Annotated in this window: 49 protein-coding genes (2 of these 49 running past the window's edge); 24 read left to right on the forward strand and 25 right to left on the reverse strand. The window is 47.5% G+C overall.

Annotation, left to right across the window (positions count from 1 at the left end; all coding sequences use genetic code 11):
* Positions 1–999 carry the 5' portion of an ABC transporter ATP-binding protein gene (locus AB3114_RS00420; protein WP_367341287.1) on the reverse strand. 87 nt of this gene lie to the left of the window's left edge, so 999 of the gene's 1086 nt are visible here — the first part of the coding sequence; the start codon lies at positions 997–999; its stop codon lies beyond the left edge, outside the window.
* Between the two features lie 155 nt (positions 1000–1154).
* Here AB3114_RS00420 and AB3114_RS00425 point away from each other — a divergent pair, with 155 nt between their 5' ends.
* From AB3114_RS00425 to AB3114_RS00445, 5 genes are all read left to right on the forward strand, one after another.
* The gene (locus AB3114_RS00425; protein ID WP_367341288.1) at positions 1155–3563 is read left to right on the forward strand and encodes a Xaa-Pro dipeptidyl-peptidase; all 2409 of its coding nucleotides are present in this window, start codon (positions 1155–1157) and stop codon (positions 3561–3563) included.
* A 72-nt stretch (positions 3564–3635) separates the two neighbouring features.
* Positions 3636–4547: a proline-specific peptidase family protein gene (locus AB3114_RS00430; protein WP_367341289.1), complete on the forward strand. Its 912-nt coding sequence runs from the start codon at positions 3636–3638 to the stop codon at positions 4545–4547.
* Positions 4548–4646: 99 nt separating this feature from the next.
* Positions 4647–5300 carry an HAD family hydrolase gene (locus AB3114_RS00435; protein WP_367341290.1) on the forward strand — a complete coding sequence of 218 codons (654 nt, stop codon included), beginning with the start codon at positions 4647–4649 and terminating at the stop codon, positions 5298–5300.
* Between the two features lie 325 nt (positions 5301–5625).
* The gene (locus tag AB3114_RS00440) at positions 5626–7143 is read left to right on the forward strand and encodes an SEC10/PgrA surface exclusion domain-containing protein (protein ID WP_367341291.1); all 1518 of its coding nucleotides are present in this window, start codon (positions 5626–5628) and stop codon (positions 7141–7143) included.
* A gap of 3 nt (positions 7144–7146) precedes the next feature.
* Positions 7147–7806 (forward strand): hypothetical protein, encoded by a 660-nt coding sequence (locus AB3114_RS00445; RefSeq protein WP_367341586.1) that lies wholly within the window; start codon positions 7147–7149, stop codon positions 7804–7806.
* Between the two features lie 143 nt (positions 7807–7949).
* Here AB3114_RS00445 and AB3114_RS00450 read toward each other — a convergent pair whose 3' ends face one another.
* The 6 genes from AB3114_RS00450 to AB3114_RS00475 all read right to left on the reverse strand — a co-directional run bounded on the left by AB3114_RS00450 (position 7950) and on the right by AB3114_RS00475 (position 13454).
* Entirely contained in the window at positions 7950–8612 is a 663-nt protein-coding gene (locus tag AB3114_RS00450) for a histidine phosphatase family protein (RefSeq protein WP_367341292.1), read from the reverse strand.
* A gap of 88 nt (positions 8613–8700) precedes the next feature.
* Positions 8701–9483 (reverse strand): triose-phosphate isomerase, encoded by a 783-nt coding sequence (locus AB3114_RS00455; RefSeq protein ID WP_367341293.1) that lies wholly within the window; start codon positions 9481–9483, stop codon positions 8701–8703.
* The gene (locus AB3114_RS00460; RefSeq protein ID WP_367341294.1) at positions 9483–10535 is read right to left on the reverse strand and encodes a 2-keto-3-deoxygluconate permease; all 1053 of its coding nucleotides are present in this window, start codon (positions 10533–10535) and stop codon (positions 9483–9485) included. Before AB3114_RS00460 ends, AB3114_RS00455 begins: the two co-directional genes overlap by 1 nt.
* Positions 10532–11899: a four-carbon acid sugar kinase family protein gene (locus AB3114_RS00465; protein ID WP_367341295.1), complete on the reverse strand. Its 1368-nt coding sequence runs from the start codon at positions 11897–11899 to the stop codon at positions 10532–10534. The genes AB3114_RS00460 and AB3114_RS00465 overlap by 4 nt, the downstream gene beginning before the upstream one ends.
* 45 nt (positions 11900–11944) lie before the next feature.
* Positions 11945–12976, reverse strand: coding sequence for a 4-hydroxythreonine-4-phosphate dehydrogenase PdxA (gene pdxA / locus AB3114_RS00470; protein WP_367341296.1), 1032 nt, complete (start codon positions 12974–12976; stop codon positions 11945–11947).
* A gap of 13 nt (positions 12977–12989) precedes the next feature.
* Entirely contained in the window at positions 12990–13454 is a 465-nt protein-coding gene (locus tag AB3114_RS00475) for an RpiB/LacA/LacB family sugar-phosphate isomerase (protein ID WP_367341297.1), read from the reverse strand.
* A 584-nt stretch (positions 13455–14038) separates the two neighbouring features.
* On the opposite strand from AB3114_RS00475, the gene AB3114_RS00480 reads away from it, so the two are divergent.
* The gene (locus tag AB3114_RS00480; protein ID WP_367341298.1) at positions 14039–14800 is read left to right on the forward strand and encodes a DeoR/GlpR family DNA-binding transcription regulator; all 762 of its coding nucleotides are present in this window, start codon (positions 14039–14041) and stop codon (positions 14798–14800) included.
* A gap of 69 nt (positions 14801–14869) precedes the next feature.
* Here AB3114_RS00480 and AB3114_RS00485 read toward each other — a convergent pair whose 3' ends face one another.
* On the reverse strand, positions 14870–15955 hold the full coding sequence (locus AB3114_RS00485) for a DHHA1 domain-containing protein (protein WP_367341299.1): 1086 nt from the start codon (positions 15953–15955) through the stop codon (positions 14870–14872).
* Positions 15956–16099: 144 nt separating this feature from the next.
* On the opposite strand from AB3114_RS00485, the gene AB3114_RS00490 reads away from it, so the two are divergent.
* Positions 16100–16813, forward strand: coding sequence for a glucosamine-6-phosphate deaminase (locus AB3114_RS00490; RefSeq protein ID WP_367341300.1), 714 nt, complete (start codon positions 16100–16102; stop codon positions 16811–16813).
* 125 nt (positions 16814–16938) lie between these two features.
* Here AB3114_RS00490 and AB3114_RS00495 read toward each other — a convergent pair whose 3' ends face one another.
* The 4 genes from AB3114_RS00495 to AB3114_RS00510 form a co-directional block, all read right to left on the reverse strand.
* Entirely contained in the window at positions 16939–17769 is an 831-nt protein-coding gene (locus AB3114_RS00495; RefSeq protein WP_367341301.1) for a MurR/RpiR family transcriptional regulator, read from the reverse strand.
* A gap of 56 nt (positions 17770–17825) precedes the next feature.
* Positions 17826–18965, reverse strand: a complete 1140-nt coding sequence (nagA, locus tag AB3114_RS00500) for an N-acetylglucosamine-6-phosphate deacetylase (protein ID WP_367341302.1) — start codon at positions 18963–18965, stop codon at positions 17826–17828.
* Between the two features lie 126 nt (positions 18966–19091).
* Complete coding sequence (locus tag AB3114_RS00505; RefSeq protein ID WP_367341303.1) at positions 19092–19784, reverse strand: N-acetylmannosamine-6-phosphate 2-epimerase; 693 nt, start codon at positions 19782–19784, stop codon at positions 19092–19094.
* Between the two features lie 17 nt (positions 19785–19801).
* On the reverse strand, positions 19802–20680 hold the full coding sequence (locus AB3114_RS00510; RefSeq protein WP_367341304.1) for an N-acetylneuraminate lyase: 879 nt from the start codon (positions 20678–20680) through the stop codon (positions 19802–19804).
* A 498-nt stretch (positions 20681–21178) separates the two neighbouring features.
* Between AB3114_RS00510 and AB3114_RS00515 the strand changes: the two genes are divergently transcribed.
* From AB3114_RS00515 to AB3114_RS00530, 4 genes are read left to right on the forward strand one after another with little or no spacing between them, the layout of a single operon-like run.
* Positions 21179–21901 carry a sugar phosphate isomerase/epimerase family protein gene (locus tag AB3114_RS00515; protein ID WP_367341305.1) on the forward strand — a complete coding sequence of 241 codons (723 nt, stop codon included), beginning with the start codon at positions 21179–21181 and terminating at the stop codon, positions 21899–21901.
* Between the two features lie 29 nt (positions 21902–21930).
* Positions 21931–23097, forward strand: coding sequence for a cation:proton antiporter (locus AB3114_RS00520; protein ID WP_367341306.1), 1167 nt, complete (start codon positions 21931–21933; stop codon positions 23095–23097).
* A gap of 27 nt (positions 23098–23124) precedes the next feature.
* Positions 23125–24633, forward strand: a complete 1509-nt coding sequence (locus AB3114_RS00525; protein WP_367341307.1) for a sodium:solute symporter — start codon at positions 23125–23127, stop codon at positions 24631–24633.
* 14 nt (positions 24634–24647) lie between these two features.
* On the forward strand, positions 24648–25610 hold the full coding sequence (locus AB3114_RS00530; protein ID WP_367341308.1) for an acetylxylan esterase: 963 nt from the start codon (positions 24648–24650) through the stop codon (positions 25608–25610).
* A gap of 87 nt (positions 25611–25697) precedes the next feature.
* Here the strand turns inward: AB3114_RS00530 and AB3114_RS00535 are convergent, their stop codons facing one another.
* The 3 genes from AB3114_RS00535 to AB3114_RS00545 form a co-directional block, all read right to left on the reverse strand.
* The gene (locus AB3114_RS00535) at positions 25698–27242 is read right to left on the reverse strand and encodes an ABC-F family ATP-binding cassette domain-containing protein (protein WP_367341309.1); all 1545 of its coding nucleotides are present in this window, start codon (positions 27240–27242) and stop codon (positions 25698–25700) included.
* Between the two features lie 110 nt (positions 27243–27352).
* Entirely contained in the window at positions 27353–28738 is a 1386-nt protein-coding gene (locus AB3114_RS00540; RefSeq protein ID WP_367341310.1) for a glycoside-pentoside-hexuronide (GPH):cation symporter, read from the reverse strand.
* An 18-nt stretch (positions 28739–28756) separates the two neighbouring features.
* A complete protein-coding gene (locus AB3114_RS00545; RefSeq protein WP_367341311.1) occupies positions 28757–30823 on the reverse strand; it encodes a TIM-barrel domain-containing protein in 2067 nt (688 codons plus the stop codon).
* A gap of 148 nt (positions 30824–30971) precedes the next feature.
* Here AB3114_RS00545 and AB3114_RS00550 point away from each other — a divergent pair, with 148 nt between their 5' ends.
* Entirely contained in the window at positions 30972–31910 is a 939-nt protein-coding gene (locus tag AB3114_RS00550) for a helix-turn-helix domain-containing protein (RefSeq protein WP_367341312.1), read from the forward strand.
* A 185-nt stretch (positions 31911–32095) separates the two neighbouring features.
* On the opposite strand, the gene AB3114_RS00555 is transcribed toward AB3114_RS00550, so the two are convergent.
* Positions 32096–34405, reverse strand: a complete 2310-nt coding sequence (locus AB3114_RS00555) for a glycoside hydrolase family 31 protein (protein WP_367341313.1) — start codon at positions 34403–34405, stop codon at positions 32096–32098.
* 150 nt (positions 34406–34555) lie between these two features.
* Positions 34556–36049: a threonine synthase gene (thrC, locus tag AB3114_RS00560; RefSeq protein WP_367341314.1), complete on the reverse strand. Its 1494-nt coding sequence runs from the start codon at positions 36047–36049 to the stop codon at positions 34556–34558.
* Between the two features lie 122 nt (positions 36050–36171).
* Between thrC and AB3114_RS00565 the strand changes: the two genes are divergently transcribed.
* Genes AB3114_RS00565 through AB3114_RS00575 form a run of 3 tightly spaced genes read left to right on the forward strand, consistent with a single transcriptional unit; the run spans position 36172 to position 39130 of the window.
* Complete coding sequence (locus AB3114_RS00565; RefSeq protein ID WP_367341587.1) at positions 36172–37461, forward strand: homoserine dehydrogenase; 1290 nt, start codon at positions 36172–36174, stop codon at positions 37459–37461.
* Between the two features lie 12 nt (positions 37462–37473).
* Positions 37474–38337: a homoserine kinase gene (thrB, locus tag AB3114_RS00570; RefSeq protein WP_367341315.1), complete on the forward strand. Its 864-nt coding sequence runs from the start codon at positions 37474–37476 to the stop codon at positions 38335–38337.
* Positions 38338–38344: 7 nt separating this feature from the next.
* Entirely contained in the window at positions 38345–39130 is a 786-nt protein-coding gene (locus AB3114_RS00575) for a putative ABC transporter permease (protein ID WP_367341316.1), read from the forward strand.
* Positions 39131–39331: 201 nt separating this feature from the next.
* Here the strand turns inward: AB3114_RS00575 and bsh are convergent, their stop codons facing one another.
* Entirely contained in the window at positions 39332–40309 is a 978-nt protein-coding gene (bsh, locus tag AB3114_RS00580) for a choloylglycine hydrolase (protein ID WP_367341317.1), read from the reverse strand.
* A 271-nt stretch (positions 40310–40580) separates the two neighbouring features.
* On the opposite strand from bsh, the gene AB3114_RS00585 reads away from it, so the two are divergent.
* Positions 40581–41969, forward strand: a complete 1389-nt coding sequence (locus tag AB3114_RS00585) for an SLC45 family MFS transporter (RefSeq protein ID WP_367341318.1) — start codon at positions 40581–40583, stop codon at positions 41967–41969.
* 93 nt (positions 41970–42062) lie between these two features.
* On the opposite strand, the gene AB3114_RS00590 is transcribed toward AB3114_RS00585, so the two are convergent.
* Positions 42063–43061: a LacI family DNA-binding transcriptional regulator gene (locus tag AB3114_RS00590; RefSeq protein ID WP_367341319.1), complete on the reverse strand. Its 999-nt coding sequence runs from the start codon at positions 43059–43061 to the stop codon at positions 42063–42065.
* Between the two features lie 176 nt (positions 43062–43237).
* On the opposite strand from AB3114_RS00590, the gene AB3114_RS00595 reads away from it, so the two are divergent.
* The 5 genes from AB3114_RS00595 (at position 43238) to AB3114_RS00615 (ending at position 49246) form a co-directional block, all read left to right on the forward strand.
* Positions 43238–45553 (forward strand): glycoside hydrolase family 31 protein, encoded by a 2316-nt coding sequence (locus tag AB3114_RS00595; RefSeq protein ID WP_367341320.1) that lies wholly within the window; start codon positions 43238–43240, stop codon positions 45551–45553.
* 193 nt (positions 45554–45746) lie between these two features.
* Complete coding sequence (locus AB3114_RS00600; RefSeq protein ID WP_367341321.1) at positions 45747–46274, forward strand: flavodoxin family protein; 528 nt, start codon at positions 45747–45749, stop codon at positions 46272–46274.
* A gap of 332 nt (positions 46275–46606) precedes the next feature.
* Positions 46607–47596: a tryptophan ABC transporter substrate-binding protein gene (gene trpX, locus AB3114_RS00605; RefSeq protein WP_367341322.1), complete on the forward strand. Its 990-nt coding sequence runs from the start codon at positions 46607–46609 to the stop codon at positions 47594–47596.
* Positions 47596–48489, forward strand: a complete 894-nt coding sequence (locus AB3114_RS00610; protein WP_367341323.1) for an ABC transporter permease — start codon at positions 47596–47598, stop codon at positions 48487–48489. The genes trpX and AB3114_RS00610 overlap by 1 nt, the downstream gene beginning before the upstream one ends.
* The gene (locus AB3114_RS00615; RefSeq protein ID WP_367341324.1) at positions 48482–49246 is read left to right on the forward strand and encodes an ABC transporter ATP-binding protein; all 765 of its coding nucleotides are present in this window, start codon (positions 48482–48484) and stop codon (positions 49244–49246) included. Before AB3114_RS00610 ends, AB3114_RS00615 begins: the two co-directional genes overlap by 8 nt.
* A gap of 63 nt (positions 49247–49309) precedes the next feature.
* Here the strand turns inward: AB3114_RS00615 and sdaAA are convergent, their stop codons facing one another.
* Together sdaAA and AB3114_RS00625 are read right to left on the reverse strand one after the other, a co-directional pair.
* On the reverse strand, positions 49310–50188 hold the full coding sequence (gene sdaAA, locus AB3114_RS00620; RefSeq protein ID WP_367341325.1) for an L-serine ammonia-lyase, iron-sulfur-dependent, subunit alpha: 879 nt from the start codon (positions 50186–50188) through the stop codon (positions 49310–49312).
* A 2-nt stretch (positions 50189–50190) separates the two neighbouring features.
* Positions 50191–50871 (reverse strand): serine dehydratase beta chain, encoded by a 681-nt coding sequence (locus AB3114_RS00625; RefSeq protein ID WP_367341326.1) that lies wholly within the window; start codon positions 50869–50871, stop codon positions 50191–50193.
* Positions 50872–51079: 208 nt separating this feature from the next.
* Between AB3114_RS00625 and AB3114_RS00630 the strand changes: the two genes are divergently transcribed.
* Both AB3114_RS00630 and AB3114_RS00635 read left to right on the forward strand, forming a co-directional pair.
* A complete protein-coding gene (locus AB3114_RS00630; protein WP_367341327.1) occupies positions 51080–51496 on the forward strand; it encodes a cupin domain-containing protein in 417 nt (138 codons plus the stop codon).
* 43 nt (positions 51497–51539) lie between these two features.
* Complete coding sequence (locus AB3114_RS00635) at positions 51540–51860, forward strand: carboxymuconolactone decarboxylase family protein (protein WP_367341328.1); 321 nt, start codon at positions 51540–51542, stop codon at positions 51858–51860.
* Positions 51861–51959: 99 nt separating this feature from the next.
* Here AB3114_RS00635 and AB3114_RS00640 read toward each other — a convergent pair whose 3' ends face one another.
* The 4 genes from AB3114_RS00640 to AB3114_RS00655 all read right to left on the reverse strand — a co-directional run bounded on the left by AB3114_RS00640 (position 51960) and on the right by AB3114_RS00655 (position 56745).
* Positions 51960–52814 (reverse strand): alpha/beta hydrolase fold domain-containing protein, encoded by an 855-nt coding sequence (locus AB3114_RS00640; RefSeq protein ID WP_367341329.1) that lies wholly within the window; start codon positions 52812–52814, stop codon positions 51960–51962.
* 182 nt (positions 52815–52996) lie between these two features.
* Positions 52997–53863, reverse strand: a complete 867-nt coding sequence (locus AB3114_RS00645) for a hypothetical protein (protein WP_367341330.1) — start codon at positions 53861–53863, stop codon at positions 52997–52999.
* Between the two features lie 149 nt (positions 53864–54012).
* The gene (gene tkt / locus AB3114_RS00650; RefSeq protein WP_367341331.1) at positions 54013–55986 is read right to left on the reverse strand and encodes a transketolase; all 1974 of its coding nucleotides are present in this window, start codon (positions 55984–55986) and stop codon (positions 54013–54015) included.
* Positions 55987–56268: 282 nt separating this feature from the next.
* On the reverse strand, positions 56269–56745 hold the full coding sequence (locus tag AB3114_RS00655; protein ID WP_367341332.1) for an S-ribosylhomocysteine lyase: 477 nt from the start codon (positions 56743–56745) through the stop codon (positions 56269–56271).
* A 185-nt stretch (positions 56746–56930) separates the two neighbouring features.
* Between AB3114_RS00655 and AB3114_RS00660 the strand changes: the two genes are divergently transcribed.
* Positions 56931–57671, forward strand: the 5' portion of a protein-coding gene (locus AB3114_RS00660; protein ID WP_367341333.1) for an MATE family efflux transporter. Its footprint extends 591 nt past the window's final position; the window shows 741 of its 1332 coding nt (coding positions 1–741); its start codon is at positions 56931–56933; its stop codon lies off the right edge, out of view.

Raw genomic sequence — 57671 nt, forward strand, 5'->3', positions numbered from 1 at the left:
GAGGCCCACCTGGGCACCCACAGTTGTCTTATGGATAGAGTTGATCTTCCACTCATGCTGATCTGCATCGTGAGCCGTAATCTGGTAGTCCACGCCGCGGAAAAGCTGGGTATCGACTGTCACCAGCAACTGCCCCTGATCAGGCGTCGTGATGTCCAGGTCCTCTGGGCGTAAAACAACCTCAACGTTTTCGTCAGGGTGCATCCCCGCATCGACGCATTTAAAATCGTGCCCCGCAATGTTTACCAAATAGTCCTCTTTCATAATGGCCGGAACAATATTGCTTTCACCAATAAAATCGGCTACAAAATGATTGAGCGGCTCGTCGTAGATGTCAACCGGCGTGCCGCTTTGTTGGATCAGGCCGTCATTGATGACAAAAATCTGGTCGCTCATCGCCAGTGCTTCGCTTTGGTCGTGGGTCACGAAAATGAAAGTAATTCCCAAACGACGCTGCAGTGCCCGCAATTCTGTCTGCATTTCTTTGCGGAGCTTGTAGTCCAGTGCCGACAGAGCTTCATCGAGCATAAGAACCTTAGGACGGTTGACGATGGCCCTTGCAATTGCTACCCGTTGGCGTTGCCCACCGGACATCTCCGTGATTTCTCGTTCCTGATAACCCTGCAAATGCACCAAACGCAAAGCATCATTGACCCGCTTAGTGATTTCTTTTGTTGGCACCTTCTTAAGGCGCAAACCAAAAGCGACGTTCTCAAAGACATTGAGATGAGGGAAAAGAGCATAGTCTTGGAACACCGTATTCATCTGACGACGGTTAGCTGGCACATCATTGATGACCTGACCATCGAAAAGCACCTGCCCACTGCTAGCTTCATCAAAGCCCGCAATGATGCGCAAAATGGTGGTTTTACCAGAGCCAGACGGCCCCAGCAGGGTATAAAATTTACCTGATTCTATTGTGAAATTGATGTCTTTTAAAACGACATTGTCTCCATATGCTTTCTTAATGTGACGGAATTCGATTAACGGGGTCGCCATGCCTCTCACCTCTTTAATGTTTTGAGCAAGTTGATTATACGCTCTTTGGAAGCGCTCTGAAAGCGGTAAATCCGTGTTTAGCTTTCGGCACTCATCAATTTCGTGTACTATGGTGATAACGTTGTCATTTGTGTCGATTGCTAGGAGGATTTTTTATGAAAATCAACCAGTTTAGTATTATCAAAACCAGTCCACAGCAAGAAGAAAAGGAGCTACAGCAATTGCACCTGCTCGACCAGGGCGATCTACAACTTGAACCCACCGCGCTGTGGCAAAAATTATTGACACGGGTGCACACAGCTAGCCAAGAGCCAGCTGCAATCCACCAATGGTTCTATGATCTTTTAGCCAGCCCACAGCAATCGTTAGAAGACTGGTTCAGCCAACGCCAACCACTGACGGACCAAATCTTCTACGTGATTGCCCTTCAGCTACTACATTTCGAAGCGGGCCTCGACTTTGATCCTGCAGACCCACTGGCAGCCATCAACAAGCTCAACATGCCCCATCGCTTTCATGATCAGTGGACCAATCATGACGTCGTGGATGCCTGGTACCTCCTGCTAGCCACCCGGGGCAAAAATGGTCAGTCTTTCATCGATGATCTGACCAGCCAGGGCCTCTTCACCTGGACCTATCAGTTACCGGCAAAACAAAAACCGCTGTGGTTTAATGGAAAATCTTTGGCTTGCTTTGACCCTCATAAATTTATTCGGGAAGTTGTCTACGTTGAAACCGATCAGGACAGCGACTTTGATGGCAAAGCCGACCTCGTCAAAGCTGAGATTGTTCGGCCAGCCGACACTGAAGATGGGCTGAAGGTTCCCGTCGCTTTCACAGCCAGTCCTTACAATGAAGGCACCAATGACAAATGGGGTGAAATAGCAACCCACGACGTCAACCAAAAACTCAGTCACAAGCCTGAAGGCAAAGCACAATCGCCCGACGAAATGATGCCGCAATTACCACAAAACCACCAAAAAGTGAACGGCGAAGCGCACGAAGCCAGCGAAACCTTCTCCGAAACACCAGGCTACACCCTCAATTCTTACCTTGCCGTCCGTGGTTACGCGATCGTCTATTCGGCAGGCATCGGCACCCGCGATTCCGATGGCTTGCTGACGTGTGGGGACTACGCGCAAGTCAATTCTATGAAAGCCGTGATTGAATGGCTACACGGTGACCGCAAAGCCTTTACGGACCGCAGCAGTGGCATTCAAATCAAAGCTTGGTGGTGTAATGGCAACGTCGCGATGACCGGACGTTCTTACCTTGGTACCCTGGCTACTGCCGTTGCCACCACAGGCGTCACCGGCCTCAAAGCAATTATCAGCGAAGCCGCGATCTCTAGCTGGTACGATTATTATCGTGAGAACGGTTTGGTTGTCGCTCCAGGCGGCTTCCAGGGTGAAGATGCCGACGTTTTATGCGATGAATGTTTTAGTCGGACGAAGCGGGCTGCCGACTACCAGCGAATCGAAGGCCTCAACAGTCGCTACATCAAGGCCATGCAGGCAGCTGAAGACCGGGAGACGGGGTCATATAACAAATTCTGGGCTGCCCGTAATTACCGGATTAACTTCGAACACATCAAATGTGACGTCATGATGGTTCACGGTCTCAACGACTGGAACGTCAAGCCAGTCAATGTCAAGCGGCTCTATGACGCCCTCCAAGGATTGCCTGTTGCCAACCACCTGATCCTGCACCAAGGACAGCACATTTACATCAACGCTTTTCGTTCCCTCGACTTCTCAGAAATGGTCAACCTCTGGCTCGGTGAGAAGCTCTGGGGCCAACATAGTCACGCCGACGAAGTTCTGCCGCGGGTCCTCGTCCAAGACAACGTCACTCCCGAAACCTGGACGCCATACCAGAACTGGTCTCGTGGTCAAAAGCTGCAGTACTTCTTCAATAAGCATTCGATGGTCGACACTGACGCAGTACCTGATAATTCTGGATCATTCAATGATCATCAAGATCCCGCACGCTTCAAGCAGTGGTGCAGCCACATTGACCAATGGCAGCGGGAATTGGTTTCTACAGATAATAAATTCAGCATCCGCCTCTTTGGCCCAACAGCTGATCACGATACCTTGTTACGGGGTACCCCGATGATCAACCTGCGAGTAGCGTCATCAAAAAACTATGGCATGGTCAGTGCCCAGCTACTGGACTTTGGCGATGCCCACCGGCTCACCATTAGCCCCCAATTGATCAACCAAAACGGTTTGCCCCTTGGTTACCAGTGGAAGTACGATAATCTACGCGAATTCAAGCTGCAAAAAGCCGTCACACCTTACAAAGTGATTTCCTATGGCCATATCAACCTGCAGAATCGCCATGGTGCCGGTGTAAATTCCAAACTGGAAGCTAAGCAGATGGTTGACATCAAGCTGCCACTTCAGCCAATCTTTCACCATCTAGTTAAGGGTCACTCACTGTTGCTGGTGATCTTCTCCACCGATTTTGGGATGACGCTGCGCGGCAATGATGACATCACCTATACCGTTGACCTCGGCAATAGCTCACTGACCATCCCATCAACTGTTCAATTGAATTAGTGACGTGGATTGTGTTGTCATCAACAAATGCGTTAAAATGAAGTACACCAATTTATTTAATGGAGGTAAATCATGAAACAAGGAACCACAATCATCACCTTACATAATGGCTACCACCTTTGGACTAACACCCAAGGCCACGGCACGATCCACTTGCTCTGTCTGCACGGCGGTCCTGGTGCTAACCACGAATACTGGGAAGACACTGCTGACCAACTGAAGAAGCAAGGCCTTGATGTCCAGGTCCATATGTACGACCAACTCGGATCACTGTACTCCGATTCACCAGACTTCTCTGATCCTAAAGTACGTAAGGAAATTCTAAATTACGACTATTTCCTGGACGAAGTCGAAGAAGTTCGTCAAAAGTTAGGAATTGACCACTTCTACCTGATCGGCCAAAGTTGGGGTGGCTTGCTAGTGCAGGAATATGCCGTTAAATACGGCCAGCACCTAAAGGGCGCCATCATTTCATCAATGGTCGACGAAATCGACGAATACGTGAAGAGTGTCAACGAAATCCGGGAAAAGGCTTTGCCAAAGGACGACGTCGACTTCATGAAACAATGCGAGCGCGATAACAACTATGACAACGAACGCTATCAGCACTGCGTGGACATTCTCAACGCCGGCTACATTGACCGGGCCCAACCGGCTAAGATTCGTCACCTGAAGGATCTGACCGACCCGACGATCTATCATACCTTCCAGGGTGACAACGAATTCTTGATTACTGGGAAACTGGCTAAATGGCACTTCCGTGACCAGTTAAAGAACATCACCATGCCAACCCTGCTGACTTTTGGTGAACACGAAACGATGCCGCTGACAACTGCCAAAATCATGCAGGAAAAGATTCCGCATGCCCGCCTGGTCACGACACCAAACGGTGGTCACCACCACATGATGGACAATCCTGATGTCTACTACAAGCACTTAGCTGACTTCATCCGTGACGTTGAGAGCGGCAACTTCAACGAATAAATAAAAATTGATTAACTGACAAAAATCCCGGAAAATTATGTTTTTTCCGGGATTTTCTTTCTGTTATATAATGGTGACATAGTCCAAACCCAAGGAGAAATGATCGTGACTAAGCAAATTACCAACTTTATTTTCGACGTTGATGGCACCTTGCTCGATACCGTCGACATGTACATGCCCGCCGCTTTTGCCGTCTTAGCTAAATACGGAATCGTGATTGATAAAAAAGACCAGCCAGCTAAGATCCGGCGCTGGTTCGGCATCCCTGCTCGTGAGATGCTTGAAGACGCTGGAATACCCGCCGATAAATTAGACGCTGCTCTGCAAGACAACATCGACGTGGCCTACCAACACGAGGACCGGGTTCACGTGATCGATGGTGTCGACGACATGCTCGCCCAGTTATCGAAACGTCCCGGTATCAAGCTGGCCGTTGCCACTTCCAAGATCCGCGATGAATACAAGGCTCACGTTGCTGACCGTTTCAGCTTTGACAAATACATGATGGCACGGATCACTGCAACTGACACGAAACGTCACAAGCCATTCCCAGACCCTATTCTGGCAGCCATGAAGAAGCTGGACGCTAAACCGGAAAACACAGTGTACGTTGGCGATACACCCAACGACGGTAAGGCAGCCCATGCCGCTGGGGTGAAATTTGCCGGTGCCATGTACGGTTCCGTCAACCCAAAGGCAATCGCGAATGCCGACTTCCCGCTGAAGACGCCGGCGGATTTGCTGAAGATTTAGTCCAAAAATCAAAAAGTCACTGCGTTGAAGTGAACCAACCTTAAAGTTGGACACCTTACTTACGCTGCTTTAGATAAGACAAGATTTCGAATCTATAATGCCCTCTAAGTATAAAGATGAAATATAAAATTCATCTGACTACTTGGAGGGCCTTTTTTAGTTACAACTACTAAGTATGTAATGTGTGAACTATTCAGTTAAGTGTCTAAAATAATAGAACATATATTAAATGAAATTTTAAGCATATTCTTGAAAAAATATGTAGATGATTTCAATTATGTTATTATTTTCTTGATTATATAGCTTAGGGGGGAGCTGAATCCATATGAAAAATAAAAAGTTTAATGTTAAGAAAAATCTATTAGTCACTACTGTTGTTCTAGCTGCGATTGCTGGTGGCAGTACTCTTGCAGGTCAGACTGCTCATGCTGCTACGTTATATAATCAGCAAGTATCTGGTGATCAATACAGTAATCAATCAACTGGTAGTCAATCTACTGATCTAACAACACAACAATCTGCTAGCCAAAACTACGCTAGTGCACAGGCTATTAACAGTCAATCCAACAATACTGACAATAACCAGTCAGCTGCTATTAAGGCTGCTCAAAATGTTGTCAATGATGCTCAGGCCCAGAAAGATTCAGCTGATGCCAAAGTCAGTGCTGCACAAAATGAGCTTAATACTAAACAAACCGACGTTTACGAAGATACTGAAGCATTGAAAGACGTACAAAATGCTCTCAATGGTTTAGAACATGGTAAAACAGTTGTTGACACTATCACTCTCGATGTGCCTGCTTATCGGCAATATTTCAAGGATATGTATGATAACAATACACCTACTAATCAGGACAAAATTTCCCTTAAAAAGATGTATGATACAAACAGGTTCAAAGGAGACCCAGCCGATGAATTCATTAAGATTAATCCAAATAACCTCACAGAATCTCAACAATTAGAATTAACAGGATACGCGGCCAATATCCTTAATAATGTCCGTGAACAATTGGGACTTCAACCTGTAGTAATCACTAAAGGTGCTTTAAAATTCGCTACTGATTCTAAAAACAATTCTATTCAAGCTCATTGGAACAAGACTAACCATGACGTTGCTTCCATTACCAAAGCTGCCCGAGAAAATGGTTTAAACGATAGGAACAATTACTATGAATGTGCTTCATATTTCCCAGGGGGAGGATCAGTAATTACATTAAGTGATGCAAAATCTGGCATTTATTATAGTCTTAAGCTAATGATCCTCGGTGTTGGCATATCTGATTCAAATGATCCTTACAACGTGTTGAATCCTGATCGTGCTGTATTTGAAACGCTGCATGCACAAGCCTTACTGGATGAACATCAAGATAATATTAGTCAAAAATCAAAAGATAATTTGGTTGATCAAGGAACACAACAGGATTTTGCAATACAGATGACCAAACAGCCATCTGGAATCATAATGTTCCATTTTAATAACATTACCAACCATAATGAAAGTCGCAATAATAATGAAGTTGTAGACCCAACTAAATATGACGAAACTATTGTACCTATTAATGAAAATAACAGTAATAAGGTTTCTATATTGCAAAAGGTTATTCAAAACGCTATGACTAACCTTTCTGCATCTCAGCAGGCATTAACCCAAGCTCAAAATATTTTATCGCAAGCCAAGTCTGAACAAACTACAGCTAATGCTAAATTGAATCAAGCTAAGGCTAACTTACAGAAACTCCAAGCAAAGTCAAATTCCAATAATAATGCTATTACTAATGGTTGGAATTTAAGCAACGGTACCTGGTACTACTATCATAATGGCGTTCGTCAAACTGGTTGGTAACGTATTTATGGTACCTGGTACTACATGAACAATAGCGGTGCTATGCTAACAGGTTGGCAACGCATTAACGGTACCTGGTACTACATGAACAATAGTGGTGCCATGCTAACTGGTTGGCAACGCATTAATGGTACTTGGTACTACATGAACAACAGCGGCGCTATGTTAACTGGCTGGCAACGCATTAATGGCACTTGGTACTACATGAATAATAGTGGTGCCATGGTAACTGGCTGGCAACGCATTAATGGCACTTGGTACTACATGAACAATAGTGGTGCTATGTTAACTGGTTGGCAACGCATTAACAGCACCTGGTACTACATGAATAATAGTGGTGCTATGTTGACTGGTTGGCAACGCATTAACGGCACTTGGTACTACATGAATAATAGTGGTGCTATGTTGACTGGTTGGCAACGCATTAACGGTACCTGGTACTACATGAATAATAGTGGTGCTATGGTAACTGGCTGGCAATTGATTAACGGTACCTGGTACTACATGAACAATAGTGGTGCCATGGTAACTGGCTGGCAATACATCAACGGTGCTTGGTATTACATGAGCAACAGTGGTGCTATGTTCACCGGTCGACAATACATCAATGGCCGTTGGTCTAACTTTGACGGCAATGGTCACTGGTTAGGATATGCTGATTAATTTTTTCAAGTTATTGTTAGAAACTGTCAGAATCTAGCTGTCTTATGTTAAATATAAAGGACCCCCTAAGTTGGACAAACAATCCAACTTAAGGGGTTATTTCACATGCTACTCACGTAACATTCAATAGCTTTACTATTTTTTCAAGGTAAATCAACCCGGTTAAAGTACTCAACCGTCGTCTTGTCACCATCCAAAACCATCTTCGAGATATGGGCATTCTTCGGTGCTTCCGTCCCGTCATAAACATCTGGTGAAGCATAAAGCTCCATCAGTGAACGCACTACCAGGCCATGGTCTACCAGGAGGACGTTGCTGCCATCAGGCAAGCGACGTAACCGGTCAACCCCTTGCTTGATCCGGCTGATAAACTGGTCATTGCTTTCTGCCAAGTGGTAAGGGTCTTTTTCGTGCATAATGTCACGGGCCTGAGCCATCGTGTAGTCCTGCATAAATTCGGCCCAGCTATGATAATGGCGCCACTTACCACTAAGAATATCACCCATGGTATCGCCGGGTTCCCCTTCCATGAAGCCGAGGTTGACTTCCCGGAAATGAATGTCTTGGGTGATGGCTGGTTGGTTATCAGCATCGTGTTGTTTCATGATCCACTTGGCTGTATCGACCGCCCGCCGCAGGTCGCTGGTAAAAACGTAGTCAAGGTGAAGATGAGCTAGCGCTTTGCCGGCCCGCACTGCATCTTTAATTCCTGACTCAGTAAGTGGCGAATCCGACCAACCTTGCATCCGGTGGTAAAGATTGAACATCGTCTGACCGTGGCGAACGACGTAGACATTAACTGACATAATTATTCCCTCCGTTTTTGATCTAGCAAAATTGTAACATGACGAGCTAGCAAAGGCCCCCTGTCACACGCGACAAGGAGCCTTTTGATTACTTCATCTTTGCTTTCTTGACTTCATCTAACATAGCCTGATAGTTAGCAGGGTCATGGCCAAAACGACCCACAAAGATGCCATCGGTGTTGTCATCATCCACAATTGCCGGCGTGGACAGTTTCGAAACCGAACCACCATAGATTAGGCGCACCTGGTCGGCAATCAGGGGGCTTGTCAATTGCGCTAAACTGCGGCGAATACTTGCCATCGCTTGATGCACAAATTGCGGATTTGCAGCGGTACGCTGTCCTATTGCCCATCCCGGTTCATAGGCAATGATCATCTTACCGACCGTCTCAACATCGATCCCACATAAATAGCGTTCCAACAAGCGGTGAATACGATCGCTGAAGTCTGCTGGCGATAGTTTTCGCTGTCCTTCACCAATACATAACACCGGTGTCATTTCAAATTGCAACACTAGCTTCAGTTTCCGGTTAATCATGCCGGCATCTTCATGAAAGTACAGCAATCGTTCGTGGTGCCCGACTTCAACGTATGAGCCATGCAGGCTAGCTAATGTCTCAATCGAATATTCGCCCGTCCAGGCACCATTGGCAGCTGGTCCGACGTTTTGCGCGCCAAAACCGATTTGACTATTATTGTCGAGAAGAATTTGAGCCGTGTTTTCAATTGTGCCTAAACTAGGCAGTAAAAACTGTTCAACCCCGCTTTCCTGACCGCACCGTCGATTTAGTTCTCGAACTAAAGCAGCGTTGTCTTCAATCGTATTGATGTAATTTTTGAGGCTAAAACCAACGACCGGCTCGCGTGACATCAGACCGTGCCCCCTTGAGTTTTACCAGGTACTGGTGACGTCGCAGCTCGTACTCTCGTTTTAGCTTTATCGACGGCTCGCTTAACACCGGCTTGCATGGCTGGCTGTTCGTTCAACCTATCAGCTGAGTAATGCTTCTTCAGGAATTTATCGCCCCAGCCGACGAGGAACGGGATGATTAGCATAGTAATGATCGAAGCGGTGGCACATTGGGCAGCAGCCATCCCCGCTACACCCTTCAGAGCGGGATCGGCAGCAGCAACCAGACCCGGCGTCAACGCCGAATTCGCAGCCACGGAACCGAGGGCAAAGCCCAATGAAGTCTTTTTCTTGAGGAAGAGGTTGTAAACAAAGAAGTAAACAATCCCGATGATCGGTGCGATAATCCCCAGAGCGACACCAGGCAAACCTGCCTTAACGATGGTGCCGAGGCTGGAATTAGAACCAATCCCGAATGACATCCAGATAATGACGAAATTTTGTGATTTCTGACACAGGGACTTAAATTCACCATCGAGGTTGCCCCAAATGGCACCAACAAAGAGTGGAATAATCATGGCAATGATCGAGGTCCACGGAATGTTGGCCATCCCCGAAACACCCATCGCAATCATCGTCAGGAACGGGCCATCGTGGATACAAAAGATCGCAATGGCACCAGAATCTGATGAGTTGCCGTACTCGGCACACAAAGCGATGTATAGAGAACTGTTAGCGGACAGCATGCTAGCCATCACTGCCAGTGGCGTCAGTCCAATCACCCCTTTAGCACCCCAGATACTACCGACAGTCCAACCGATGGCTGCACCAATAATAAACTTCAGCGCTAGCAGGACAATTCCCTTGTACAGCGGTCGGCCAACCGTCTTAAAGTTGATCTGGGATCCGCAGACAATCAGGAACAAGCCCATCATCGCCTGGTTCCCGGCTTTGAAGAGGCCCGTGGTAGGTCCACCTAAATTCAGAACTCCTGGGATAAAAGTATTAATCAAAATCGCACAGAGCATCGGAATGATAATCATTCCGCCAGGAAATTTTTTCAGTAACTTCATAGTGTGACCACCTTTTGTTGAACTAACTGCCGTGACTCAGCGAAGCAACGGTTAACAGCGACGACGGCGGTATCTTCTTTCCCCGTCATGCCACCTTTGCCGATCGTGAAAGTACCGGCAAAATCACCGCCGATAATTTGACCAAGATCAGTCTGTGGAATGACGTAATCACGCAGACCAATTCCCTTTGCACCCAAGTGCTTCAGTGTCGTGACCATCGTGTCACCGCCGGTCATGTAAAGGCCGTCCAAGTGGCCCGTCCACTCGGCTAGGGCTTGGTGAACAATCTGGGCAACTGCCAAATTGATATTGGCCGACGCTTGTCCAGATGGTAGATGGTCTTCCGCTTCAACCTGCTTCAGATCGAGAACAGGGCTATAAACTGCTGTTTCCAGAATCGTCACGTTCGTTGCTGGATCACTGAGACTAGCTAAAAGACGGTCGGTTTGTGCTGTAATCATCTGGTGAGCTAACCGGTCATTCATCACAATTGAACGCGGATCGACTGAAATAACGTCGACCGTGTCGTTGGCAGCCAAATAATCGATTTGCTTGCGGGTAACACCCGTTGCACTGCCGGCGACTACTAGGACATGTCCGCTCTCTTCTGGATCAATAGATGATGCATTATCTGAAGTCGTGTCAGCCTTTTCCTGTCCTAAGCCATGAGCAAGGGCTAAGGCGTACGTGAATGGACCCGGATCAACGGCCAGGGTCGACCAGCCGAGCTCGACCACACTGTTGGCAATCAGTTGGACGTGTGCCATGCTGACGGAATCACAAACAATCACCCGGCATCCTTCGGCTTGACGGCGTTCCAGGACTTCTTTAACAGCGGCCGGGCCAGCCAAAACTGTTTCCAAGTCCAGCACACCCACTTTATGGTGCGTCTGTCCGGCGATCAGTTTCGGAATAAAGGTTTCCGTCACGGGAGTCAGCACATCATGGGCTACTTCCGTTTCTTCCAGCGCCGTATTTTCAATGATGGCGTAGCCACCTGCTAGAATTCGCTTGGATTGTGGCATCGCCGGTACTACCATTGCCATCGTGTCAGCTGGCATCTGCCTTAGCATGGCGTCGATTTCTGTACCAAGGCCACCACGGTAGGTGGTGTCGATCCGTTTGGTAAAGTAGTCCACGTGGCACCGTTGCAGCTTCTTCATCACCTTTGTCACTGCCGCATCGGCATCTTCAGCCTTCATGTGGCGGCTGTCAGTCGTCATCACAATTGCTTGATATTGGTCAGCACCTGGCATATCATCCGGCGAAAAATAAGCTGCCGTTTTGATACCAGCTCGTGCCAGCAAGGTACCCACAGTCGTGGCACCAGTTAAATCATCAGCAATCACACCAATTGCAGTCATTAGAAAACCTCCTTGTTATCCTTCATTTGTTTCAATCGTTGGCTCTTAATGAGCTGCAACCGTTGCTTGACGTGCCCGTGCCCGCTGTTGCATCTGCCAGTAATCGCAGGCAACGGTCAGGGATTCAACCATGCTGACGGATTGGGCAATGCCTTTCCCAGCGATGTCAAAAGCCGTTCCGTGGTCCACTGCTGAACGCATAAATGGCAACCCCCAGGTGATGGTGATCGCTTTTTCAAAGTCCAGCGTCTTGCAAGCAATGTGACCTTGGTCGTGGTAAAGCGAAAGAATAGCGTCATAATGGCCCTTACGCATTTTCCAGAAAACCGAATCAGCCGGAACCGGTCCGACCGCATTGATTCCCCGTTGGCGTGCTTCCTGAACGGCTGGGATCAGTTCATCATGTTCTTCCGTCCCGAAGAGACCGTTATCAGAACCATGTGGGTTAAGGGCTGCCAAAGCGATTTCGGGGTGATCAAAGCCGAGGCCACGCATCACTTCGTCGATATTGGTTAGAAATTCCAAACAGTGTTCCTTATTAGCAAACTTGATTGCGTTCTGTAAAGAAATGTGGCGTGACAGGAAAAAGACCCGTAGCTTTTCCACGTTGAACATCGTCAGTGCGTATGGTGAATGTGTGTAATCCTGGAAAATTTCGGTATGTCCTGGTTCTGGTACCCCGACGAGCTTAATAGCCTGCTTGTTAATCGGGGCCGTGCCGACAACATCGATCTGACCGTTGTTGCCGAGGTCAATGGATTTCATAATGAAGTCCATTGCCATCCGTCCACAGAGCTTTTGTACTTTGCCGTACTCGATCGAATCGACATCGTAGCTACCAGTGGTCATCAGGTCGATAGTGCCGCGCTGGTAGATACCTTCTTGTGGATCCTGAATCAGGTGAATGCGATAATCAATGCCCTTCACCTTCATTGCCTTACGGATGACGGTTTCGTCACCGATTAGGAAGGGATTCATCTTGTCATAAACTTCCTGCTTTGTTAAAGCTTCTACACAGATTTCTGGGCCGATCCCGGCTGGATCTCCAGTAGTGACGGCAGTAATTGGTTTTCTCATGACTGATCTCCTTTTAATATGACATCTGTTCTTCTTCGATTTGCATGATTCGCTCAACCTTAGCATTTGAGGCTTTGCCATGGCCTGCTAGGGTAAATTCATTGCTCAAAAAGGCATCTGCACAGAGTTTGGCGACTTCTGGCCCGATCACCCGTGCTCCCATGGTGATAACCTGGGCATTGTTACTGAGGATGGCCCTTTCGGCAGAATAAACATCTTCGGCCACGGCCGCCCGAATGCCTTTCACTTTATTAGCAGCGATTTCCATTCCCAGGCCGGTGCCGCAGATCAAAATGCCACGTTCAACCTCACCGCTGTTGATAGCCTGGCACACGCGCAATGCCACATCAGGATACATTGTTGCTGCCGCATCACCTGCTCCGTAATCGGTGATTTCATAACCCTCACTACTCAGATAAGTAATTAATGCTTGTTTCAGTTGCGTTCCGTTGATGTCAGCTCCGATTCCAACTTTCATTTTCTTTTGTCCCCTTTCTGACACTTTTGTTTTATCAAGGATGTAAGCGCTTGTCAAACGTTATTCTTTTGTGTTTGATTGAACTATCAGGCGTCTTTTGGCCGTATATTACCTTTTGTCAAATAATTAGGTGCTCTTAAATTTTATTTTTGAAAAATCATAACGAAAAAATAGCTTTCATTTTGTTCTGTTTAGCGATTATCAGCGGGATATGTTTCATCATTGTGATTTGGTTTTCAAGGATAACACGGCATTTTATCTTTCTTTTACTTTCATTTAGTATTGATTAGCTTTATAATGAAAAGGAAAGCGAGAAAGCACGGCGCTTTCTCGCTTAAGATCTTGCTAATTCATAGAATGTAACAGTTAGTTAGGTGCTTCAAATGAAACATCGATGTAAATTTTTGATTTTACTTTGTTAATAATCAAACTTTAGTTCACGGTCATAGACCAATATTTATAATATTCAGGTATTCAGGGCCCAAGTAATTGTTAAAATATCTTTTAGCAATTAATCAAAATAACTAATTATTTAATATTTGAAATATAACCAATTTGGATTCTTGTGAGGAGGAAATAGGCTGATGTTTGCTAACGAAAGAAGAAACGAAATTGTCGAGATGGTCAACGACAACGGATCAGTTGCGGTCAATCAATTATCAGAGCAGTTTAACGTTTCCACGGTAACGATTCGCAACGATCTCAAAGTTTTGCAAGACCAAAAGCTCCTCACCCGCACCCACGGTGGCGCCATTAAAGCAGAGAACGATGAACAACTGAACGGGACAAAATTCCATGATCGGCGCAACGTCAACCTATCATCTAAGCATGCGATCGCCGTTAAAGCGGCTCAGCTTATCCACAATGGCGATTGTATCTTGCTGGACGCCAGCACTACCTGCATGGCGTTGGCGCGTGAACTAGTTGACCAAGAAAAGCGCATCACCGTCATCACTAACGGGCTCGACACTGCAACCATGCTGAAAGAAAATCCTAAGATTACCACCATCGTTCTAGGCGGTGTGGCCCAGCCACAATCAAACGTCATCGACAGCAACCTCAATTTAGCTTTCCTCAATAATTTCAATATCGGCACTTTCTTCACGTCAAGCTACGCCATTAGTTCTTCTAAAGGACTGTCCGACTTTGACCTCTACGAAGCTGAGCTGAAGCGCAAAATGATCGACCACTGCTCACAGACAATTGCTTTGGTTGACCACACCAAATTCGATCATCAATCCGTAGTTCATTACGCCGACATTAAGGAGCTGGCAATGGTGATTACGGATGACGACACCCCCGAAAAGATCAAGCAGCGTTTATCTCAAGAAGCCAAAGTGATGTAAAACGAGAAAAGCCATTGGAGAAGGGAGACACAAACAATCCCATCTTCAATGGCTTTCTTACAATTCTGATTAGTTGTCTTTCTTAAATAGTTTGGCCATCTTTGCTGCCACATCCGGGTCTAGATTATCAGCAAGTGTGCTTTGCTGGTCCTCATCTGGCTTCGTCTTGCTGGCTGCAACATCAGCTTTGAGATGGTCAAGAACGGCATGCTCACCGACCTGCACGGGGTTAATCGGCAGGCGTCCACCAGCAGCATTGGCGTGGCCACCACCCTGGTAATACTTCTCGGCAAACTTAGCGACATCCATCTTGTCATTGCTCCGCAAGGAAACACTAGTTGGGCCGACAACTAAGGCAGCTTCCAACTCTGGATTATCAGCCAGGAGTTGGTGAGCAATTTGCGAATTGTAGTCGCTGGCATAGACAATCCCAAATTGGTGGCCATCGATTTCAGCAGTGAGGGCGTCCCGCAGATGGTGTTTCAGGTAGTCAGCCCGCCGTTCAGTGATGGTCTTGATTAGCAGTTCATTTTCTTCGTGATAAACGGTCCAGCCCTTGCTAAAGACCTGACTGATGAATTGCTGAGACCGGGCTTTCGGGTAGAACCAGAAGAGCTCGTTGAGTTCGTCAGCCCCTTCTTTTTCGGAAGCCGGCAAATCTGGATCATTCTCCCAATCCCAGGTATCATAGGCCCGAATCAGTTCAACTAGCTCCGATAACTCTGCCTTCCGTCCTTCAGGAAGCTTGTTAAAAGTGCTCTGCTTTTTAACCCAATCCCACGCAATGCTGGCGGCACTCGGCAAAATATCGGGATCAGCCGCTTCCACACTGTTAGCTGCATACTTTTGGCGCGCCTCTTGTTCCGTTTCGTGATGGTCAAACACCAGCCAATGATTAGCAAAGTGTTGATTTAACTCTTCAAAAGTGTGTTCACTATCCGGCGTCATGTCCATCATGTAGACGTCAGAATAGTTGCTTAATTGCGGATTTTGGAACCAGTGATCCAAAGCTGCGTCGATCTGGCCGGCTCCAATATTTGTAACTTCAAATTCAGTATCGGGAAACATAAATGGCTGAACACTCAGCAATACCTGTGGCGCCCCAAAACCATCGAGGTCATTATGTGAAAAAATTTTAATTAACTGACGTGCCATAAAACTACCATCCTTTTCGTGAGTTACAACTCTAATTATAACCCTTTTGGGAACTATTCACTTAACTTTGATCAGAGCTTGCAAATCACTCTTGAAAGCGTTATTATTGGTGTGGACCAATAATAATTAAGGAGATTTAAGAACATGAAAGTTATTATCGTAAACGACCCAGAAGAAGGCGGAAAGGCCGGCTTCAAAGAGTTTAAAGATGCGTTTGATAATGGTGCTCGTTGCTTCGGCTTAGCAACCGGTGGTACCCCAAAGACCACTTATGCTCAACTGCGCAACAGTGATATCGACTTTAGTTCATGCCGTTCCATTAACTTGGACGAATACGTTGGCCTGTCACCAGAAAATGACCAAAGTTACCACTACTTCATGCAACAGCAATTGTTTAATGCCAAGCCATTTGCTCACTCCGATGTTCCCAATGGTCTCGCCAAGGACATTGACGCTGAATGCAAACGTTATGACCAACTGATCAAGGATCACCCGATTGATTTCCAGCTCTTAGGTATCGGCCGTAACGGTCACATTGCCTTTAACGAACCTGGTAGTCCTGTCGATGGTGGGACTCACGAAGTCAAACTGACGCAATCGACGATCGACGCCAATGCCCGTTTCTTCGACAACGAAGACGAAGTGCCACGGTCAGCCCTTTCCATGGGGATTGGCTCCATCATGGCAGGCAAGAAGATCATGCTGGAAGCCTACGGTGCCAACAAAGCCGACGCGGTGGCCGCAACCATCGAAGGGCCAGTCACTCCCGACGTGCCTGCTAGCATTTTACAAAAGCACCCTGACGTCGTTATGATCATCGACAAGGCAGCGGCAAGCAAACTCCAAAAACAATACTAATTAAGCAATTCCTTTCTCCTCTCAATAATGAACCCCGAACGACAGCGCAGCCGTTCGGGGATTTTTCGTATAAAAATAACTCCTCATACCAATCATCAGCATGAGGAGCCAATCGTTATTTCAGTTTAATTACCACCAAAACTGCTCAACCGCTTATCCTCAACCATACCGATCGTCCGCGACATCTTCTGGTTGAACTTCTTGTTCTGAACCAGCAATGTCGTCAGAATGTCGATGACATACATGATTGAGAATTGTGAGTTAATAAAGCGCGAATTATCAATAAAGCGCGTATTTTGAACAAGCAATGACAAATCACTCAGTTTGGCCAAAGGGCTGTCAGGATAGGACGTGATTGATATTACCCTGGTCCCCTGGTTACGAACCAGGTTGACCGCCTCGTTGACGGACAAAGTTCGCCCGGAATTCGACAAAGCAATAACAAGGTCTTGCGGTCCAGTCAGCGATCCAACCATTGCCATAATTTGACTTTCGGTCATCGCAATGGAATAGATACCCATCCGCATCAGACGTTGGTTAAATTCGTGGGCTGAATAACCCGAACTACCAATTCCAAACAGATATACCCGATGACTCGTCGTAATCCAGTCGACCGCTTGGCGCAATTCATCAGAATTCAACTTGTGCCGGGTCTTGTTCAAAACCTTACTGTAAAAGTCCAGCACACTCGTCGTTGCATCACTTTCGTCGGTTTCCGATGGCTCGCTATCCTCACTGCCACGCGCTAATGAAATCTTAAAACCAGCAAAGTTACCACAGCCAAGACGTTTGACAAAGCGGGTGATCGTAGCGTTGCTGACCGCAGCCTGGCCCGCCAATTCCGAAATTGACATTTGTTGGACTTGTTCCGACTTTTGCACAGCGATCATTGCCACTTTCCGTTCTTGCCGCGGCAAACTAGGGAAAATGTTCTCAATTTGATCACTTATTTTCATATTTCACACCTCCGCTTAAATCAATACTTCTCAACTACAGCACCATTTTGATAGGTCTACTTAACAGCCTCCATCAATTGACCGTAACTGTACGTCTGCAGCAGATCTAATTCTGGCGTCATAACGTTAATGTCGGCGTCAGATCCCTGTTCCAGTGAGCCCTTGCCTTCAAGGTGGAATTCACGTGCCTGGTTGGCTGAACTCATTTGAACAGCGTCGTTAATGCTGCAACCAGTGAATTTAACGATGTTCTTCACTGCATCGTTGTATTGCACAATTGAAGCGGCCAGGTGACCATTCTCAAGCCGAGCTTGCTTGTTCTTGACGATAACTTTTTGACCACCAAGTTCGGAGATCCCTTCTGGCATCCCCTTAGCCCGCAGTGAGTCGGTAACTAATTCAATGCGGTGTGATCCCTTCAGCTTGTAAGCCAGGTTAATCATGTCAGGGCAAACGTGGAAACCATCACAGATCATTTCACAGATGATGTTGTCTTCCAACAGAGCATGCCCCGTAACACCAGGTTCACGGTGACGGAATTCACGTTGGGCATTGTACAGGTGAGTGACGTGTGAAGCCTTGGAAGCCTTCATCTGAGCACGGGTGGCGTTAGAGTGCCCAGCTGACAGCACTATACCGTGACTCAAGCAGTAGTTTTCGAACTTGGCATCAGCATTTTCTGGAGCATAGGTGATCAGCTTGACACGACCGCCGGATAGCTTGTCCCAGTGGTCCAGCAGGTCTGGATCTGGCTTGATGATGTATTGTTCTGGTTGAGCACCCTTGTAAACTGGTGAAACGAATGGGCCTTCCAGGTGAGTCCCACCGATCAGGCGGTTATGCTGAGCGGCTTCATTGATGCTAGCCATGGCCTTGTCGATCTTTTCCTTCGACTGGGTCATCGTGGTTGGGAAGATGGTCGTAACCCCTTCTTCATGGGCAACAGTCCGCACCATCTTGTCCAGCTCTTCAGCATCCCCGTCCATGGTGTCAAAGCTGTAGCCACCGTGAGTGTGAACGTCGATGAATCCAGGAACCAAAATCTTGCCACGCATGTCAACGACTTTTTCGTTGGCCCGTGGGAAGTAATCAGCGACTGGGCCAACGTCTTCCACTTTTGCATCAAAACGAATGTACCCATCACGAATGACCTGGCTACCCGTATAAATCGTTGCGTGTTCAAAAACGGTTGTCATAATTGTTTCTCCTTTGTCCTTCAGACTATCATACGCTTTTTGTTGGAATAGTCTAATACTTACTAAAATATAGGATTCTTTTTTATACACCAAAGAAGCTGAGACAACGCCCAGCCTCTTAAAATCTTACTTATTAATTTCAGCGATAAATTCTTCAGCAATTTGCTTTGGTCGGGTAATCGCCCCACCGACAACAACTGTGTATGCCCCCAGGTCTAATACACGGCGTGCCTTTTCTGGACGATTAATCTTACCTTCGCAAACAACCGGTGCATCTGCGACCTTCAATACCTGTTTCAAGTATTCAAAGTCATTATCGGCAATGTTCATTCCTTCAGTATCAGGAGTGTAGCCATGCATCGTCGTCCCGATCAGGTCAAAGCCGAGTTTGTTAGCTTCCCGAACATTGTCCAGTGAACCGGTATCTGCCATCAGCAAGGTATCAGGGAATTCTTTCCGGAATTCCTGAACGATATCTGCCAACTGAACACCGTGTGGACGTTTCTGCCCGGTGACATCGGTGGCCACTACTGGAACCCCGGTAGCAGCGATAGCCCGCATTTCCTTCATCGTTGGCGTGATGTAAACCGGCGAATCATCATAATCCACCTTGGCAATGCCGATAATCGGCAGGTCAACTTCATCCTGAATGGCTTGAATATCAACTACTGAGTTAGCACGAAGCCCACTAGCACCCGCTTCTTTAGCAGCGAGAGCCATCCGTGACATGATAAACGAGCTGTGAAGCGGTTCATCCGGCAAAGCCTGACATGAAACGATCAAGTGGCCTTTCACATCATCTAAAAATGTGTTCTTCATATTGCAATTGCTCCCTCTTAGTTAGCGAAGTACTTCTGGTAAATCTTGTCGGCACCAGCCTTAACCTTGTCGTCAGCGTGTGCCATTGGTTCACGAGTGTAACCAGCGTGAACACCCATCTTTTGCAGAACCAGCTTGATTGATGGGTAAATACCATTGTCCAACAGGTCAGCGATCAGGTCGTTGCTTTCGTGTTGCAGCTGACGTGCCTTGTCGATGTCGCCATCTTCGAAGGCCTTGATTTCTGCCTTAGCCTTCTTAGCGTTCAGGTTGAAAGTACTGCCGATGCAGCCGTTGACATCCAGTGCCAGAGCTGGCAGCAGCATTTCATCAAAGCCAGACATAATGATCTTGTCTGGGAAACGCTTGCGCAGACGTTCGAGCAGGAAGAAGTCTGGGTTCGTGTACTTAACACCGATTACCTTAGGGTTTTCAAACAGCTTAGCAAAGTTGTCCAGTGAAAGGTTAACACCAGTTAATGCAGGAATTGAGTAAACCAGCAGGTTGGCGTCAACGTCCTTAACGATTTCATCGTAGTAATGCTTAATTTCATCAAAGGTGTATTGGTAGTAGAAAGGCGTTACGGCTGAAATAGTCTTGAATCCTAATTCTTCAGTAACGTACTTTGCCAACATCTTAGCTTCGTGGAGGTTAGGACTACCAACTTGAGCAATCAAATCAACGTCATCTTTACCGGCTTCGTCCCAGGCAATGTCGAAGATCTTCTTCTTTTCATCTGTGCCCAATTCGAAGTTTTCACCGGTACTGCCACCAACGTAAAGACCATCAACGCCTTCGACATCAATGTCATGACGGATAATTTCACGAGTGCCTTGTTCATCAATATTGCCATCAGCGTCAAAAGCAGTCATTAAAGCAGCGAATACTTTCTTCATTTTAGTTAACTCCTTTTTAAGGTCAGTGGATGCTATCCGGCACCACTTCAGTTCATTACAGTTGATTTGCTTGTAATAGTTAGTGTCAATTCCTCAACCGACGTCTTAATTATAAGATGTGAAAAATATTTTATCAAGTCGGTCTAGACTAAAATAATTTTTAACGTAAGCCTAGCCCCCTTCTCTTATCAGAAGGGTTCGATGATGGTAATTATTATCGATATATAATTATCGCGAAAAAGAGGCTCATTTATCAGGCCTCAAATAATAATGTAAGTAATATTTTGCTTTAATATCTTTAAAAATTTTATCTTCCTATATTGCATTCATGTCAACAATTATCGTAAATATAAAGTGTTTACAAAAAGCCAATTACATGATACAGTGAAGTTGTAATAGCTAGTTAATATTTTTCTCAACCGGACTCATAGCGGTTCTTTTTAAATCGCCGTGAGTGCGGTTTTTCTTTATATCCTCATATCTAAGGAGGTCATTATCTTGTCCGTATCGATCAACACCGCCGTCTTCCTGGACGACCTGCAAAACGGAACTAGTCAATCGGATTGCGTTGACCGGCTGGTGGGCAAACCAATTAGCAGCGTTGAAGTTCGTGGTGAATTCTTCAAAGAAGAAACACGTGACCAGGAACTCCAACATATCAGCCAAGTTTGCCAAGAACAAAATTGGGATTTGCGCTATTCCATCCCCGAAGAACTCTTCGATGGTGACAAAATCAATGCTCATCTCAATGATTATTTACAATTAGCTGCTAAGTATCATCTCAATGGTTTAAAGATCAGCTTAGGCAATCCAAGCCTGAGTCAAAGCCAACTGCAAGCACTGAAATCGCAACTCAGCTCCGCTAGCTGCCAAGTCACGATCGAAAACCAACCCAACGAATTCGGCACACTGAGTAAAGTTAGCAAAGCTGCTAGCATTCTCTATGATGCCGTTCCTGAAATTGGCTACACCTTCGACGCCGGCAACTGGGCATGGGTTGACGTAGCTGCACCAGATGCTTTGCAAAAATTATTGCCATACGTCACTATTTTCCACCTCAAAGAGATCAAAGATCGTGATACTATTTTGCTTGATAAGACTCAAGATTGGCCGGCAATGGTAAAACAACTTGATGCCAAAGTTCCGGTAGTCCTCGAATACGCTATTCCGGCGGAACAGATCGACGAACAAATTGAGTTAGTCAATGCTGTCTTAAAATAAACGAATCAATTACTTAGGAACGTGACTGTATGAACTACTTAGTACAACTCTTTTTAATCCTGCTGCTAGTTACTCTTAGCACCCACTTAGCCAGTTGGTTAAAGTGCCCAGGAGTCATTGGGGCTTTACTGATCGGGGTTATCGTGGGTCCAGCTGTTCTGAACTTTATGCAGCCAACTACTTTCACCCACTATTTCTCTGAGATCGGGGTTATCGTCCTGATGTTCATTGCGGGTCTCGAAGGTGATTTGGGCTTGCTCTTAAAATATTGGAAGCCTTCGCTAGTGGTCGCCACCCTTGGGGTGATCTTCCCTACTGGCACCGCCTTCCTGCTTTGTCATGACATGTTCGGTTTCCCTGTGAAAGCTTCCCTGTTCATGGGATTAGTACTAAGTGCCACCTCCGTTAGCATCACCGTCCAGGTATTAAAAGAACTCAATTACCTCAACACGAGCGCTGGAGCTGTCATTCTCGGTGCCGCAGTGGCCGACGATATCATGTGCGTTATTTTACTGGGAATCGCTACTGGTATTTACACGGGCGCCAAGCAATCGATGTTCCAAATGATCGTGCCAAAGATTTTATTCTTCGTCATCGTCTGGGCCTGCGGTCGGTGGATCGTGCCATGGTTCCTAACCCGTTTTCAACAGCTCAATTCCACAGAAAGTTTAACAGCTGGTGCAATGATTCTTTGCTTTGGGGGTGCTGCCCTGGCTGTTGCGATGGGAATGAGTGATGTGCTGGGATCTTACTTCGCTGGCCTAGCCATCTCCCAGACTCCTTATTCCAAACCGCTGGCTTCCAAAGTTGAGCCGATTGGGTATGCCGTCTTTATTCCTGCATTCTTTATCAGTATTGGCTTAAACGTAAAGTTTGCCGGGATGTCACACGACTTGCTATTTATTACTTTATTGATTATCACTGCCATCCTCGGCAAACAAATCGGTTGTGGGCTTGGTGCCCGCTGCTTCGGGCTGAGCTGGCACCAATGCAACATTGTTGGTGCAGGGATGGTCTCACGTGGTGAAATGGCCCTGGTTGTGGCTAACGTTGCTCTTGCTTCCAATGTCATTAATACCAACCACTACACCGCGATGGTTACCGTCACCGTCATCACAACCTTACTTGCTCCGTTTATTCTTAAATTCTTTATTGTTCGCAACCAACAAGCTGACACACGTGAGGACGAACAATGATTAGTTTCACAAAGGAGACAAATCATCATGCAAAAAACAGGTTTTGGGGCCCTTAACTGGGCTGTCTTAATCATTTATCTTGTCGCCATGCTTGGTATCGGTGTTTACTTTACCAAACGTGCCAGCAAGAGTACCGATTCCTTCTTCAAGGCTGAAGGGCGGATTCCTGCCTGGGCCGCTGGTTTCAGTATTTGGGCTACGACGCTGAGTGCCATCACTTTTATGTCAACGCCTGAACAAGCTTTCCTGACCGACTGGGGTTACGCAGTCGGAACGATGACCATCTTCCTGATCATCCCAATTTTGATTCATTACTACGTTCCATTCTTCCGTAAGTTAAAGGTTACTACCGCTTACGAATACCTGGAAGAACGGTTTGGACCGGTAATGCGGTGCCTGGGGAGTGCTCTCTTCATGCTTTACCACATCGGTCGTGTTGCGATTGTTATTTACTTGCCAATTCTGGCGATCACTTCTGTTTCTAAGATCAACCCAATTCTGATTGCCGTTTTGATCGGTGCTATGTGTATCATCTACGCCTTCCTTGGTGGTATCGAAGGTGTTGTTTGGACCGACGTTATCCAAGGTTTCCTGCTTCTGGGTGGTGCCCTTCTGATTTGCCTGATGGCCATCATTCACGTCGGTGGTTTCGGCAATGTTGTTCACATCGCTGCTGCACACCACAAGATCTTCTCAAGTGCTGACTGGAATCCACACAACCTGGCACTCTTCCTGCCAGTCATCTTTGCCGGTCAGTTCTTCAACTCAATGTACCAATACACCGGTAGTCAAGACGTTGTGCAACGTTACCAAACGACGCCAAGCATCAAGGCTACTGCCAAGTCACTCTGGACTAACGGTTGGTTAGCCCTGATCACCATTCCTACTTTCTTCGGGATGGGGACCCTGTTATACTGCTTCTACCACACCACTGGTTCACTGCCACACGGTTTCAACACCAGTGCCATCGTGCCATACTTTGTTATTAAAGAAATCCCAGCCGGCTTAGCTGGTCTGATCATCGCCGGAATATTCGCTGCTGCTCAATCAACGATTGCTTCCAGTCTGAACGCCATTTCATCTTGTGCCATTACCGACTTCAAGCAGCGCTTCTTTAACGATAAGTTCAAGAACGTCAGCGACGTTACGCTGGCCCGGATCATCATTATCATTTCCGGTTGCTTAAGCCTGGCTATCGCCATCTACCTGCTCTTAGGTAACACTGCTCAGACTTGGAACCTCTTCCTTTCCGTTACCGGTCTGTTCGGTGTACCAGTTGCCGGGATCTTCGCTGCTGGTATCTTTACCAAGTCAGCTAACCGCTTCAGTGTTGTTGTCGGTGTTCTGCTTAGTGCTGGTATTACTTACTACCTGCAGACGAAGGGTGTCGCTACCCTGGTTACCCCTTGTGTAGCCTTCATTCTCGCCTTCCTGATCAGCTGGCTTGTCGGTCTGGTCACTCCACAATTTGGTCACAACGTCACTGGTCTGACTGCTAAGACGATTGACCAAGATTACAAAGGATCTGATAAATAATGCCTGCTGATTCAATGTCAATTGAACAAATGAAGAAATATACTGGGCGCCGGGAAGTTCCTGCTGATTTCGATGCCTTTTGGGACAAACAGTTGCAAGACGTTCCCGACCCTCAGGCTAAACTGGAGAAACGCGACTTTGGTGTTGATAGTGTCAACTTTTATGACCTCTGGTTCCGGGGTACCAATGATGCCCGGATCCATGCCAAGTGCGTCTTTCCAAAAACAAAAAAGCCTTTCCCAGTAGTCTTCACTTTCCATGGCTACATGGGTCAGGCTTCTGACTGGATTCGTCTGCTGGAATGGCCAGCTGCCAACATCGGGATCGTTAACCTCGATACCCGTGGACAACAAGGTCTCTCCGAAGACAATGGCGTCTGGGACGGTTGCACCGTCCTCGGCCAGATCATCCGGGGAGTCACCCAGGGTCGTGACCACCTCTTCTTCAAGGACGTTTACCTCGATGTCTATACCTTGATCAACATCGTAGCTAAACTGGACGGGGTCGATGCTAAACGGCTTTATACCTGGGGTGGCTCCCAGGGTGGTGCCCTTTCACTCGTGGGAGCGGCTCTGAATCCGAAGATTCAGAAATGTGTCACCCAGTACCCGTTTCTTGGCGACTTCAAACGGACGCTGGAAATGGGCGATCGTGATCTGCCGTACGATGAAATGTTCCGTTACTTCAAGTTCAACGATCCACTACATCTGACCGAAGACAAGTTCTTAAGTATTCTCGACTACATCGACGTCAAGAACTTCTCCCACCGGGTTAAGTGTCCGGTCTTGATGCTAACGGGACTGGAGGACGACACCGTCTTCCCATCGACCCAGTTTGCCATCTACAACCGGATCACGTCAGAGAAACACCACCTGATTCTTCCAGAATACGGACACGAAGACATGCATTACTACGCACCAAGCGCCATTTTCAACTTCCTCTTCGGGACCAAGTTCCCATTAGGACCAAAACTGTAATTCAATATCACCTTAATACCAATTTCCTACCATCATGCATAGGAAAAGGCGTCTCGCTTCATCGCGGGGCGCCTTTTTCGTTTCAACTTACTTCTTCAAACTTAACTTCTCAACATCCAGTACCTTATCCAGCCAGCCGGTCGTGAAACTAGCTTCGTGGCTGACCAAAATCAGGTTGCCTGGGAATTCTTGCAGGGCCTTCTTCAGCCCATCCTTTGTTTCATCATCCAAGTGGTTAGTCGGTTCGTCCATCACCAGGAAGTTGCACGGCGTCAATTCTAGAATAGCCAGCTTAACCTTGGTCTGCTCACCACCAGAGAGCTCATGCATTGGCTTAGCCGCGTTAGCAGCATTGATACCAGCTCGTGCTAATTTCTTGCGAATTGTCTGCGGCTTCATCGTCGGGAAGAGGTCTTGAATTGTCTGCAACGGCGTCAAGTTGGGCTGATCCCACTCCAGCAACTGGTCAAAGTAGTTGACCTTAGCAGACGGTGAGAAGGTCGCCTTTCCGCCCTTCGCCGCTAATTTACCTAAGATGGTCTTGATCAGTGTGGACTTACCGACACCATTGTATCCCGTAAAGAGCATCTTCTCGCCCATCGTCATCGAGAAAGTGACCGGCTTTAACAATGGCTTATTGTAACCGACGGATAATTGCTCCACCCGCAAAGCGTTGGCACTGCCGGATTCTTCATACGGAAAGTGGAAGCTGGCCTGCAAGTTTTCCGAAGGTGGATCCACCCGTTTCATCCGGTTCAGCATCTTTTCCCGGGACTTAGCCATGTTGGACTTCGATCCGGCCTTGTTCTTGCGGATAAAGCGTTGGGCCTTCTCGATTACTTCTTGCTGTTTTTCGTAGGCCTTTTCCTGGGCTTCCTGGCGCTCTGCCTTTTGCCGCATCGCGTGTTGGAAACTGCCACGGTACTTAGTGATCTTGCCAAAGGAAACATCGACGATCGTGTCCGTCACCTGCTCCAGAAAGTCGTAATCGTGGGAGATGATCATGGCAGCTCCGTCAAAGTTTTGCAGGTAGTCGATCAGCCAATCGATGTGGGCCGTGTCAAGGTAGTTCGTCGGTTCGTCGAGAAGAATGACGTCCGGGTTCTGCAACAGCAGTTTAGCCAGGATAGCTTTGGAACGCTGGCCACCACTCATCTCACCAACTGGCTTGTCCTTTCCTAGTTCAGTCAGTCCTAAACCGTTCATCACCCGTTCGACTTCGGTGTCGATATCATAAAAGCCATGGGATTCCAGCTTTTCTTGGAGTTGGCCGGCCTTATCCAACATCTTCTGATCGGTCATGGCATTCGGATCTTCATAGATCTTGTTCATTTCAGCTTCAGCCTTGTACAAGTCCGCGTAGGCACTGTGCAGAAAATCGATCAGCGTTTCGTCTTCCGGAATATCCACGTATTGGTCCAGGTAGCCGATCGAAGTCCCTGGTTGCCACTTCACCGTTCCATCGACTGGCAGAACCTTGCCAATCAAAATCTTAATCAGGGTTGATTTGCCAGCACCATTCTGACCCACAACGCCCATGTGCTCGTGCTTTTCCAGGGCAAAGCTGGCGTCCTTGTATAATTCTTTATCGGCGTAACTCATCGTCAGGCCGTCCACTTCAAGCAAACTCATGTCTGTTCGTCCTCCTATGCGGAACCTATATTAGCACAGATTGGCTGGGGAGGCCTGAAAGTAAGCATGAAAAAAGCGGGGTTATGCACCTCGCTTTCATTCACCTGTCTTTAGTTGGCTTGTTTTCGTGCCTCAATCTCACGGTTGAGCTGCTCCACTTTTTCATTGGTCAAACGGTAGAAATAGAAGACTATCATTGCCAGGACCGTTAAGATAATTGGCACGATAGTTGCTAATATCTTAATACCAAGCAAGCTGTGGGCCGTTTGAGTTTGACCGGCAGCAAAACCGAATGCAGATAAGACATATCCTGGAATAATGCCGCCGAGAGCCATCCCAAATTTGAAGAAGAAACCGACAATCGCGTTGACAATCCCGTTTTCGCGCCGGCCCGTCTTCCATTCACCGTACGTGATGGTTTGAGGAACAAGTGCCCATTCATAGGTTTCCGCAAAGAGAATCCCGCTGTTTTGTAATGCGTGGCCGATGAAAGTCAGGGCAATGTTAGTTGCCGGACTCAGGAACATCATCACTGAACCTATGATGGAAACCAGCAAACTCGTCTGCATCAGAGCCTGGGTCCCAAATTTCTTACTGATCTTTGGTTGTAATGGCAGAACAATGAAAATCGGTAAGAGGCCAATCAAGTTGTACCATTTCATTAGGTCGGGGTCATTGGCATTGTAGGTCATGTAATAAGCCCCAACTGCACCCGTGACCGACATCAATCCAAAGGTCACGATAAAGAAGCCAGCCAGAATTTGTAACGGGTGGTTTAACTTTAGCTGACGGAACAGATCACGAACCTTGATGTTTGCGGATTGTGTCGTATCCATATGGATATGTTCAACCGACTGGCTGAAGGTAAAGAGAAGGATGACAGCAGCCAAAACAGCGTAGCTCAGCATCGTCAAGAACCAACCGCGTTGGGCCTTCACGCCAGAATAATAGCCACCTGAATACAACTTAACGAAGACCGGAATGCCAAAGGTAACTAAAATCCCACCGATCTGGGCTAAGAACATCCGCATCGAATTCATTGAGATCAATTCGCTATTGTTACGTGTCATGGCAGCGTTCAGTGAGCCGTATGGAATATTAACAGTCGTGTAAAGCAGCGACATTCCCACATAGGTGACGTAAGCATACACTAATTTCCCTACACTGCCGAAGTTTGGCACGATGAAACAAAGCGTAGCCATAATCGCTAGCGGAATCGTCGTGATCAGTAAATATCCACGGTATTTCCCCCAACGGGTATTATGACCATCGACAAAGGTCCCGACAATCGGGTCGTTGATGGCATCAATCATCCGAACCACCAAAAACATGGTTGCAGCGTCTGCTGCAGGAAGCCCATAGACGTTCGTATAGAAGAATAGGAGGTAGGTGCTAATCGTCTGGATAATCAGGTTTTGACCTAGGTCACCGATGGACCAACCAAAGCGTTCGCGAAAGGGCAGCAATCCCGTAGCATTAGGATTTGAATTACTCATGATTACACCACCCTACTGTCAGTCATGCAGGCTTTTGCCAAAATCAAGCAGTTCTTTAACCGGCTTGTCCGCACGAGTAAATAGCGGAATCTGTGCCAGCGGTGTCTTAACAGTCACTGTCTGTCCACCATCAACAGTTTCACCGGTGTAAACGTTAATCCACTGGTAGCCAGCTGGTAGGTAAACATCTCGCTGTTCTTCTTTTTCGTAAAGCACTGGTGCTACTAAGACCTGCGGACCAAACATGTATTCATCTTCAACCTGCCAGTCCTTAGCATCTTTGTCATAGTGATAGAAAAGCGGTGAAATAACCGGCGTCCCCTTTTCGTGAGCATCCTGCATCAGTTTCTTGATGTAGTCATGCATTTGATAACGCAAAGTCATGTACTGTTTCATGATTCTATAAACTTTGTCGCCATAAGCCCATGGTTCAGTTGGAGCACCAGTTGGCATCTTGCCACCGCCTTCAGTACCCAACGGCTTAGCATGTGGTTCACGATCTCCATGCATCCGCATAACTGGGCAGAAGGTTGCAAATTCAAACCAGCGGGTAACCAGTTCATGGAATGCTGGATTAGCAGTTTCACCGCCAATAAAGCCGCCAATATCAGTCGTCCACCACGGAATTCCGGCAATTCCCATGTTAAGACCGATGCATAACTGGTTCCGTAAAGCCCGGAAGCTGGAATCAATATCGCCAGACCATACCAAGGCACCATAACGCTGGCTACCAGCCCAGGCGCTACGTACTAAGTTGATGACTTTGTGTTGTGGATCCTGCTTCCGCATTCCATCGAAGACCATCTTGGAATAGCCAACTGGGAAGCGGTTGCCAACTTCGAGCAGGCTGCCATCGTGGTAACGATAGTTGTCGTAATCATAAATGGAATATTCTGGTTCAGCTTCATCCAACCAAAACAGATCGACACCCTGGTCATAGTAATTCTTCTTCAATAATTTCCAAACGTATTGTTGGGTCTTTGGATTAGTAAAGTCCGCAAAACCATTGTTACCTAAGAAGTCCATCGTGATCGGCACACCACGTTCTGCCTGAACCAAGTAGCCCTTATCACGCATTTCTTTGTAGTGTGAACTCGTCTCGTCCACAGTTGGCCAAACCGAAACCATCAGCTTGATGCCCATATCATGCAATTCCTTAATCATTGCCTTTGGATCTGGCCAGTACTTCTTATCAAAGCACCATTCACCGGACTTTGGCCAGTGGAAGAAGTCAATGACGATCACGCTGATCGGCAAATCACGTTTCTTAAATTCTCGGGCAGCCGCCAACAATTCGTCCTGGGTTTGATAACGCAGCTTGCATTGCCAGTAACCCATGGCGTAATCCGGCATCATCGGAACCGTTCCAGCAACGGCTGCATACTGTTCTTCAATTTGGTGTGGCGTGTCACCAGCCGTAATCCAGAAATCCATTTCTTTAGTAGCGCGTGATTTCCAGTCAGTTAAGTTTTTGGCAAATGATACTTCGCCGACCGATGGGTTGTTCCACAAGAACCCATAACCCTTATTAGAAATATAGAATGGCACGGAAGCTTGAGAATTCCGTAATGCCAGTTCGAGCTTAGCATTCTTTAAGTTCAGGAAGTTTTGCTGATACTGGCCCATCCCGTAGATCCGTTCGTCTGGATCTGCTTCAAAGCGAACATGCAGCTTAAAGTCACCACCAGCAATCCCCTTTAATTCGTGCCAATCAAGGTCGAGGGCACTGTTGAAGTGATTCATTTTATATTCATTAGTACCAGGATCCATGGCCGTAATTCGTGTACGTTGCCAGCCCTGCAATAACAGCTTCTTATCCTGGTTGAAGAAAGCAATATTACCGTACGGGTCAAACTTAGCCGTGATGTTACCATTCGTGATCGATCCCGCTTGCTTATTGTCAGCAACGGAAACCTCAGCCGTCTGGTCTTCCGGAAGTGGCATTGTCAAAGCATTTTTGCGACCAGTATAGTTATCAAACTTTGTGCTTCTAACCCGCAAACTATTAGTGCCCCATGGGCGAATCTCGATCTTTTCGCCATTATTGAGCTGATAGAGACAACCATCCTTTTGATAAATTTCCATGATGATCCTTCTTTCCAAATAATTCTGGTTTGATTATTTGGTAAGCGCTTACTATTTTTAATTATACTGATTCCAGTGCGACATAAAATAGTAGTAAAATGTTATATGGTGTTGAAAACGAATTTATTAATTTTCAAGAGGAATTAAGATGGCCAATAACTTTTTTCGCTTTAATCTCAATAAAATTCCGTTTTATTACGTTTCTGGACTATTCCTAGGCACTCAGGAATGGGAACGAAAAAAATTAATTCAACCGGGCAACTATGGAATCTTGTTAGTATTACAGGGAGTAGTCTATCTGTCCGTTGGGCGTCACTTCTTCACTGTCTACAAGAACGAGTTTTTAGTAGTCCCTCCATTTCAGCAAGCCAGGGGGTTCAGAAAAATCCCCCGTGGGACTAGATATGTCTGGATTCATTTCTTTCCCCGCACTGAGGTCAAGATCGACAATCAATATCACCAGCCAGCAAAACACGAAGCTGTTTTTCCGCGACACGGCCGGCTCTACAATGTTCAGAAAGTCATCACTTCAGCCATCGATTTAATCAATATGGGCCAAGAAAAAAACAGTTACATTGCCGATCTAGCTATCGCCCAATTTTTGCTGATTCTCAGTGAGGACTACGCCGAATTAGTGAAAAGCCGTCAAGAAAATAATTCTCATATGGAAATTGCTGAAAGTGTCTATAAGTATCTCACCATTCACTTTCTGGAGATCGAACACATCAAAGACCTGGAGAGTGTCACCCGCTTTTCCGTGCCCTACATGAATAAGCAATTCAAGGAAAAATACAACGTTTCCCTTTATCAGTTCTTGATCGAGCTTCGTTTGCGATATGCCAAACGTTTGCTCGCATTAGGAAATGATCCCGTTTACGCAGTAGCTAGCCAGGTACATTTTCCAGATAGCAAAAACTTCTCCCGGTTGTTTAAACGAAAGGTCGGTGTCAGCCCCTTGCAATATCGCAAGCAAAAGGCTAATTACCGCATTTCGACACCTACTTATGACCCTGTCATCCCCGTTTCCGATAAAATCATGAACCAACTGATTGCGGATGGCTTGAAGTGGCCGAAGAAGAGGAAATAAAAATAGGGAGCGCGACAGAAGTCATTTATGACTCCATAGTCACGCCCCCACAAGCAACAATAGGCCTTTAGCGTTCGGATTTGCCGAATACTAGAGGCCATTGTTGTACTATGTGTTCACTTTTTATCCATGTATAGGGGGTATGGTCACAACCCCCGTTTATTTATCTAATTCACTATCTCAAACTATTCTTCCACATACTTCTGGCTATTCTCATCATAAACCAGAACGTGCTTTGCCTTGTCAGTCTTAACGATGATCCGTTCATAAATTGGCTTGAAGCCTTGGTGCTTGAAGCTGACGCTAACCTTGTCATCAGCGGCAACAGCAACGTGGTAAACGTTGTATTCACCGTTCTGGTACTTGAAGTCGGTTCCATCATCCTGGTAGTGATCACATTCACCAGATTGACCGTAAAGTTGGAAGGTCATCTGCTTGTCAGGTTCATCGCTGATGTGGTCCACGAGTTCACCCCATGGCAGCAAACTGCCCTTCTTAATGTAAAGTGGCAGCTTGTCCAACGGTGCATCAGCCATGATGTATTGCTTACCAGCATATTCACGGCCGTTCCAGAAGTCGACCCATTGACCAGCTGGCAGGTAAACCAGACGCTTGAATTCATCTTGACGAACGATCGGAGCTGCTAATACCTTGTCTCCAACCATGTATTCATCATTGATGTCATAAGTTTCTGGATCGTCCTCGTAGTTCAGCAGCAATGACCGCATAATTGGCAAACCGTTGCGGCTTTCTTGGGCGAAGAGGTCGTACAGGTACGGAATGAAGTGGTACCGCAGGTGCAGGTACTTGCGGTAAATCGACAGGGTTGGCTCACCGAAGGCCCATGGTTCTTGGTAACGGGTCCCCATTGAGGAGTGGTTACGCAGCAAAGGACTAAAGATGCCACCTTCGATCCACCGGGTTAACAGCTGTGGGTGAGAATCAGCGCCGAAACCGCCGAGGTCAACACCAGAGAAGTCAAAACCACTCATTTCCAGGTTGCACAGTTGCGGGATCGACAACTGGAGGTGTGGCCACAGACTTTGGTTATCACCGGTCCAGACAGTGGAGTACTTCTGTGTACCAGCGTAAGCAGCACGGGTGATGACGTATGGCCGCTTGCCGGTGCTTTCCTTGATTCCCTGGTAAGTTGCCTTGGCCATGTTGTGCCCGTAAACGTTATGCATCTTCTTGTGAGTAGACTTGTGGTCACCGTCGGTAAAGACGATGTTGTCAGGAATTTCACCTTCGAAGCTAGCTGGTTCATTCATGTCGTTCCAAATGCCGCTGACACCGAGCTTGGTCAGGAAGTGATCGTTCTTAGCCCACCATTCGCGTACTTCCTTGCGACCAAAGTCTGGGAAGACGGAAGTGCCAGGCCATACCTTGTTTTCATAAACGGAGCCATCAGGGTTCTTGACGAAGTAGCCCTTCTTGATTCCTTCTTGATAAACCTTGTAGGCCGGGTCCTTCTTGACACCAGGGTCGATGATGCAGACTACCCGAACGCCACGCTTCTTCAGGTCAGCGATGAACTTCTTCGGGTCGCCACGGAACTTCTTCTTGTCAAAAGTGAAGACCCTGTAGCCTTCCATGTAGTCGATGTCGAAGTGGATAGCATCCAGTGGCAGGTTGTTCTTCTTGAAGCCGTTGACGATGCCTTCTACTTCATCAGCGCTCCGACTGTAGCCCCAACGTGATTGCTGGTAACCAAGCATCCAGCGCTGTGGCAGCGGTGTCCGCCCGGTCAAGTAAGTGTAATTGGTAACGACGTCTTTCAGGCTATCCCCGCCGATCAGGTAAAGGTCGATGTTGCCGTCGACGGCTGCGTAGAAGTAGTAGTTGCGGTTTTCACGGCCGAGGTCCAAGTGACTGCGGTATGGGTTGTCGAAGAAGAGGCCGTATGGATGGCCGTTCCGCATCCCGTAGAGAATCGGAATGGACTTGTACAGCCGCGTCGTCGTTTCCAAGTGTGGCTTCGGGTTATCCGTGTTCCAGTTGTCGTATTCATAACCACGCTTGTCCATGTACCCGGTCTTGTCACCAAGGCCATAGAAGTGTTCATTCTTAGCTAGTGCAAAACGCAGTTCGTAGTAGCGGTCGTCACTGCCCACCGCATTACCATTAGCAGCGTGGCCTTCCCATGATGCCAATGTCTTGTGAGCTTCGTCCATCCCGAAGTCCAGCAGTTTCCGTTGGCCGTGGTAACTCGTTGCTAAGACGTTACCATCAGCGTCATCAAATTCAATGTGGCGTTCCGCATCCAGCTTAAGAGTAACCTTGCTGGTCTTCAGTTCGAAGTGGTCGCCCAGGTTTTCAAAAGTGAAGCTAGTGTCCTGCTGCTTGTCGCCTTCAATAGCGTATGACTTGCCAGGTTCATCGTGATCCTCAAAGAAACGAATAATCGTTGGCGTGAGCACCGTCAACTTGACTGGCCGTTTGTAATTAATCGTGACCGTTTGGCCCTTTGTACTTGTTGTTGGTAATTCTGCCATTATTACATTCCGTCCTTTCAGTAAAGGTTGGTTGTTTCAATACACCAACACTATAACAGTTTATGCAATCGTTTACAAGACTAATATACCGCTATTTCAGCACAAAAAAAGCCGCTACGCTTACGGCGCGCAGCGGTCAAAGTCATTTGATTAAATTTTCAACTGTTTAGCAATGGCATCTTCCATTTCGGATGGTTCAACCACCTGTTCCGATCGATCAGCACGGTCAAATAAGGCTTGAACGGAAGCCGGCAAATCACCGCCCAGCGCTTGGTGCAACTGTTTAATGGCCGGCAGACCTGGTTCTTGCAAATCATTGCGGTGGGTGACACAGTGGTAGACTGTCTCGGCAAATTTATATGGACTAGCCGTCGCCACAATTACCGTCGGAGTGTCATCATGGCTATTGATCTGGTAACGGTGCGTAACTGCGGAAGCCACAGCGGTATGCGGATCGATAGCATACTTTGCTTCCTGGTAAAGACGGGTGATCTCGTCGCGCACTTGCTGTTCATCTGCATAATCCGCCACAAAGCGTTGATCGAGGTAATCCTTCATCGCTGGCGTGATCTGATAATGGCCGTCACTGTTCAGTTGATCCATCAACTTTTTAACCATCGCCACATCCCCGTCCGCAGCATCAAAGAGCAGCCGTTCCAGGTTGCTGGAAACCAGGATGTCCATTGAAGGTGCGTTCGTGACAGTAAAAGTCCGCCGTTTGTCGTAGGTCCCGGTATTAAAGAAATCGGTCAGTACGTTGTTCTGGTTAGAAGCGCAGATCAACTTCTTGATCGGTAGACCCAGTTTCTCACAATAGTAGGCAGCTAGGATATCACCAAAGTTACCGGTCGGGACGGCAAAGTTAACTGGATCGCCCAGCTGGATTGTACCGCGTTGGGCCAGCTGACCATAAGCATAGAGGTAATAGGCCATCTGCGGAATCAGTCGACCGATGTTCATCGAATTAGCTGACGAGAACTGGAGGTCGTGATCAGCCAAACGTTGTTCCATCTGCTTATCATTAAAGATCTTTTTAACGTTTGTTTGAGCATCATCGAAGTTCCCTTCGACCCCATAGGCCGCCAAATTATCACCAGGTTCTGACAGCATCTGGTGAAGCTGGATCGGGCTGACGCCATGGTGCGGATAAAAAACTGCCACCTGGGTCCCATCAACATCGCTAAAGCCATCCATCGAAGCCGTCCCGGTATCCCCGGAAGTAGCAGTCAGAATAACGATCCCCCGCTGGTTACCCGTCAGCTTTTGGGCGCGCGTCATCAGCTGCGGCAAAAGTTGCAAAGCAACATCCTTAAAGGCTAACGTCGGCCCATGGAAAAGCTCGAGGTAGTAATTGCCGGCTTTATCCTGACTAAGCGGCGTGATCCTACTATCATCCCACTGCTTACCATAAGCAGCCTTGATGCTAGCATCGATCTGCTTTGCTGGGAAATCATCCATCATCGTGTGCAAAACAAAGCGGGACGCCTCCTGCAAGGATATTCCCGGCAATCGTTTCAAATCTAAACAGCCTTCAGGAAAATGAACTGGCACGTACAAGCCACCATCTGGGGCCAAGCCTTGGATAACGGCTTCAGCCGCGTTAATTCCCGTGCTTTCGTCACCGCGGGTACTACGATATTGCATGCTAATCCTCCTTGAATTAAGTCATTTCTCTTCCCCAATTATAACGTAAGATTTATCAAATATGATAAAATGATGAGAGAAAATATACTGCGTCAATGAACCACTCACGAAAGGAAAAATCGATGAAAGAAATTCAAATCGGCATGATTGGGCTCGGCACAGTCGGGTCCGGGGTTCTTAAGATGATCCAGGATAATGAAGATAAGATCTCCAATATCACTGGTCGCCGTCTGCACGTCAAAACCATCGTCGTCCATAACACCAGTAAGCACCGTGCCGTTCCACTTCAAGACACTTATCTCACCAGTGACTTTGACGAATTACTCAACGACCCGGAAATCCCCATCGTCGTCGAAGTGATGGGTGGTATCCACCCCGCCAACGAACGAATCAGTGCCCTGCTCAAGAAGGGTAAACACGTCGTCACGGCTAACAAGGACCTGATCGCTACCAACGGGACCGCCCTTAGTAAGCTTGCCAGCGAACACGGCTGTGACTTGATGTATGAAGCTTCCGTGGCTGGTGGAATTCCTATTCTGCGGACGATTGCCAACAGTTTCCCGGCCGATAAGATCGTCGAAGTCAAGGGAATCGTTAACGGAACGACCAACTACATTCTGACCAAAATGAACCAGAATGGGATGTCATACGCTGACGCTTTAAAGAAGGCACAAGACCTCGGCTTTGCCGAAGCAGACCCGACTAATGACGTCGCTGGTTTTGACGCTGCCTACAAGATGATTATTCTCAGCCAGTTCTCATTTGGGACGCGCTTAACTCTCAATGACCTCCATATCGAAGGCATTCAGAATATTAGTAGGGAAGACATCAAACAGGCTGCTGCCTTTGGCTACACCATCAAACTGGTTGGTATTTCCCGCCTGGTTGGCGACAAGGTCTTTGCCGAAGTTGCCCCGGTGCTCGTCCCCAATGGCACCCCACTAGCCACCGTCAATGACGAGCGCAATGCCGTCATGGTCACCGGGCAGGCTGTCGGTGACATCCTCTTCTACGGTCCTGGTGCCGGTGGTCTGCCAACTGCTAACAGTGTCCTGAGTGACATCATCTCAGTTACCAAGAACCTGATCCTTCACACCACCGGTCACGGTTTCAACAACTACCAGCAAGAATTTAAATCGGCTAAGCCCGAAGATATCCGCTATCGCTACTACCTGTCATTAACGATGCGCGATGTTCCCGGTGAAATGATGCGCCTGGCCAAGGTCTTCGCCGATATCGGTGCCGGTTTCTTACAGATCGTCCAAACATCAGCAACAGCTAACCAAGCCCGGTTGGCGGTAGTCACCCACGGTATGGATCAGGAGCAATTGGCTCAGCTGAAAGCCGCCCTGGACCAAAACGATAACAATTCGATTACACTGCTGGCAGCCTACAAGGTGCTGCCTAACTAGGAGGAGTTCATCATGCGTATTATTGTTCCCGCGTCCAGCGCTAACCTCGGGCCGGGATTTGATTCAATCGGGATGGCGGTCAACCGCTACCTCACCTTAACGGTGGGACCAGTTAGCAAAAACTGGCAAGTCGCTCACCATCTTGGCGGACTACCACACGATGAGAGCAATCTGATTGTCAAAACGGCTCTCAACATCAAGTCCGACCTGCCTACCCACCAGCTTTCCATTGAATCGGAAGTGCCGCTAGCACACGGCCTGGGCAGCAGCGCGACCGCTGTCGTCGCAGGGGTAGAGCTGGCTAACCAGCTAGGGCATCTGAACCTCAGCGATGACGAGAAGATTGAACTCGCCAGCCAGGTGGAAGGCCACCCGGATAACGCCGCTCCAGCTATCCTCGGCGGGATCGTCATCGGAACCAATTTGAACGGCCACTTTGCGGCAGTGAAGGCACCTCACTTTCCGTACTCCTTAGCAGCTTACATTCCACACTACAACCTGAAGACAGCCGATGCCCGAGCAACCCTGCCTGAACAATTGCCATATGCTCAGGCAACTCATGGTAGTGCCATTGCAAATACCCTGGTAGCTGCCCTCTTTGCCCAACGCTACGACTTAGTTGGTCCTTTGCTAGAAGCAGACAAATTTCATGAACAATACCGGGCCAAGCTGGTTCCCGAGTTAATGAAGATCCGCCAGATTGGCCACCAAACCGGTGCTCTCGCCACCTACCTCAGCGGTGCTGGTCCAACCGTGATGACACTGTTAAAATCAGATCGATTGCCAGCATTCCAGTCAGCCTTGCAACAGGCAGACCTCACCGATGACCTGTGGAGCCTCGCTATTGACGACTCTGGAGTGCGGGTAGAAGGGTAGGCATGTCATGACATACACAATGAATGATGTAATTCTGCTCTTCTTCGCCTATTCCGTCATCGGCTGGGCTTGGGAAACGGTCTATTGTTCGATCAAAGCGCGGAAGTTTCAGTATCGTGGCTTCTTGGCGGGCCCATATTGCCCAATCTATGGCTTCGCGGTCGTCACCATTCTCCTGTCGACTGACCAATTTAGTCGCAACGTTATCGGCCTCTTTATCATTGGCTTTATCGTGGCAACCATCTTTGAATTCTTTGCCAGCGTCATTCTGGAACGAGCATTCCACTTAAAACTGTGGGATTATTCCAATCTCTGGGGAAACCTGGATGGACGGGTGGCGCCGGCCATTTCCCTCTTCTGGGGCATTTCAGTGGTGATCCTTGTCAAATGGGTACAACCACCGATGATGCAGATGGTTAACTGGGTCGAGGCTCAAACCAACCAGTTGGGTTCAATCATCGTCGCCTTCATCATGAGTATCGACACGGTCGTCACCGTTATCAACACTCGGCAATTCCGCGAACACGCCGCCATCTGGGAGCAACGAGTTCAAGCTGAAAACGAACGGCTCCATATTCAATTGCTCGATGAACTAGCAACCCGGCGGCTGAATCAACAAAAGCGGCGCAAGCGTCTGCTAGAATTAGTTCACCCGAACTGGAACGAACGGCGTTTCCTGCATAACTACCCGCAATTGGTCATTCGCGAAGCTCCGCACTTAAAGCAGCTGCATAAGCAATTGACAAATGCGATCAATGACCTGAAAGCAGCACAGAAAAAGCAGGAGCAGTAATCTAAACTAACTTATGGCAAATAATGATTATGGAAAAAGATAGCTGAAGTCCAAAGAGCTTTAACTACCAAAGCCCCTAGCAAGGTTTGAAAATGCTAGGGGCTTTTATCATGTCAGCCATTGTTTCACGTGAAACATGCAACACAAAACGGGCTGTTGTTACTCATAACCGAGTAGCAGCAACCCGCTTTTTAGTTTCATTTAATGTTGAAAATTAATTGTCTGTTTATCAGCTAACGGGAAAGTTAACAGTTCCTTGCCCTGCCGATCTGCTTCACCCATCTTCACGGCGTTGATCTGGTTGTTGTTATAAGTCGTGTAGTAGAAGGTTCCTGTCGTCAGATTCATTCCGTCAGAGTAGATCGTGTATTCGTACGTATCTTTAGCCACTTCATCGACGCCCTTTTGTTGTTCTACTGAATGCAGGCAGTGGAAATAATTAGTAACATTCTCCACTTCATTATCACCTTGTGGAGCGTGGGCCAAAGTAAAGGCGACTTTGACAAAGCGACTGGATGAATCAACACCGCCTGGCAGAGCAGCGGTCCCCTGTCCGCGGCTGTATGAATTAAGTTTTACACCAGGTGCCAGCGTGTTCTCGGCAATTCCCGGCTGCACAGCGGCATAGTCAGCGAGTTTCGCAAACTGGGCCGGGAACTCTGGATTATTAGTCAACACTTTTACGGGGTCATCGTAAACATGAAGGCCGGATTTCGTGGATTCAACGACGATGGCAGCACCAGTTTTGTCAGCCACCAGCCAATGCAATGGTGACAATGGAAACTTATCTGAAAAGCTGATATCAACTAAATTCAGGTCTTTCATCAATTCCTTAGCCTCTGCCACGTCTTGGCATTGGCCCAGAATATATGGAATAAATTCAAATGGCGTCACGTTTTTCTTTCCGTCTTCAACTGGGAAGTAGTGAGCTGGTCCATCAAAATTCAGGCCGGCCATCCCCAGTCCTTTTTCGTTAGCGCCATCAAAATACAACGGATAGCCATCCTGGACCAAAGCCATCCCCGTCATCGCATAGTGATGGTTGATGGTACTGATCTTGCGGAAAGGTAACGGAAAGTCACGCGGCGTAATCACTATTTCCTGGCCAAACGAAACTTCCAGGTCCAAGTTGCGGCCAAAATAGTGGTCACCAGCAGTATAAAGAATTGACGTACACATCGAAAGGTCCCCCTCTTTTTCAAATATTCTTATTTTACCATTCTGGAGACTGCAAAAGGCCTATTTTTACGCTCGATAAATAAAATTAATGAAAGCGCTTGATTTTAGAATATTTAGTGCTAAGATAAGAATTGTAGTTGATGTAAACGTTTACGAAAACGCTTAATTCAAATGTTTACTTGAGAAGCGTCGCCTATTTGGTTTTGATAACTACCTTGCAATTATTTTTTCGCTTCAAAAAGTAAACGTTTAACTAAAGGGAGTAAGTAAATTGGACAAGAACAATAATCAGAAAAAGCGGGTAGCTTTGGATGCTAAACTGCCCGACTTACCAAAACGGGTGATCTTCGCCATCACCTTTGGTTTCTTGGGAATCAACATGGGATTCTCACTGCAAAGCTCACAGATGAGCCGGATCTTCCAATCAATCGGTGCCAACCCGAACACGTTAGGGTTCTTCTTCATCTTCCCACCACTGATGGGAATGATCGTTCAACCACTGATTGGTAAATATTCTGATCGGACCTGGAACCGTTTCGGTCGGCGGATGCCTTACCTGCTCTTCGGTGCCCCAATTGCTGCACTGGCATTGCTGATGCTGCCATTCTCTGGTTCGCTGGGCTTTGGTTACGGTTCAGTTGCCGCCATGGTCTTTGCCGCATTCGCTGTTTGCTTCATGGACCTGTTCAACAACGTATGTATGCAACCATTCCGTATGATCCTCGGTGATATGGTTAACAACAAGCAGAAGAACTTTGCTTGGTCACTCCAACAAATCTTCTTCAATGCCGGCGGTATCCTGGCCTCACTGATGCCATTCCTATTTGCCGCATTCGGGATGCACAACACCGCCAAGAAAGGTGTCGTTCCTAACACCGTTATCTGGGCCTACGTCATCGCTGCAATCGTCCTCTTCGTCACCAGTATGTGGACCGTCTTCAACGTTAAGGAATACGACCCTGACACTTACGCCAAGTATCACGGCATCGACCCAAAGGCTAACAAGCAATCCGTCAGTCTCTGGCACTTATTAAAGACTGCTCCACGTGCCTTCTGGGACCTATGTCTGGTTCAATTCTTTAGCTGGGTTGCTATCATGTACGTTTGGACTTACTCAACTGGGACCCTTGCTAAGAACGTATGGCACACCGCTAACCCAACGAGTGCCGGCTTCCAAGCTGCTGGTAACTGGTATGGTGTTCTGACCGCCATCCTGAGTATTGCCGGAATCGTATGGGGCTTCCTCTACTCACACGCTAAGGCTACTTCACGGAAGCGTTGGTACTCAGCCGGCCTGTTGCTCGGTGGTATCGGTTTGATTACCGTTTCCCTGGCACAGAGCAAGGCATTGACTATCGTTGCCTTCATCCTCTTTGGCTGCTCTTACTTCACGATTCACACATTGCCATTTACCATGTTGACTTCATCCCTGAACGGGGTTAACGAAGGTTCATACATTGGCCTCTTCAACATTGGTATCTGTATGCCACAAATCATCGCATCTCTGCTGAGTTTTGCCATCTTCCCAATGACTGGCAAGAACCAACCAGCAATGCTGCTGATTGCCGGCATCTCCATGTTGATCGCTGCCATCCTGGTATGGCGCATTCATGAAGGTGTGAAGGCAAGCAAGGCTACTGCAGAAGATGCTGTTGCCTAGAGCCTCAATTTACATGAATAACTAACAAACCACCTGCTAGCCGGAATCACGGTTGGCAGGTGGTTTTTGTCGTTTAGTTAATATTTTATTGAATTAATTAACATCCAAAGGCCGTACGCTGGCCCGTTCCTTTACCTCAACAGGCACGAATTGGTGATTTTCAGCATTCTTACTATCAACTAAATCCTTAACACTCTGAACACCCATCTGGTAAAAGTTTTGGGTGACACTGGTTAGTTGCGGGTTGGTAACGTCGCAGATCATCGTCCCATCAATAGAAATAATAGATAGGTCATCAGGTACACTGACCCCCGCCTCCTGGGCGCTGACCATCAAGCCAGCCCCGATCATATCACTGCTGGCAATCACAGCCGTTAAGCCAAGATCAGCAATGTGGGAAAACAATTCCTTCCCGCTTTGCAGGCTGTAGTCCCCGTATTGAACCCATCCTGGAGCAATGGATAGCCGAGCCTTGGTCATCATTTCCTGGTAACCTAGCAGGCGTTCTTGACCGGTCGAAGACTTATCGATCCCGACCATGCCAATCTTGCGGTGGCCACGTTTCAAGAGATATTGAGTCGCCATGCGACCAATTTCAACGTTATCTGAAGAAATAAAGGGACGATGACTAGTGCGTGAATCATAGATAGAAATGAAGCGGTATGGCACCCGTGTGCTCTCGATAACGGACAATTGCTGTTCATTGACCTTGGTGGAAACCAGAAGAATGGCAGCCGTTTGGCGTTCCACTGCCGCGTTGATTGCTTGGTCCAGCATCTTTTCATCGTTATTGCCGGCATAAAAAATCATCACTTGGCGGCCCTGACGATTAGCTTCGGCCTGAATCCCGTCTAATACGCGCAGCCAGAAGTTAGTCTCGGTGTTGTTAATGATCACGGCAATGGTCGAAACATCGTTAGCCGCTAATTCAGCCGCCGCCACGTTGCGTTTATATCCCAGCTTATCCGCGGCTTCCCGCACACGCTTGGCTGTCGATTGTCGATAGGTGCCCTGTTTATGAGCAAGTACCCGGGAAACCGTCGCTGTCGACAATCCCGTCATCTTCGCAATATCCTTAATTGTTGCTTTCATTCATCATTCCTTCATTTCTTCGACCAGTTTTATCTATTATAGCATATTTACGTAAACGTTTTATTCTCTTTGAGAATCCTATTGTAAACGTTTACGTAATATGTTACTATACTCAGTGTAAGCGAATACATAAACTACTGATTAAAAATTTAACCATGAAAGGACGCTCTTTAACGATGAGCAACAAAATTCAAGATTACCAACAAGATGGACAAACGATTACCATCAATTTTGACAGTGGTAAGCCACTGCAGCTTCACGTATTAACTGATGAAATCATCCAGATCTTCCAGGATCACCACTGCATTCGTCATTCATACGCTATTGAAGGCGATAAAGAACAAAAGACAGCTATCAAGGTCAATGACCGTGGCGACCATCTCGAGATCGCAACTGCCAAGTTAGTCGCTAAGGTTTATGGTGATGGTAAACTTGACGTCTATGACGCTGCTGGCAACCCACTGGTTACTGACTACCGCGGTCAACGCAAGCCGTTGCCAACCGACATGGACGATGAACACCGTAAGACCGTCATGTCAGAAGGACACAATGTTGCCGCCAAAGCTAACCCTGACAACACTAAATTTGAAATTGTTAAGTCCCTGGCCGACGATGAATACTTTTACGGCCTAGGTGACAAGCCGGGCTTCTTAAACAAGCGTGGTTACGAATATGACAACTGGAACTCTGACGTTCCGGTACTGCACAACGAAACCCAAACCCACCTCTACAAATCCATCCCCGTCGTTTACGGTCTCAAGAACGGCCATCCTTACGGAATCTTCTTCGACAACACCTACAAGAGCCACTTCGATCTCGGCAAGGAATCTACTAATTACTATTACTTCTACGCCGTTGGTGGCAACATCAACTACTACATCATGGGTGGTGACAGCCTGAAGGATGTAGTTCGTAACTACACCTACCTGACCGGTGTCGTTCCGTTGCCACAAAAGTGGACGCTCGGTTACCAACAATCACGCTGGGGCTACAGTACCAGCGACAAGCGTGTTGAATCGATTGCCGATGGCTTCGCTAAGTACAACCTGCCGATCGATGTCATTCACTTAGACATTGACTACATGCGTGGATACCGTGACTTCACTTGGGATCAAAAGAAATACGATGACCCGAAAGCCTTCGTCGCTAAGATGCGCAAGCGTGGCATCCGCCTGATGCCGATTCTTGACGCTGGCGTGAAGAAGGACGATAAGTACGATATTTACAAGGAAGGAATTAAGAACGGCTACTTCGTTAAGAACCCGGACGGCTCCGTTTACGTCGGTAATGTCTGGCCTGGCGACTCCGTCTTCCCTGACTTCGGTAACCCTGACGTTCGCGCATGGTGGGCTAAGCACATGAAGTTCTTCGCTGACATGGGCGCATGCGGTGTTTGGAACGACATGGACGAACCAGCTAACTTCAATGGTGAACTGCCGAACGACCTTGAATTCTCAAACGGCAAAGAAAAGTCAACCCACGCCGAAATGCATAACGTCTTCGGTCACCTGCAAGCACAGGCTGCTTACGAGGGAATGAGGAAAGAGACAGGTAAGCGTCCTTACGTCATCACCCGTGCTGCTTACTCTGGCACCCAAAAGTACTCGACTGTTTGGACCGGTGACAACACCGCGGTTTGGTCTCACCTGCAATTATCAATTCCACAATTGGCCAGTCTTGGCATGTCCGGCTTCGCATTTGCAGGTACTGATATCGGTGGCTTCCAGGAAGACACCACCCCAGAATTACTGACCCGGTGGATTGAAGCTGCCCTGCTGGTACCTCTTTACCGGAACCACTCCATCCTCGGTTCTCGTTACCAGGAACCATGGTCATTTGACAAACAGACGCTGGACATCTACCGCAAGTACCTGAACCTTCGCTACCGTTTTATTCCTTACCTTTATGACCAATTCAAGCACGAAGAATCAGCTGGTCTGCCAGTCATGCGGCCATTAGTTCTAAACTACGAAGACGATCCAAAGAGCCGGCAAATTAACGACGAATACATGATCGGCAACGACGTACTGGTAGCCCCAATCGTTACGGAAGGCTCAACCGAACGACTCGTCTACCTGCCAGCTGGCCAGTGGGTTGACTTCTGGAGTCACGCTGAATACGACGGCAAGCAATCCATCGTCGTCAACGCTCCGATCGACCGGCTGCCGATGTTCATCAAGAAGAACACCATCCTGCCATGGGGCAACAAAGCCATGCACGTCAGTGATGAGCCTGAAAAGACGATGAGTTTCGTCCTTTATGGCGACCAAGGCAGTTACCAACACTACCAAGACGATGGACAGGACTTCAAGTACCAACAAGGCGAATATAACCTCTATGACGTCACCGTTGATGCCAACCACGATGTTACTGTGAAACTCGCCAAGCATGGTTACAAACCTGTTTACGAAACAATCTACGTCATCATGGACGGTCAACGCAGCGAGTTCCACTACGATGCCGCTCAAGATGCATATAAACTTGCAAAATAATTAGTTACAAACAAATTTATGATAAGTCCCTTTGGAAGCGCTTGTTGCGCCTTTAAAGGGGCTTTTTATCTCTTTCTCATAAATAATAATAAACGTCGTAAAAAATATTTATAGTACATTATACCGACATTTGTCTCATAAAGGTGTTAATATTAAGATGTAGTGCTTGTAAAAGTTGTAGGGAGGTACTAAAATGAAGTTTTTAGTCATTACAGGTAGCGCTCACCACCCGGGCACCTCAATCCTGCTTGCCAACAAGTTAGTTGACGGTGCTAAAGAAGCCGGCAATGATGTCACTGTATTCGATGCAGGCCAAAAGCCGGTCCCACCACTGCAAGTCGGTAAGGATAACAAAATCATCCCAGGCGACGAACGGATTCAAAAGCTCTTATCAGAGATGATCCATGCAGATGTCATCGCTTTTTCCACGCCGATGCGGTATTTTGGGATGTCAGCCCAATTGAAGGCTGTCATCGACCACATGATCGAACGTGACAAGGATCTGCATGGCGACAAACAAGCCATTCTCCTTGCTAGCTCCGAAAGTGAGAACTTCGACCCGCTGAAATCCGAATTTAAGGCCATCGTCGATCACATGGGATGGACTTATGCTGGTCAGATCCTGGCCGCTCACACTTCGGTTAACCACCTTCGCTTCTACCCAACCCTCGCTTTCCAGCTAGGCAAGAGCTTTACCCAAGAAGCAGTCGCAGCAAAATAAGAGAACGGGCTTCATTTTTCTCACGCAATTTTAATTTTTGTATTGACGACCGCCAAGAAGTCGCTTATACTAAACACAATCAATTAACGAAGGGAGATCACAACATGAGTTATACGCCAAGCAAACGGAATAATCGTTGGCAAAGCCGGTAGCTCAGGTTGATCCGTCATGGATGCGACCTGGGATGGCAGATCGTATCTGTGCCGGCTGATCTTTAATGTGCCTGCATGGATCCACATGCGGGCTTTTCTTTTGCCTTATCACGGCAGCCCCATGTGTGGAGCTGCCGTTTTTCTTTGCAATTATTATTGGGATTATTGAGGAGGATACTTATGAAACGAATGTACGCGTTGATCGTGATCCTGTTAGCCTTTCTCGGGGTCGCCTTTTTCCAAGAAAGCGGGGGAACCGTTGCTAGACGGGAACCACGAGTTGGGGTCCTGCAACTGATGCATCACCCGGCACTAGACCAAATTTACAAGGGCTTCCTGCACGGGATGGCCGAGGAAGGTTACCACAAGGGCAAGAACATTAAAATCGATTACCAAAATGCCCAGGGCGACCAAAGTAATCTGAAGACGATGGCTAACAAGTTGGTCAATGACAACGAAAACGTCATCTTCACAATCACGACCCCTGCTGCCCAAGCAGTGGCTAACTCAACCAAGAAGACACCGATTATCCTCGGTGCCGTCACTAACCCGAAAGGTTCAGGACTGGTCAAAGATAATAACCATCCCGGCGGCAACATTACCGGTGTCTCCGACCAAGCCCCGATCAAGCAACAATTCAAGCTCTACCGTGAATTCATGCCACACGCCAAGAGTTTTGGGATCATCTACACGTCTAGTGATAATTCCGCTTCAACTGAAGAAAAATTGTTTGTCAAGGAAGCTAAGCGCGAGCACGTCACACTCAAGCCGTACTCCATCGCCAATAGTAACGACCTCAACCAGGTCTCACAACAAGCCTTGGCTGCAAATGATGCCGTAATTGTCCCAACCGACAACACCATCGCCGGTGCGATGCAGACACTGGTCAAGAACGCCAATGCCGTTAAGAAGCCTGTTTTCCCCGCTGCCGACACGATGGTCAAGCAAGGCGGGGTCGCTACTTACGGGATCAACCAATACCAGCTGGGTGTTCGTGGTGGTAAAGCAACTGCCCAGGTCCTTAAGGGCAAAAAGCCAAGCACGACACCGATTAAATTCATCCGCAAAGGTGAACCTGTTTTGAACGAAAAACAAGCTAAGAAGTTGGGCTTACACATCCCAGCACACTTCAAGCACGAAGCAGAAAAACACGGGGAGGTATTCAAATAATGAACCTTATTACTTCAGCAATTGGCCAAGGACTCTTGTGGGCTCTGCTGGGTCTCGGCCTCTACCTTACTTTCCGGATCTTGAACATCGCCGATATGACGGTTGAAGGAACCTTCCCCCTGGGGGCTGCTACCGCCGTCACCGCCATCGTTCACGGAGCATCCCCAATGGCAGCTACTTTCTACGCCTTCCTGGCGGGGATGGTTGCCGGACTAATCACCGGGCTCCTCTACACGAAGGCCAAAATCGACAGCCTGCTTGCTGGGATCCTGACGATGACCGCCGCTTACTCCGTCAACCTGCGGATCATGGGCAAGTCCAACGTCTCACTGCTAGGCCATTCCACCCTACTGTCCCACTTCAGCAGTTTGCCACAATACTTCGATACCGTTACCCTCGGTTTCATCGTGATTATCATCATCACGGCATTGATCATTTTCTTCTTGCAAACCGACTACGGCCAGGCCTTCATCGCTACTGGTGACAACCCAACCATGGCGCGTTCTCTTGGCATTCACACCGATGGCATGATCATCGTCGGCCTCAGCGTTTCCAACGGGATCGTCGGTCTGTGTGGTGCCCTTATCGCCCAGAGCAACGGTTATGCCGACGTCAACATGGGGATTGGGACCATCGTTATCGCCTTGGCATCCATCATTATCGGTGAAGTTGCTTTTGGTGAGTTAACACTGAACCAGCGTCTGGTCGCCGTGACCCTCGGCAGTATCATCTACCGGCTGATTTTGTTAGCCGTACTCCAACTCGGTTTCAGCACCAACGACCTGAACCTGATTTCATCAATCGTCCTCGCTATCTGCATGATGCTGCCACAGTTGAACAATATTCTGCACATCAAAGAACCATTCCTCAAGGGGGTTAAAACTCATGACTGAACCAATGCTAAAACTGGAAAACGTTAAGACAGTCGTCAACAAGGGGACGGCAAACGAGACAACCATCCTGAAGGGAATTAACCTCACCATCAATGAAGGCGACTTTATTACCATCGTCGGGACTAACGGTGCGGGCAAGTCCACCTTGTTCAACGTCATCAGCGGTAACTTACCTGCCGATGCTGGAAGAATCTACCATAACGGTGCCGACATCACCAACATGAGCGTGGAGCAACGAACTAACTTCTTGTCGCGGGTGTTCCAAGACCCCAAAGTCGGGACGGCTCCCCGGATGAACGTCGCAGAAAACATGCTGTTAGCCACCAAACGTGGAGAACACCGCTACCTGGTTCCGCGAAAGCTCAAGCAAAACATGGACCGCTTCACCCAGCTCGCTGCTTCAATGCACAACGGTCTGGAGGAACGGATGACAACAGCGACCGGCGACCTCTCTGGTGGTCAACGCCAGGCACTATCATTTCTGATGGCTACTTTGAAACGGCCCGATCTGCTCTTACTGGATGAACATACGGCAGCACTAGACCCCCATACCAGTCGTTCCCTGCTGCATGCCACAGATGAGCGAATCAAGCAGGACCACCTAACTGCCCTGATGATCACCCACCACCTGGAAGATGCCTTAACATACGGCAACCGCCTGCTGGTTCTGAAAGAGGGTCAGATCGTGGCCGACTTTAAGGGCAAAGAAAAGCAACAGTTGAATGCCGACAAGTTGTACGAATATTTCGAAGATTAATGAAGCTATTAAATAGCAAAACCGTTGCCCAGTGCGAGCAACGGTTTTTAGTTTGTCAATTAATTATACTTCATGAAACAGCCGATGACGGATCATCTTGCCGGTCTTCGTGCCAGCCAGACCACCTTGGCCCGTCTCCCGCAAAGCGGACGACATCGAATGGCCAACTTCATTCATCGCGGAGATCACTTCATCCACCGGAATCCTACTGGTGCAGCCCGCTAAAGCCATGTCGGCTGCGACGAGAGCATTCGTCGCCCCAATGGCATTCCGTTTGACACATGGTACTTCGACCAAGCCAGCCACCGGATCGCAAACCAGGCCTTCCAAATTAGCCATGGCAATGGCCAGGGCGTTACCAGATTCTTCTGGTGTCCCACCGGCCACCTCAACGGCTGCAGCAGCCCCCATCGCAGAGGCGCTACCCACTTCAGCCTGACAGCCACCACTAGCACCAGCAATGCAGGCATTGTTAGCGATGACCAGGCCATAGGCACCAGCTGTAAAGAGGAAGCGCACCTCTTGCTCATGGGATAAGTTGATCCGTTTCTTTAGCATAAAGAGAATGCCAGGCAGAGTCCCAGACGAACCGGCTGTCGGCGTCGCGCAGATGATCCCCATGGCAGCGTTGACTTCGTTGGTGGCAATTGCACCCTGGACAGCTGTCATGACAGCATCCCCGCTCAGTGAATGGTGAGTTTCGCGGTATTCCTTTATTTTCGCGGCATCACCGCCGGTCAGTCCCGTTTTGGAATAAACACCGCCAGCATTACTGCCTTTTTCGACGGCACTATGCATCACTTCCAAGTTGCGTTCCATCTTTTTCCAAACTTCGTCGCGACTCAGCCCCGTCGTCTGCATTTCCTGCTCAATCATCAAATCGGATACTGGCTTGCGTCGGGCAGTCGCGGTATCAATCAGATCTTCTACTGACTTATACATATTTATTCCTCCACTTGTAACAACGCCAATTTAGGAAAAGCCTCGTGCAGCTTTTTGAGCTGTGCTGGTTTGACCGGTTCCTTCATTGTAAATGAGTAGATAGCCGCATGCTTGCCAATCGTACTCTGCTGGTTCATCACTGGTCCCAGTGCCATCACCATCTTTAATAGTTTGATGTGCACATCAGCACTGTGTTCAACATCACGTAATAAGATGATCGGCAGTGGTCCTGGCGTATTAAAGGTAACGTCATTGTAGCGGATCCGCCGTACTTCGATCATCCCCCCACCGATGGAACAACCGATTAACCCCACCTTCAAAGTGTGATCAGCATTGGTCAGTTCCAGCCAAGCCGTGTTGGGGTGGCCGACGGGACTGTGTTGTTTTTCTTCAATAAAACGAATCTTAATTCCCAGATTGCGAGCCATGCGTACAGCCATCGGTACACGCCGATCATCAGGCTCCATTCCCAGTACACCGGCAACGATGGCGTAATCCGTGCCGTGTCCCAAGTGAGTATGAGCAAAGGAATCATAGTAATGCACCACTAATTCAGCGGGATCCCCACCGAAAATTATCCGCGCCATTCGGCCAATCTGAAGTGTCCCTGCGGTGTGTGAACTCGAAGGGCCAACCATGATTGGGCCAATGATATCAAAAACGCTTTTATACCTCTCTGTCATCATTAATCCTCCATCAAACCGTTTACATCCTTTATTATATCGGGTCTCTGTCCATTAAGAAAGACAATTGTAAAACGTTTGACAGTCAAAAAATGATTCATTTCAGGCATTAACGCAAAAAGAAAATAAGCATTTTACATTGCTAGCTAGTTAACCTAATATAGACAGTGTTGAAAGGAACAAAACTTAAACAAAGGAGTTATGATTTATGGCTAAAAACGAAAAAGAAGTAAAGAACGACATGTTTGGTTTTGGTGACAAGAACGTTGCCTTTGCCAAGTACTTTATCGGCACTAGTTACCTTAACGGTCTGGTAAGCCCTGACGACAACATTGACATTAACATCGGCAATGTTAACTTCGAACCCGGCTGCCGTAACGACTGGCACATTCACCACAACGGTTTCCAAATTCTTCTGGTAACTGCTGGTGAAGGTTGGTACCAAGAAGAAGGCAAGCCAGCTCGCAAGCTTCACCCTGGTGACGTCGTTGCTATCCACGAAGGTGTTAAGCACTGGCATGGTGCCACTAAGGACAGTTGGTTCTCTCACATCGCCATCACTAAGGGTACCAGTGAATGGTGCGAAAAGGTTGACGACGCTTACTACGACCAACTGGACAAGTAATCAATTTACTTTAATTAAATTAAATAAATAGGAGGAATTAGAGATGGCTGTTAAACAAACTGCTGGACGCGACCAACTTGGCGACTTTGCTCCAAAGTTCGCTGAACTGAACGATGACGTACTGTTTGGCCAAGTTTGGTCTCGTGAAAAGGAACTCAGCCCACGTGACCGTAGTTTCTTGACTGTTACTGCCCTGATTACCAAGGGTGCTTTTGGTCAATTGACTTACCACATGCAGACTGCCAAGAAGAACGGTATCACCAAGCAAGAAATCGCTGAAATGATTACCCAACTGGCATTCTACGTTGGTTGGCCAAACGCTTGGTCTGCCTTCAACATTGCTAAGAAGGTTTGGGACGACTAATCCCCTTCTCCAAGCTAAACAGTGAATAACCCCAAAAAGACAGCCGCTGCGCTAAACAGCGACTGTCTTTTTCTCAAACAATCTTTTTGTTAATACTTTTTATTTGAGGTACTTGGCTAAAAAGTCCATCACAATCTGCAAAACTTGTGGCTGCAGGAATTTGGCATCCATGTGGCTAGCCCCGTTAATTTCGTACAGATCTGCCGGAACATCATGAGCACGCAACGTGTCATACAGTTTTTCGCTATCGCTGACCGGAACAACAACATCCTTCGTCCCATGCAGGATCAAAAATGGTACTGTTTTATCATCGATGTAGTGAATCGGATTGGCAGCCTGGTCTAACTCAGGGGCATCCTCAGGCTCTGCTCCCAACAAATTGCGGTAGACAAAGTCGAAGTCGTCACTGGCACTATTCTGCTTTGCACTCAGCGGATCCACAACACCATAGAAAGGCACTGCTACTTGAACATCACTGGAGACGTTTAGATACTGACCCTTATCAAATTTCTTGATGCCATTGGTAACACCGAGCATGCTGGCCATATGACCACCTGCAGACTCACCCAGCACTGCAAAACGGTTAGGATCAGCCTGGAAACGATCGGCATTAGCACGCATGTATCGAATGGCAGCCTTTGCATCCTCGAGTTGGCCAGGGAACTGAACCTTATTACTGTCGCGGTATTCAACACCCACCACAATGTAGCCATGGTTAGCAAAATCAACAAGGTTAGGCAAATGCACATTTTGGTCGGTATCCATCCAGCCACCACCGGCAAACCAGAAAATCACCGGAAAACGTTTGTTATCACCGGTCTGGAAATGACGGATGACGGTAAGTTTCATATCCCGAGTCGTGTTGCCTAACCAACCTGGAACTTGAGCATAAGTGATATTAGTGTCCATCCAAAGGCCATCACGAGTTTGATCAACATCGATTGTTTTCTTCATTACAAGTTCATCCTTCCACCAATTATGGTTATCAATGATAAACAGTATTGTGCTAGTCATATCAACAGTTGTCAGCGATAGTGCTATTGAAATATTCACAATAAAAAGCCAAATCAATTATCAATATGAAACTGTTTTCATCCACATTGTAACATTAACTAGCGCCTTATCAAGGCTCAGATTCATTGTATTAGTGATTCCCGTAGCTCAGCAGCCATAGCCATGAGCTTACGCAAATTAGTGATAGTTTGACTGTCATCATCAGGTATCTGCAACGGGTGGCTAGTAAGCAAATCATGGGTAAAGTTTTGACATGATTGCACCAAAGGATCATCTGGCATTCGAAGACGTAAACTTCCGTGGTCATCATAACGGTATCCACCCCACATGTGTTGAATGATCCGTGGCTTCAACAGTGAATCAACATAATGCAACTGACCGATGACGTGGGAAAAGTCTGTATAGCCAATCGCTAGTGAATCTAGGGGATCAATGTATTGTTGAATCTGGCCCTTAAACTGCACAGCCTGCTTTCTCTCATCTGCGTCCAACAAACGGTAGACGTTCGATCCCTCATATAACCAGGCATTGGCAATTTGCTCTGGGTGATGACACATGATAATGGCATATTGAGCATTGATTGATCCCAATGAATGACCATAAACGTAGAATTTAGCTCGGGGCGCTAACTTTATTAACTGGGACAGCCACCGACTGGCTTCTACTAATTGTTTTGGTACGTGATGGTGTTGGCTCATTAAAGCACGACCGATCGGTAGGTTCGTATCAAGCCATTCGCTAGTCCACACATCAGGATCAAGAGGCATCATGGTGGAGCCCCGGTAGAGAACGGTCACTTCATGAGGATCAGCTAAAGAGTCTGCAATCGCAAATGCCCGGAAACCAACCGGTGAAAGTTGCCAAACTTCACCAAGGTATTGGCCACCAGATAAGGTGATTCGCTGGTCAAGTTGCAATTCCTGGTACTCAAGCTTAGCCACTTCTACGCGTTCCCGGTCATTTAGCTGGTCGTTGACGTATTCTCTCATCAGCCCATCCTCCCTTTGCAGTAATTTTATCATAGTTGAATAACCTGGTTTCCCAATGTGCAGCTATCAACAACAAAAAAAGCCGCCCACATTTGGGCGACTTTCGGGGGAAAGGTTATGCAACCTTCAAAAATTTATGGTTTATGTGCTTACTTGTTGAGCAAGTCCTTGAAACTCTTAACAACGTTGTCAACCGTGAAGCCATACTTTTCGATGACTTGTGGACCCGGTGCAGAAGCACCAAACTTGTCGATGCCGAAGACAGCACCGTCAAGACCAGTGTATTGGTACCAGGTTTGGCTAGCAGCCATTTCGATTGCCATCCGCTTAGTAACAGCCTTTGGCAGAACCTTTTCACGGTAGTCAGCTGATTGTTGGTTGAACAGGTCGGTGCTTGGCATTGATACGACACGTACGTCAACACCTTGCTTTGCCAGTTCCTTCTTGGCATTAAGTGCCAGAGCAACTTCAGAACCAGAAGCAATCAGAATGCCATCTGGAGTGTCCTTGTCGGAGTCGGCCAGGATGTAACCACCCTTTTCAACTGGGGCATCTTCAGTTTCCTTCAGAACAGGCAGCTTCTGACGTGAAGCAACCAGCATCGTAGGAGCATCAGTCTTAGCACCGATGAACTTCCAAGCAGAGATCATTTCGTGAGCGTCGGCTGGACGAATAACGTTCAGACCAGGCATTGCACGGAAGCTTGCCAGTTGTTCAATTGGTTCGTGGGTAGGACCGTCTTCACCAACGGCAATGGAGTCGTGTGAGAAGATGAAGATTGATGGCAGGTGCATCAGAGCTGCGACACGAACGGCACCACGAAGGTAGTCGCTAAATACGAAGAAGGTGCTACCGAAGAAGCGAGAACCACCGTGAAGGTTGATCCCGTTGACGGAAGTAGCCATACCGAATTCACGAATACCGAAGTATACGTTGCGGCCCTTCGGATTGTCAGCAGTGAAGTCGCCGTCGTCTGACAGGTAAGTCTTGTTTGATGAGTACAGGTCAGCAGCACCGCCCCAAAGTTGAGGGTTCTTAGCTGCTAATTGTTGCAGAGCGTCGTTGCATGCAACACGGGTAGCAACTTCATCGCCAGGCTTGAATGATGACTTCAGGCCATCAGTGTCAAGCTTTGCAGAAGTCAGGTGTTTTGCATCTTCTGGGTACTTGCTGGTGTATTCGTCGTACATCTTCTTCCAAGCATCGTAAGCTGGCTTCTTAGCAGCTACGCACTTGTCAAAGTTGTCAGTGATTTCCTTAGGGAATTCAAATGGCTTGTAGCTCCAGCCAAGCTTTTCACGCATAGCCTTCAGGTTGTCTTCACCCAGTGGGTTACCGTGAACGGCGTTAGTGCCAGCTTGTGGACTGCCGTAACCGATAGTGGTCTTGATTTCGATCATTGATGGCTTGCTAGTGTGTTGGGCATGCTTGATAGCAGCGTCAATGTCGTCAAGGTCAGTGTTACCTTGTTCAACTAACTGGTAGTCCCAGCCAGCTGCTTCAACACGTTCCTTAACCTTTTCACTAGTACTCAATGACAGAGGACCGTCAAGGGTAACGTCGTTAGAGTCGTACAGAGCAATCAGCTTGCCAAGACCCTTGTCACCGGCGATGTTCAGTGCTTCTTCACTGACACCTTCGTTCAGGTCACCATCACCAAGAATGGTGTAAGTGTAGTGGTCAATGACATCGTAGCCAGGCTTGTTGTAAACAGCAGCCAGGTGCTTTTCGGCAAGTGCCATGCCGACAGCCATTGAGATACCTTGGCCCAGAGGACCAGTAGTAGCGTCAACACCAGGGGTGTGGCCGTATTCTGGGTGGCCTGGAGTCAATGAACCCCATTGACGGAACTGCTTGATGTCATCCATTGAAACGCCAAAGCCGTTGAAGTGCAGCAGAGCGTAAAGTTGTGATGAACCGTGACCAGCGGACAGAACAAAACGGTCCCGGTTGATCCACTTAGGATCTTCTGGGTTGAAGTTCATGTTCTTTTCCCAAAGCTGGTAAGCCATTGGGGCGATGTCAATCGCAACACCTGGGTGACCACTGTTGGCTTTTTGAATCATGTCAGCAGCCAAGAAACGCAGCGCATCAACAGATTGATGATCTAATTTGGTACTCATGAATTTCCTTCTCCTTTTCTAGAAAACAATAGATATGATCTCTCACATAGAGATCCTCAACAGCAATTGTAACCATTGAGGGGGTTTTTGTACAATAGGTAATTTGTGATTTTTTAAAAAATTTCTAATTAAAAGCAGAAATAACTTATCATGCAACAATCGCGATAAATAACCGAGCCCCTTAAAGATAGCTACGGACAATCCGTCGACCCGTTCCGTATCAACGGTTATCCTCGGCTATCTCACTGGGGCTCCTAGAAGGTTGTTTTATCAGCTTACTCTTTAATCAACCACGTGACGTTCAAACGGATCGTCGCTGATGCCTTCGGACAGGATCTTCTTAGACCATTCCTTAGCTGAGAAGAGTGAGTGGTCACGGTAGTTACCACAACTCTTAATGGTAGTACCTTGGACATCCTTCCATTCAGTATGGTAGGCGATTTGTTCCAGTGATGACTTCAAAGCCTTAGCGACTTCGGTCGTGCTGTGACGACCCCAAGTGATCAAGTGGAAACCAGTCCGGCAGCCAAATGGTGAACAGTCAATAACACCGTCCAGACGGTCACGCAGCAAACCTGCTAACAAGTGTTCAATCGTGTGCAGGCCGGCGGTTGGAATAGCGTTCACGTTTGGTTGAACTAAACGCAGGTCATAGTTACTAATCTCGTCACCCTTTTGTCCTTTTTCAACCGTAATTAAACGAACATATGGAGCCTTGACCTTAGTATGGTCTAATGTAAAACTTTCAACTTTTGCCATCAAAAATCGCCCTTTCTTTGTTGAATTGGTTTCATCGTCGCACCACATTGAACATATGTCAACGCTAACTTTTAGAAAGTTCGTTCAAAGGCGATTAAATAACCTATTTATGTCACACATTGTTTGGCTTTTGTGGGTTAAAAGTATAGAATAATTACTTGTCGATTTACACTCGGAGGATTAATATGCAAGATTTATTTGAAAATACATCAATTAAAAAAGCTTATTTTACACTTGCACTGCCAATCGCCCTCAGTATGCTGGTAACCCTGTTTTATAACATGGTTGACACCTACTTTGTCGCTAAGACCGGCATCCCTGCTCTGGTGGCTGGAGTATCTCAAGGTGCACCACTCTTTACCTTAATGATTGCTATCGGCGACATCTTCGGTATTGGCGGCAGTTCCCTGATCTCACGGCTCTTCGGGGAAAAGCGTAATGAGCTCGCCCGGAATGTTAATAGTACATGTTGCTACGCTGCTATCATCTGTGGCATCATTATTGGCATTGCTCTTTTCATCTGGCAGACACCTTTCATTCATATGCTTGGTGCTTCCCAGGCCACATGGAAATATGCTCGTGAATACTACTTAGTGATTGCGGCCGGAGCACCCTTCATCATTTTTGGTTTGACACCAACCAATACTTTACGGACTGAAGGGTTGGCCGTTCAATCCATGATTTCTAGCATGGTTGGTACGGTTATCAACATTTTCTTAAATCCATTCTTCATCTTCACATGTGGTCTCGGTGCTGCGGGTTCCGCTCTTGCCACCGTCACTAGTACCGTCATCGGTGACGTATTAATGGTTTACTTCATGGTCAAAAAGAGTCATTATCTCTCGTTTAATCCTCGTCATGCTCACCTACCGATGGAATTTGTTCGCCAAGTATTGGAAATCGGGATTCCAGCTTCTATCATCAAC

Origin of the sequence: Limosilactobacillus sp., assembly GCF_040772465.1 — a bacterium.
GTDB lineage: Bacteria > Bacillota > Bacilli > Lactobacillales > Lactobacillaceae > Limosilactobacillus.

Coding starts and splice junctions, on each gene's coding strand:
- AB3114_RS00465 (WP_367341295.1), bottom strand. CDS start 11,899: ATGACTGCAATTGGTGTGATTGCTGATGATTTAACTGGTGCCACGACT.
- AB3114_RS00530 (WP_367341308.1), top strand. CDS start 24,648: ATGTCAATTGAACAAATGAAGAAATATACTGGGCGCCGGGAAGTTCCT.
- AB3114_RS00600 (WP_367341321.1), top strand. CDS start 45,747: ATGAAGTTTTTAGTCATTACAGGTAGCGCTCACCACCCGGGCACCTCA.
- AB3114_RS00535 (WP_367341309.1), bottom strand. CDS start 27,242: ATGAGTTTGCTTGAAGTGGACGGCCTGACGATGAGTTACGCCGATAAA.
- AB3114_RS00655 (WP_367341332.1), bottom strand. CDS start 56,745: ATGGCAAAAGTTGAAAGTTTTACATTAGACCATACTAAGGTCAAGGCT.
- AB3114_RS00440 (WP_367341291.1), top strand. CDS start 5,626: ATGAAAAATAAAAAGTTTAATGTTAAGAAAAATCTATTAGTCACTACT.
- AB3114_RS00640 (WP_367341329.1), bottom strand. CDS start 52,814: ATGAAGAAAACAATCGATGTTGATCAAACTCGTGATGGCCTTTGGATG.
- AB3114_RS00595 (WP_367341320.1), top strand. CDS start 43,238: ATGAGCAACAAAATTCAAGATTACCAACAAGATGGACAAACGATTACC.
- AB3114_RS00505 (WP_367341303.1), bottom strand. CDS start 19,784: ATGAAGAACACATTTTTAGATGATGTGAAAGGCCACTTGATCGTTTCA.
- AB3114_RS00450 (WP_367341292.1), bottom strand. CDS start 8,612: ATGTCAGTTAATGTCTACGTCGTTCGCCACGGTCAGACGATGTTCAAT.
- AB3114_RS00575 (WP_367341316.1), top strand. CDS start 38,345: ATGACATACACAATGAATGATGTAATTCTGCTCTTCTTCGCCTATTCC.
- AB3114_RS00485 (WP_367341299.1), bottom strand. CDS start 15,955: ATGGCACGTCAGTTAATTAAAATTTTTTCACATAATGACCTCGATGGT.
- AB3114_RS00495 (WP_367341301.1), bottom strand. CDS start 17,769: ATGAAAATAAGTGATCAAATTGAGAACATTTTCCCTAGTTTGCCGCGG.
- AB3114_RS00545 (WP_367341311.1), bottom strand. CDS start 30,823: ATGGAAATTTATCAAAAGGATGGTTGTCTCTATCAGCTCAATAATGGC.
- AB3114_RS00475 (WP_367341297.1), bottom strand. CDS start 13,454: ATGAAAGTTGGAATCGGAGCTGACATCAACGGAACGCAACTGAAACAA.
- AB3114_RS00555 (WP_367341313.1), bottom strand. CDS start 34,405: ATGGCAGAATTACCAACAACAAGTACAAAGGGCCAAACGGTCACGATT.
- AB3114_RS00540 (WP_367341310.1), bottom strand. CDS start 28,738: ATGAGTAATTCAAATCCTAATGCTACGGGATTGCTGCCCTTTCGCGAA.
- nagA (WP_367341302.1), bottom strand. CDS start 18,965: ATGACAACCGTTTTTGAACACGCAACGATTTATACGGGTAGCCAGGTC.
- tkt (WP_367341331.1), bottom strand. CDS start 55,986: ATGAGTACCAAATTAGATCATCAATCTGTTGATGCGCTGCGTTTCTTG.
- AB3114_RS00490 (WP_367341300.1), top strand. CDS start 16,100: ATGAAAGTTATTATCGTAAACGACCCAGAAGAAGGCGGAAAGGCCGGC.
- AB3114_RS00480 (WP_367341298.1), top strand. CDS start 14,039: ATGTTTGCTAACGAAAGAAGAAACGAAATTGTCGAGATGGTCAACGAC.
- AB3114_RS00520 (WP_367341306.1), top strand. CDS start 21,931: ATGAACTACTTAGTACAACTCTTTTTAATCCTGCTGCTAGTTACTCTT.
- AB3114_RS00590 (WP_367341319.1), bottom strand. CDS start 43,061: ATGAAAGCAACAATTAAGGATATTGCGAAGATGACGGGATTGTCGACA.
- AB3114_RS00615 (WP_367341324.1), top strand. CDS start 48,482: ATGACTGAACCAATGCTAAAACTGGAAAACGTTAAGACAGTCGTCAAC.
- sdaAA (WP_367341325.1), bottom strand. CDS start 50,188: ATGTATAAGTCAGTAGAAGATCTGATTGATACCGCGACTGCCCGACGC.
- pdxA (WP_367341296.1), bottom strand. CDS start 12,976: ATGAGAAAACCAATTACTGCCGTCACTACTGGAGATCCAGCCGGGATC.
- AB3114_RS00610 (WP_367341323.1), top strand. CDS start 47,596: ATGAACCTTATTACTTCAGCAATTGGCCAAGGACTCTTGTGGGCTCTG.
- AB3114_RS00525 (WP_367341307.1), top strand. CDS start 23,125: ATGCAAAAAACAGGTTTTGGGGCCCTTAACTGGGCTGTCTTAATCATT.
- bsh (WP_367341317.1), bottom strand. CDS start 40,309: ATGTGTACGTCAATTCTTTATACTGCTGGTGACCACTATTTTGGCCGC.
- AB3114_RS00430 (WP_367341289.1), top strand. CDS start 3,636: ATGAAACAAGGAACCACAATCATCACCTTACATAATGGCTACCACCTT.
- AB3114_RS00550 (WP_367341312.1), top strand. CDS start 30,972: ATGGCCAATAACTTTTTTCGCTTTAATCTCAATAAAATTCCGTTTTAT.
- AB3114_RS00625 (WP_367341326.1), bottom strand. CDS start 50,871: ATGACAGAGAGGTATAAAAGCGTTTTTGATATCATTGGCCCAATCATG.
- thrC (WP_367341314.1), bottom strand. CDS start 36,049: ATGCAATATCGTAGTACCCGCGGTGACGAAAGCACGGGAATTAACGCG.
- AB3114_RS00455 (WP_367341293.1), bottom strand. CDS start 9,483: ATGTCACGCGAGCCGGTCGTTGGTTTTAGCCTCAAAAATTACATCAAT.
- AB3114_RS00510 (WP_367341304.1), bottom strand. CDS start 20,680: ATGAAGAAAGTATTCGCTGCTTTAATGACTGCTTTTGACGCTGATGGC.
- AB3114_RS00460 (WP_367341294.1), bottom strand. CDS start 10,535: ATGAAGTTACTGAAAAAATTTCCTGGCGGAATGATTATCATTCCGATG.
- AB3114_RS00425 (WP_367341288.1), top strand. CDS start 1,155: ATGAAAATCAACCAGTTTAGTATTATCAAAACCAGTCCACAGCAAGAA.
- thrB (WP_367341315.1), top strand. CDS start 37,474: ATGCGTATTATTGTTCCCGCGTCCAGCGCTAACCTCGGGCCGGGATTT.
- AB3114_RS00645 (WP_367341330.1), bottom strand. CDS start 53,863: ATGAGAGAATACGTCAACGACCAGCTAAATGACCGGGAACGCGTAGAA.
- AB3114_RS00435 (WP_367341290.1), top strand. CDS start 4,647: ATGATCGTGACTAAGCAAATTACCAACTTTATTTTCGACGTTGATGGC.
- trpX (WP_367341322.1), top strand. CDS start 46,607: ATGAAACGAATGTACGCGTTGATCGTGATCCTGTTAGCCTTTCTCGGG.
- AB3114_RS00635 (WP_367341328.1), top strand. CDS start 51,540: ATGGCTGTTAAACAAACTGCTGGACGCGACCAACTTGGCGACTTTGCT.
- AB3114_RS00565 (WP_367341587.1), top strand. CDS start 36,172: ATGAAAGAAATTCAAATCGGCATGATTGGGCTCGGCACAGTCGGGTCC.
- AB3114_RS00630 (WP_367341327.1), top strand. CDS start 51,080: ATGGCTAAAAACGAAAAAGAAGTAAAGAACGACATGTTTGGTTTTGGT.